Raw genomic sequence first — 52,305 nt, forward strand, 5'->3', positions numbered from 1 at the left:
GGATTTAATAAATTCGTCTGCTGACATATCATTTTTTACCCATTCCATTTCGTTGTTCGCACCTTTCATCAATTCAGGATTTCCTAAACATTTTATTTTTCCTTTGGAACTGTGACCGCCAAGTGTGTCTTGCTCTGACCACCAATTTAATGGTTCTCCCTTTTCGTAATATCTTGAAACAGAAATTCGATTTGTTCCGAAATCATTTGTCGCTCCAATTGCCCATTTATCAAACACATTCCCGTTTTTATAGTCTTCATAGTCGGAAATGTATCTGTACTTATCGCCAGATACGAGTAACGACAAACCAATTGTAAATCCTTTACTTTTCTGCAACTGACTATATTCCATGTCATTCGTCACGATGTAGATTTTATCGATTACATTTTCTTTCTTCACTTCTCGGACTACCCAGCCATTTTTAATTTCCAATTTCCTGATGATTGTGTCATTCTGGTCTTTTTCAGTACAATTACCAGTATAAAGATTGCCGTCTTTTTTTACATTCTTCCAGACTTCTACTTCGTCACCGTTTTCGTTAATCTGTCTTAATTGAAGCTCTGCACAGTTACAATCGCTTTCATTTAGAAATTCTGATGTACTTTCATTATTTTCCTTCTTACCGTTACAGGATAATAGCAATCCTGTGAAGCATAAAATTGCTGTAGTTCTTAAATTCATGTTTGTCGCTTTTTTTTGAGTTGTTAATTGAATATTTAAAATTTTAACAAACATACACATAAAACTTTATCTAATCATACATGATTAGATAAATCATTGATGATTAGCGGAATTTTACAGACTAAATTTAGTTTGTAACGCATTGATATACACAAAGGACAAAGAATACTTAATCGAATTTGGCAAGAATTTAAAAAGACTAAGGGAGCAAAAAGGATTTTCACAGGAAGAACTCGCTAATCTCGCTGAGGTGTCATTGCCTCAGATTACTAGAATAGAGCGGGGAGTAATCAATCCGACAATTTGTACGATTAAATCTTTAGCTGAAGGGTTAGGTGTGGAAATGTCTTTGATGTTTGTATTTGAAACTAAGTAGTCTTCAATTTTACGATCAGATCTATTAAGACGATGGTGGGTACTGAGGAGATTGAGGGGAAACTTAGATACAAGAATCCCAACAAGGGTCGCCCCAAGTTGGTTAGCCAAGTATCCACCTCGTATGTCTGATACAGCATATCGGGTATAACTTAACGTACTATCGTCTTTGATGTACGTTTGGGAAAGCTACTGTCAATGCTCTAAGACACACCGTTATACTTACCACTTCTTTCCTTCTACTATGGTTGCACTTTGTATAAATCCCCTGGTAGTGCGTTACGATATAGAACCCAACGTATAGTTACCCGCCATTCTATAAAGGTTCGTTTTTTTTTTAATTCAGTTGTTCGATTTTTATCTTTAATCCGTCAATTTCTATTTTATATCTCAATTTCTGCTTTTTCTTGTAATCCGTTTCAACCGTTAATTTTGCCTTGTTCTTGTTTATATTTTCGGTCAATTTCCTGATAATATTATAGTCGATCATTTAACCTTGGTTTATTTTTTCGATGACGATTTGTTCCATTAAAATGAACAATGTCATTTCGGGATAGAGAAAGAAGTTTTTATACCGTGTGATTTCAACATTATGCTTTTTTAATTCCCGTTGTAACTTCGCTTTTGGGGCATTTAAGATTTTACGCATTGTTTCGACATCGTAAAGTATCTTATCGTCTTTTAAAAACTGCATCATATTTCTTGTCCTCAAATTTTTTATACAGATTCTTGTATTCAGCGATGAGGTCTTCAATCGGTTCATCATCATCTTCATTTGTTTCTTTATTCTTATTGTTTGCCTTGTCTTCTGGGAGATCAGTTTTTTCATCTTTCTTATTGTATTTCTCCACCAAAAAATTAATGAAGTTGGTATGTAAGTATCTCTTTTTTTTCATTTTGCAATTCTTTTTTTAGATCGATTCAGATCAATCTTTAATTATATATTTTAAATCATTTTCGACTTTTTTAAAATTGGGGATTTTTTATAGTACGAATGACGCTTATGTATATACAACTATTTACAAATCACGACATAATTCTTCTCGTTAAAAGCACTTGATTATGTTAAAGAAAACACAGATTTCTTACCTTATTTTTACTAACTTTGCGCTTTCTTTTTCAAATAGTGCAAATTAATTGTTCCCACTTTTGTTCCCACTTTCTGGAATTGATAACGCAACTAACTAAACAACAACATATTACAATTAAATTGTATTTTTGCGCATGCAACACAACGTACTTATCCTTGATTTCGGATCGCAATACACACAGCTTATTGCGCGCCGCGTTCGCGAACTCAACATCTTTTGCGAAATTTTTCCTTACAACCATTTTCCTGACGATTTGTCGAGCTATAAAGCGGTCATCCTTTCCGGGAGCCCGTTTTCTACGCGTGCCGACGATGCGCCCCATCCTGATCTTTCCCAGATCCGGGGAAAAATGCCATTGCTTGCCGTTTGTTACGGAGCCCAGTATCTGGCGCATTTCGACGGAGGGGAAGTCGGGGCCTCGAGTACACGCGAATATGGTCGCGCGAATTTGTCTTACATAAAAGAGGGAGAGGATTTCTTTAGCGATGTTTCGGAGAATTCCCAGGTCTGGATGTCGCATTCGGATACCATCAAGAAATTGCCTACAGGCGGAATCAAGCTTGCAAGCACTCACGATGTCGAAAATGCCGCCTATAAAATCGAAGGCGAAACGACCTATGCGATCCAGTTCCATCCTGAAGTTTACCATTCTACGGACGGCAAGAAAATGCTCGAGAATTTTCTCGTGAAGATTGCAAAAGTTCCGCAAAATTTCACGCCAAACGCATTCGTGGAGGAGATCGTGGCCGAACTCAAAGCAAAAATCGGAGACGACAAGGTTGTCTTGGGATTGTCCGGAGGCGTCGACTCTACGGTTGCCGCGGTCCTGCTGAACAAAGCTATCGGCAAAAACCTCTACTGTATTTTTGTCAACAACGGATTGCTGCGCAAGAACGAATTCGACAATGTACTGCACCAATATAAAGATATGGGTTTGAACGTCAAAGGTGTCAACGCCGAAGACCGCTTTCTTTCCCAACTCGAAGGTATTTCGGATCCGGAGACCAAGCGCAAGACCATCGGTCGCGTTTTTATTGAGGTTTTCGACGATGAGGCGCACCAACTGACCGATGTGAAATGGCTGGCGCAGGGCACGATTTACCCGGACGTCATCGAATCGGTTTCGGTGAAAGGCCCGTCGGCGACGATCAAATCGCATCACAACGTTGGCGGCCTGCCTGATTTTATGAAACTGAGCGTCGTGGAGCCTTTGCGCATGTTGTTCAAGGACGAAGTAAGACGCGTCGGAAAATCGCTCGGGATCGATCCTGAGCTTTTGGGGCGTCATCCGTTCCCTGGTCCGGGCTTGTCTATCAGGATTTTGGGCGATATCACGAAGGAAAAAGTTCGTATCTTGCAAGAGGTCGATGCGGTTTTCATCGACGGTTTGAAATCGTGGGGATTGTACGACAAAGTCTGGCAGGCCGGAGCCATATTGCTCCCGGTGAACAGCGTTGGCGTGATGGGAGACGAACGCACTTACGAAAAAGTGGTCGCCCTGCGCGCCGTCGAATCGACAGATGGCATGACGGCCGATTGGGTGCATTTGCCATACGACTTCCTGATGAAGGTCTCGAACGACATCATCAACAAGGTCAAAGGCGTGAACCGCGTAGTATACGACATCAGTTCCAAGCCGCCGGCCACGATAGAATGGGAATAACCTAAACCCGCTTATATGAGAAAAGCAATTCTGATTGTACTACTAATGATCGCCCCGAATCTTTTCTCTCAAGACAACCAAGGACAGGAAGTCCGGATCGTCAGCCATCAGGTCATGATGGGCGAGACGGTCAGGATGCTGTCCAAAAAATACCTTGTTCCACCCTCTGAGATCTACCGGCTCAACAAATTCGCAGTCGACGGGATAACGAAGGGCATGGTGCTCAAAATCCCGGTTCCTATACGTGAAGAGCCTGTCGCTCCCTCTCAGCCCCTCGTCATGGAAACCGGTCGAGAGGTGCAGCCTGAAGCGGCTGTTTCGCCTGAGAGGAATCCGGAAACCGCGGCAGATAACGCGTCGGCTCCTTTTTTGGACTCGACGATGATGACGCACAGGGTCGTTTCGGGCGAGACGCTTTCGGGGCTTGCGAACCAATACGGCGTGAGCATCGATGCGATTAAAGAAGCGAATCCGAAAGTTGCCAAACGTGGGCTTAGGGCAGACGAGAACGTGAAAATCCCGACCTCAGGAGGCGTTGTGCCGCCAAATGAAAATGCAGCGTTTTCGCAATCGAAGGAAACTTCGGATGCAGGCGTTGCCGCTACTTCGGGCGAAACGGTCAGCCACGAGGTGCAGCCTGGTGAAACGCTTATCGGCCTGGCCAGAAAATATAATGTAACCGTAGACGTTATCAAACGTCAGAATCCTCGCGTGGCCAAAAAAGGGTTGCAGGCGGGACAAGTTTTAAAAATCACGGCAGAGTAATTGATAAGCCGTACCTTTGGGAAACCTATTAACGCAACACACATGAAGTACTTTTTTTTATTGGTGATAGCCGTTTTGTCCATTAATTCCGGAAATGCCCAGGATTATGCGAAACACAAGGTCGCCAAATCGGAAACCGTAACCCAGATAGCAAAAAAGTACAACGTCACGCCCTTCGACATCTATCGGTTGAATCCCGATGCCAAGAACGGCATAAAGGAAAACGATTTGTTGCTGATCCCGTCGGCAGGAAAATCCGTTTCCACGTCAAAGGCAAAACCCAGGACACATCTTGTAGCGGCTGGCGAAACGCTTTACAGCATCGCGCGAAAATACGACGTCAGCGTCAAAGACCTCGAGAAGGTCAATGCCGATCTCGTCAAAGCGGGACTCAAGACAGGGGAGACGATCAGTATTCCGGGAGGGACGGTCGATGGAGTGACCGAGAAAGCTACGGAATCGGCTCCGAAAACAGCAAATGACGGCACCCACATTGTCCAGGCCGGAGAAACCAAATATTCGATTGCGAAAAAATATGGAATTTCGGTTTCTGAGCTGGAGAAGCAAAATCCGGCTATCGCGTCGGGATTGCAAAAAGGAGCAACGCTTCACGTCAAGTCTGAATCTGCTAAATCCGAAACGCGCGTCGTCGAGCGTCCGAAGCCCACGATCCAGGAAATCACTGTTCCCGCAAAACCGGACGTTGAAGTTGTCCGAAAGCCCGTCAAAGGCGGTTTCGCCAACTACGAAGTCAAGACCGGAGAGACGCTTTTCGGGCTTGCCAAAATGTTCAGCCTTAGCGAACAGCAACTTGTGGAGCTCAATCCGACGTTGAAAGATGGCGTGAAAACCGGCATGATCCTGAAAGTGCCAAGCAGAGGTTCGATGGCGATGGCAGAGCCGCGAAAGGATTATACGGATCTCACCAAAATAGCCAAAGGAGGCGACAAGAAAAAACTCGTGTTGCTTCTCCCGTTCAACGCTGCCAAAATCAGCGCCGATACCACGAAGGCGACAGCCGAAAGACTCAAGAAAGATGCGTTTATGAACCTTACGCTCGATTTTTATTCGGGTGCGCTGATGGCGATCGATTCGGCTAAAACGCTGGGACTGAACCTCGACGTAAAGATTTTCGATACCGAGGAAAGCAAGGCTTCTTCAAAAGTGCTCGATATCATCAAGCAGCACGATCTTAAAAATGCCGATGCGGTGATCGGTCCGTTTTACCAGCAACATGCCGAGAAAGCGGCCGAGGAGCTCAACGCTGCCGGTGTCCCGGTGATCTCGCCACTTTCCAAGGAAGCTGCCAAAAAATTCAGCAATCTGTACCAGGCCATGCCGTCCGAACAATATACAAAGCAAATGATGCTCGATTTCCTGACGGGCAAAGGCGGGAACATAATTGTCGTGAGCGATCCCAAACGCACCTCTAACAAAGAGTTTATCGGCGCCAACTATCCGAATGTGAAGTTTGCCGAAGTAGACGCATCGGGTTCGGTCCCGGCCGATAAACTGCGGGCACTGCTTGTGAAGGACGTATCGAATTACATCATTCTCGACACCGAGAAAACGGGGATGATTTTAGGCACGACGAACCTATTGCTCAACGAAATCGCCAATTACAGGATCCAGATCGTCATCATAGAACCCAACGACACGCTTGATTTCGAGGAAATCTCGATGAAGCGACTTACCGTATTGAAACTCATTTATCCGTCGATGACGCGCGATAACGAATCGGCCCAGGCGTTTCGCGACGCGTATAAAGCCAAGAACCGCGTTTTTCCCAATCAATTCGCCACAAGAGGTTTCGACGTGACGTTCGACACCATGCTGCGGCTTTCACAAGGCAAGCGTTTTTCGGAATCTGCGGCGGAGCAAAAGACGGAACAGGTCGAGAGCAAATTTGACTACGGCCCCAAAGACGGCGGTTTTGTCAACAAGGGAATTTACATTTTGCAATATAACGAGGACCTTAGCGTAAAAGAAGTCGAATAATGACATCAAAAGTGACCTACCTGGGCGAATTGAGAACATCGTCCGTTCATATACAATCCGGCAGCGAAATCATTTCGGACGCGCCTTTGGACAACAACGGCAAAGGAGAAGCGTTTTCCCCGACAGACACCGTAGCCAACGCATTGGCGAGCTGTATGCTGACCGTCATGGGCATCAAGGCACGCGCGCTTGACGTCGATTTTGCCGGAGCCACCGCCGACGTGACCAAACACATGCAGGCCGAACCGAGAAGGATATCCAGGATCGAAGTTCATTTCGATATGGGAATTTCCGTAGACGAAAAGACGAAAACCATCCTGGAACGTACGGCTATGACGTGTCCGGTCTACCTGAGTTTGCATCCCGATATCGAAAAGGTGGTGTCGTTTGCTTGGAAAGGGTAAAGACTTTTTTATAGTCATGGATGATAATTAGTGAAATGAATCTCCAGGCTGGACTGCAGCTTGAATAACAGAAGCCTTTCTTCCGAAGGGCTTTTTCGTTGATAAGTCAAATTGGATGTGGGAAAAATTTCCAGCCGTTTTGGTTATACTTGCAGCTTCAATTTTCAATTATGTTCAAAAATCCGTTTTCGTTCCGGGGCCGCATCCGCCGCACTGAATATGGCTTGAGCCTGATCATCTACACAATGGGTGCCTTTATGATGTTCATGATGGTTTTTGTGTTGTCGAAGATCAATGTCTGGTTTCTTGGTTTGATCCCATTCGCATTTTTGGCAGCGGTTTGGTTCCAATTCGCCCAAGCCGTAAAGCGTTCGCACGACATCGGCAACAGCGGATGGCTGATATTGATTCCGTTCTACTCGTGGTTGCTATTGTTCGTCAACAGCCAATTCGGAGAAAACAAATACGGTCCGAACCCGAAAAACGATGGAAATAACACTGCTGAGATGGACCAGATCGGGCTTTCGTGATGGAACAGGATTACAAGAAAAACCTGCTCAAAATGGCCTATGCCAAAATGCCTTACGGAAAATACGAAGGCCGATATCTGGGCGATCTTCCTGAATATTACGTCATCTGGCTGAAAAACAATCGCTTGCCGGAAGGCTTGCTAGGCAGGCAGATTCTCGAGGTTTACGAATTGAAACTCAACGGAATGGAGAGCATGTTGCGCGATTTGCGCGGTCGGTATCCGAAGCCGTAGCTTTGCGCAGAATTGTGATTTCCCGATGAGGATTCTCGATTTATAATCGTACTTTTGCCCCGTTTTTACGCAACACAACTACTTTACGATTTATGGACCAAACGAAATATATTTTTGTTACCGGCGGTGTGACGTCTTCCCTCGGAAAAGGGATTATCGCGGCGTCGCTTGCAAAATTATTACAAGCCCGCGGTTATCGCACCACCATCCAGAAGTTCGACCCGTACATCAACGTCGATCCCGGAACGCTCAATCCTTATGAGCACGGGGAATGTTACGTTACCGATGACGGAGCCGAAACTGACCTCGACCTCGGACATTACGAAAGGTTTCTCAACGTTCCGACGTCACAGGCGAATAATGTGACCACAGGCCGTGTCTATCTTTCGGTCATCGAGAAGGAGAGGCGAGGGGAATTCCTCGGGAAAACCGTCCAGGTCGTGCCTCACATCACGAATGAAATCAAGGAACGCATGCAGTTGCTCGGAAATTCGGGCAACTATGACATCGTCATTACGGAAATCGGAGGGACGGTCGGTGACATCGAGTCGCTTCCGTACATCGAGTCGGTGCGCCAGCTGGTTTGGGACCTTGGCGAAAGCAACAGCATTGTTGTCCATCTGACGCTTGTTCCGTACTTGGCAGCGGCCGGCGAATTGAAGACAAAGCCGACGCAGCACTCGGTAAAGACGTTGATGGAAAGCGGTATCAAAGCGGATATTCTCGTTTGCCGTACCGAGCATGAACTGTCCGATGAACTGCGCCAGAAAATGGCCTCGTTCTGCAACGTCACGCGCGATTCGGTGATCCAGTCGATCGACGCATCCACGATTTACGAAGTCCCGAACCTGATGCAGGAAGAAGGCCTCGACGTCGTCGCACTAAAAAAATTGGAGCTTCCGCTGAAAAATACGCCCGATTTAAAAAACTGGAACGTGTTCCTGCACAGGCTCAAAAATCCGAAACACGTCGTGAACATCGGCCTTATCGGAAAATACGTGGAATTGCAGGATTCCTATAAGTCGATCCTCGAGGCGTTCATTCACGCCGGAGCGGCAAATGAAACAAAGGTGAACGTGGTTTCGGTACATTCGGAATATATCGATACGCACAACGTAGCCGAAAAATTCAAGGATCTCGACGGCGTCCTCGTCGCTCCCGGATTCGGGGAAAGAGGCATCGAAGGCAAGATCGAAGCGGTGCGTTATGCGCGCGAGCATGACATTCCGTTCTTCGGGATTTGTCTTGGCATGCAGATGGCGGTCATCGAATACTCGAGAAACGTGCTCGGACTTAAAGATTCCAACTCGACCGAGATGAACGAAGGCACGGCCAATCCTGTGATCGATCTTATGGAAGAGCAGAAGACGATTACCGACAAAGGCGGGACAATGCGCCTCGGAGCCTGGAAATGTGACATCAAGGACAATACGCTGGCGCGCAGGATTTACGGGAGTGCCCAGATCCAGGAACGCCACCGCCACCGATACGAATACAACGGCGAGTATGCCGAATCTCTTGAAAAAGCGGGATTGAGATCGTCCGGCACCAACCCGGATACCGGCCTCGTCGAGATCGTCGAATTGCCGGAGCACCCGTTTTTCATCGGCGTTCAGTACCATCCGGAATATAAAAGTACAGTAGCTAATCCGCACCCGCTTTTCGTGAGCTTTGTGGAAGCTACAGTGAAAGCGAAACAGAAGTAAATTAACGCACGCCTCGTGCATTGCATTGCAAATGGAAAAAAAGAAATTTGACCTGAGTTCGATGATCGGTTTTGTGCTGATTTTCGGGATTTTGATGTGGATCATGTACCAGAATCAGCCTTCGGAAGCGGAAATCGCCGCCGAGAAAGCGAAAAAGGAACAAATCGAGAAAGCCAAAACGGCCAACGCCGCAAAAGTGGCCAAAACCGAGCAGATCGCCGCCGATACCACGGCAACCGATTCGTCTAAGATCGCGGCGCTGAAAGGCACGTTGGGAAGTTTTGCGTATTCGGCTACGTTGCCGTCCGCAAAGGAAACGTCGACCACGCTTGAAAACGATTTGATAAAACTCGTCATTTCCAACAAAGGCGGTTTTATAAAAGAGGCCGTACTCAAGGATTTCGAGCGTTTCCACAAAGGTTCGGGCGAATTGGTGCAGTTGATCAACAACAACAACGCCAGCCTCAATTTGCAGTTGCACACGAGCGACAACCGCGTATTGGATACGAAAAACCTTTATTTCGAACCGACGGTAACCAAAATCGGCGACAGCCAGGTGTTGACGCTTCGCCTGAAATCAGGGCCTGAGCAATTCCTCGAATATCGCTATGTGTTGAAACCGAACGATTATATGCTCGATTTCGACATCCGCACACAAGGCCTGGCCAAAGTGCTCAACACGTCGAAACCCATCGATTTGAATTGGGACATGAAAGCGTTCCGCAATGAGAAGAGCGTCTCGTACGAAAACCGATATGCCGAGATCGTCTACGAATATGAAGACGGAAAAGACGACTATCTCGCCCAGGGAACAGACGAAAAGGAAACGGTCGAAGAGGTGACGTACACGGCATTCAAACAGCATTTCTTTACATCGATCCTCCTTACCAAAACACCGTTCAAGACCGTTGATCTCGAATCGAAGAATTTGGTGGACGACGAAAAAGTCGATACCGTCTATACCAAACAGTTCGCAATGAAAGCTCCGTTGGCCTTCAACAGTGCCGGCGAGCTCGATTATAAGATGAATTGGTATTACGGTCCTGCCGATTACAAATTGCTTTCGGCTTACGATCGCAACCTCGACGAAATCATTCCGCTTGGATGGGGCATCTTCGGATGGATCAACAAAGGGATTTTCGTGCCGCTGTTTGGGTTCCTCGGATCGTTCATCGCATACGGACTGGCGATCATCCTTTTTACATTGCTGATCAAACTTGCGATGTCGCCGATTACGTACCGCTCTTTCCTTTCCCAAGCCAAAATGCGCGTGTTGCGTCCGGAAATTACGGAACTCAACGAAAAATTCAGCAAAGATCCGATGAAGCGCCAGCAGGAAACCATGGCGTTGTACAACAAGGCGGGCGTGAATCCGTTGGCCGGATGTATCCCGGCGTTGATCCAACTGCCGTTCGTGTATGCGTCGTTCCAATTTTTCCCTTCCGCCATCGAATTGCGCCAAAAGAGTTTCCTTTGGGCAGACGACCTTTCGTCTTTCGATGAGATCGCGAGATTGCCATTCACGATTCCGGTTTACGGAAACCACGTGAGTTTGTTCCCGATCCTGGCGGCAATTGCGATCTTCTTTTACATGAAGATGACTTCAGGTGACCAGGCCATGGCGCAACCGCCACAGGAAGGCATGCCGGATATGAGCAAGGTGATGAAGATCATGATCTACCTGTCGCCTTTGATGATGTTATTGTTCTTCAACAATTACGGATCCGGTCTCTCGTTGTACAACTTCATCTCTAACCTTGTGACGATCGCGATCATGTTCGTCATCAAGAAGTATGTCGTGGACGAGCAGAAAATACATCTGCAAATCCAGGAAAACAAGAAGAAGCCAAAAACACAAGGCAAGTTCCAAAAGCGCATGCAGGAACTGATGGAGCAGGCCGAGGCCCAGAAAGCCCAACAAAACAAAAAGAAATAGTCGTCCGGATTATATCAAATAAAAAAGCTTCCCCTCAAGGAAGCTTTTTTTTATAATGGCTGCGCAGATTACAAGCCCGGTTTCAATCCGTTGTCAATAAGGTGGATGACGCCGTTCCAAGCCTGGATATCGCGGGTCGTGTTATTGCCGAAATTCGCGATCCGGTTGCTCACATCGGTGATTTTCTTTCCGCCTCCGGTGTTGAGTACGGTAAAGCTTTGTCCGGAAAGTGTGGTGTACGTACCGTCTGCGATTTGCGTGTACGAAAGATTGGTGCCGCCAAGAATATGGTAAGACAACAATTCTTCAAGCGCCGCCGCCGAAAGATCGCCAAACCCATCCACATCCAAATCGTTTAGCAACGTATTTACTCCGGCATTGACCGGCGCCAAAACGGTAAAGGGCGACTGGTTTCCTGTTCCCGACAAAGTCTGGACAAATTGTGAGGCCGGATTGGTTTGCAGGGCAGCAGTGAACATCGACAAATCGGAATTTGCCTGGATGTGAGCGAATACGGTCGCAAGCGGGATTACCTTGTCGACGATGTGGATCCTCCCGTTGGACGCCCGAACATCGGACGTAGTGATCGTCGAAACGCCGTTCAACTTCACGGCCGATTCCGTCTTGACGTATAGGCTCAGCGTTGCCGATGCCGATGCCGGTCCGTGGGCGAGCGTCTTGCGGTAGCCCGTTGCCAGTGCTGATGCCGCAACATCCCCTGTCATGATGTGGTTGAGCACGACCTCTTTGAGCAGCTCGACCGGAACCGCATTGATGTTCGCGAATCCGTTTTCTGAAAGGAATTGGTCGAACGCGGCATTGGTAGGGGCGAAAACCGTGTGGTCGTTATTCGCGGTGAGCCTGCCTCCGACACCGGCCAGTTCCGCCGCAGCGACGAATGTGGTCAAGCCGCTGCCATTGGCCGTAACAGCGAGATTTTCACGGCTCGTGCCGCCGCCGTCGTCGCTTCCGCAGGAAGTCAGCCCCGCCCCGAGGAGCGTCACAAAAAAGAAACTCTTGATAAGATTGGATTTTTTCATAGCATTACAATTATTTAATGTTAACAGAAGTAAAACTAAAGAATTCAATCGTCTCAAATTTTAAAATTTTATTAAAACCTCTGTTGCGTACCTTTGCATCGATTTTATCAAAATAAATAGACCTGAAATCAGTTATAGGATAAAACAGGAAATACAATATGAAAAAAGCAGTGTTCATAAGTTTGGCGGTTTTGTTTTTTGCAGTTGGCGCTTTCGCCCAGGAAACTAATAAATTGGATGCCGAGGGTAAAAAACACGGTCTTTGGAAGGGCGTTCACGACGAATCGAAACGTCCGAGGTTCGAAGGGACTTTCGACCATGGTAAAGAAACGGGGACCTTTAAGTTTTTCGATGATACCAAAGCGGGTTCGCTTATCGCGACGCGTGAATTCCGGGCAGACGGAACGGTCTACAATATTTTCTTCAATCAAAAAGGAAGTAAGGTGAGCGAAGGCAAGCTCGTCAATAAGCAATACGAGGGCGAATGGAAATATTACCACGAGAATTCCCCGGCGGTAATGACCCTTGAGAATTACAAGAATGGCAAACTCGTCGGCAAACGCACCGTTTACTATAAGAATGGCAAGCTGGCCGAGGAAACCAATTATTCCGATGGCGTAAAAAACGGGCCGTATAAAAAATACGCCGAAAACGAAAAAAGCGTCGTACTTGAAGAGGTCAACTTCGTCAACGGAAAGGAAGAAGGGCAGGCCGTTTACCGCAATGCCGATGGAACTTTTGCGTCGAAAGGGCGTTATGAGAACGGCCAGAAGAAAGGCATTTGGGAATTTTACAAAAACGGAAAGCTCGACAGGAAGGAGAAATATCCGCTTCAGCGTAAATTCCAAAAGTTGCCGCCGAGAAAGGATTATTAGTTGTTAGTTGATAGTTGATAGTGGACAGTTATCAGTTTTAGTTGATAGTTATTAGTCGATAGTTATTAGTTGATAGTTATTAGTCGATAGTTATTAGTTGATAGTTAATGGTGAGAGGTGGATCAGATTAGATTTTTAACTTCATTATGGGATATCGGGTAATAAGTGAGTTGTCGGCTATAAAATTTTAAGTTCCTTTTTAATTGGTAGTTATTATTTCGGGTGAAAATCCTGAGTATTATCGATTATTAATTTTAATTCAATGAAAGTAGTAGTAGGGTTATCGGGCGGAGTGGATTCCAGTGTCGCGGCTTACCTCTTGCAGCAACAAGGATATGAAGTGATTGGCCTTTTCATGAAGAACTGGCACGACGAGGGCGTCACGATCTCGAATGAGTGCCCATGGCTGGAAGACAGCAATGATGCGTTGTTAGTTGCCGAAAAACTTGGGATTCCGTTCCAGACGGTTGATTTGTCCGAACAGTACAAAGAGCGTATCGTCGATTATATGTTTGCCGAATACGAAAAAGGGCGCACACCGAATCCGGATGTACTGTGCAACCGCGAGATCAAGTTCGACGTGTTCATGAAAATCGCGCTTTCGCTCGGTGCGGATTTTGTCGCCACGGGTCACTACTGCCGTAAATCCGAACAGGAAATCGACGGGAAGACCGTGTACAGTTTATTGTCCGGAAAGGACAGCAACAAAGACCAATCGTACTTTTTATGCCAGCTGACGCAAGCGCAGTTGTCAAAAGCGCTGTTTCCGATAGGGGAATTGCAAAAATCCGAAGTGCGCAAAATCGCCTCGGAAATGGGGCTCGTCACTGCCGAGAAAAAAGACTCCCAAGGCTTGTGCTTCATAGGGAAAGTGCGTTTGCCGGAATTTCTCCAACAGCAATTGCAGCCCAAAGACGGCATCATATACCAAATCGACGAATCATCGGAAATTTATTCGGGCGACGACCCGGAATTCGATTCGCTGGAGAAACAACTCGCGTTCGCCTCACACAATATTCCGTATAAACCTGAAATGGGAAAGGCCGTCGGCAAACACGTCGGGGCGCATTTTTATACGATCGGCCAACGCAAAGGATTGAACGTCGGCGGGACCAAAGAACCTTTGTTCATCATTGCGACCGACGTCGAATCGAATGCGATTTACACCGGAATGGGTCAGTCACATCCCGGGCTTTTCCGCAAGGCGCTCTATATCCGCAAGGAAGAAGTGCACTGGATTCGAGAGGATTTGCGTCTTGCTGACAACCAATCGATGGCACTCATGGTGCGCATCCGATACCGCCAACCGCTGCAAAAGGCGACGCTGCACCAGTTCGAGACCGGCATGTACATTTCGTTTGAAGAGCCGCAATCGGCGATAACCGAAGGACAGTTTGCGGCTTGGTATGTCAACGACGAACTGATCGGATCAGGAGTTATTTCCTGAACTCTGGTTTATGCTGACTGAATTTGCACAACCAAAACCGTTATGATAAAAGTGTATGCTTGCGATTTTTTGTGCGCTATTCCTTGACTGTTCTTCAGACGATTGACGCTAGTGCAGTCAAAGTTTCCATTGCGCTAAATCAATCCCGGACGAATTGCCGCGTTTACGATAAATCGGAAGGGTACTTCAACAATGAAGACGAGTGGGTCATAACTGAAGTATCGGCCCGCAATTGGCATCCCGACGTCAATTTTCAGATTGGGGACAAAGTCATGGCCATGACGCCGACTTCCGGCCGTGGTATCTTCAGGCAGAATGAGGATTTCACGTCGAGTGTCGCCCGGCCTGGAGGAATTGTGAAAGGCGATTTTGCCGGCACTTTGGAAAGCGTTTCGGGCGAACAGGAAACGGTGAGCGGAATTTTTTCCATTAAAGATGAAATGACTCGATCGAGCGGGGAAAGACGGACGTTCGGAAATTTAAACTGGATAATCGGCGATTTGGAGTGACAAGGCGTTGCGTCCAGATGATGATCCGGACCGCGTTAACAAAAAGTACAGGAAAACTGTAATGACTTTTTATTTGGAAGTGCGAACTTTGGGAGACCTAACAAATCTTCAAGATTTGTTAGGTCTGGAAAAATCCCGCGTCAAACACATTTCCCTTCAGCTTCATTATCGTCCCGGAATAATTGCAATACCGACATCATGTCGCCTAACGAACTACGTCCAACAACACAAACGATTTTTTTAGCGTTCCGTCCTTTTGGATTTTCTTGACGTTTTCGAACGATATCGTTCCGGTGATATAACCCGCTTCCCCGTTGAGATACGATTCGGAAATATTCTTGAAGAACGGCTTTAGCGTTTCCGCGTCGGGCTTTTCATGTCTCAGGAAAACGTTCAGGTCGAGGTCGCTCGTAAGGCTCACGGTTTCGCCCCGCGCAATTTTCTTATACTCGTATTTATAGTCGTACGTCAAGGCGGAAATGTCGCTCAAAACCGCACTTGCCGTTGGGTGCGCCCCGGCTCCGCGACCCACGAAGAACTGCTCGTCGGCGAAACTCGTCTTGGTCACTACTCCGTTAAAGACGTCATCCACGTTATACAATCGATCTTCCGCAGAAACGAACTTCGGCAGGACGAATGCGCCCACATTGCCGTTAGCGTGTTTGAACGCTTGGGCGACGAGTTTGATCTTCAGACCTTTTTCAGACGCATATTTCAGTTCGAGTCCGCCCAAACCGTCGATCCCGATGTTGAGGATGTCATCCGGTTTGGCAATATGGCCGAAGGAATGGGCGAGTAGGATCAGCAACTTGTATTTCGCGTCGAACCCGCCCGTGTCGAGAATCGGGTTGCTCTCGGCGAATCCTTTTTCCTGGGCTTCTTTCAAGGCGTCTTCATATGACAATTTATCGCGCGAGGTTTTCGTCAGAATATAGTTCGTCGAGCCGTTGACGATTCCCTGGATCGATTCCAAAAGATCGTTGTCGTAGTATTCTTCGAGGTTGCGGATGATCGGCATGCTGGCGCAACACGCGGCTTCGTACAAAAGCGGAACGTTGTTTTCGCGTTGTAGCTGCAACAATTCCTCGAAATGTTCGGCTATCATTTTTTTGTTTGCCGAAACTACCGCTTTGCCGGATTTCAGCGCTTTTTTTGTGATTACGAATGCGGCATCGGCGTCGTCTATGAGTTCCACGATGACGTTGATTTCGGGATCGTTGAGCAGATCGTCAGGATTGAACGTGAAATTCTCTGAGGCGATTTCGCGGACTTTATCCGGGTTTTTGACGCAGATGTTCTTGATGTTAGCTTTGAGGCCGGGCGTTTTTTGCAAGACTTCGTACAATCCAAAGCCGACGCAGCCAAAGCCGAACAGGCCGATATTTAGGGTTTTTCTTGACACTTTTATTGAGTTGTGAAATATGATTATGAATTTTTGGAACTGTTTCCGGCTGTTGCTATAAGTTCTCGGGAAAAGAAGTTTCGGTTAAAGCTTACCTGTCTTTAACTATTTAATTGGCAAAATAAATTGCAACCAATTTGTTTTAAACAATCAAGATAGTTAAGGGAGTTAGGTTCGGGAAGCTTTTAAATCACTTCCGAAGTCAGTTCGACGTTCGTTTTCCATGCCGGTACAAAAGACTCGGCAGTTGCAGCAGCGGCTTCGAACGCTTGTTTCAGATCGAAGATCAGGTCATCGGCGTCTTCCAATCCTACCGAAAGCCGTATCAAACTGTCGGTCACACCGCTTTGGTAACGCTTCTCGGCAGGAATCGATTTGTGCGTCATCTCACAAGGCAAACACAACAGCGATTTTACGCCTCCAAGCGATTCGGCCAACTTGAACAATTTCGTTGCCGTCACGATCTTGATGGCGAGTTCCTTATCGTCAACGACGAGGTCAAAGGTTACGACACCGCCAAAATATTCTTGTTGGGATTTCGCGATCTCGTGGTTCTTGTGCGTCTTCAATCCCGGATAGTAGACGTTTTTGACGAGTTGTTCCTCCACCAAAAACTCCGCAATTTTCTGGGCGTTGTCCGCATGTTGCCTGATTCTCAGCGAGAGCGTCTCGATTCCGCGGATGACAAGCCAGGAGTCAAATGGCCCAAGTACCGCACCGGAAGCGTTTTGTATGAATTTGATCTTGTCGCCCAATTCTTGGGTCGCCGTCACGACGAGCCCGGCGATCAGATCAGAGTGACCGGAAATGTATTTCGTTGCACTGTGCACGACGATATCGGCTCCAAAATCAATCGGCTTTTGGGAAACGGGCGATGCGAACGTGTTGTCGACGCACAGAAGGATGCCATGTTGTTTAGCGGTTCTCGCAATCGCCCGGATATCAGAGATCTTTAAAGTTGGGTTCGTCGGAGACTCGATCCAGATCAGCGCAGTTTTATCGCTGATGGCGTCGGCAACGTTTTGGGCGTCGGTCGAATCGGTGTATTTCACGCTAATCCCGAATTTTTCGTAAACGTGGGTAAACAGGCGGAATGCACCTCCGTAAATATCATCGACTGCGATGATCTCGTCTCCGGCTTTGAGCAATTTTACCACCGCGTCAATGGCCGCGAGCCCTGAAGCGAACGCGTAGCCGTTGGTTCCGTTTTCGAGTTTGGCGATCAGGTCTTCGAGCACTTTCCGCGTCGGATTATTGCTCCTGGCGTAGTCGAAACCTTTGTGGACGCCGGGTGCGTCTTGTACGAAAGTTGAAGTTTGGTAGATCGGCACTGAAATCGAACCTGTAAGTTCGTCAACCGGGATGTAGTTCAGGATGGAAGTTTGCTCTTGCATGATTTGTGTTTTTTAAAGTTTGAAAATAGTTTCTGCTTAAAAAACATTCTTACACAGTCTATCGGGGAAGCGCAAAAAAAAAGTGCTCTCCCGATAAGTCAGAAGAGCACCTATATGATGAAATATAAATAGCTTTTTCTTACTTATCTTTCCCGTTTCCGGGTTGAATGTGGCACCTTATCGTGAGACAGGTTGCCAAGACGTCATAGGGTCAAATCCCTCGGTCTTTCTGGATAAGAATAATTTCTTAGAACGCAGTGCAAAGATAGGGGCACAAAATTGGTTTGTGCAAGTCAATTTGGAGATTTATCTGTGTCAAAATTTTTAATATGTTGATATACAAATGTTTAATGATTGAATTTTAACACATATTTTTATTTTATATTTTCGATTTTACAATCTTTCGGACGATTAGTCAATCCAATTCGTATATTTGAATCGGCCAAAAAATGGCGTACAACTACATGAAAAAGCTACTGTTCATCGTCGCGTTGTTTTCCGGTTTCGCGTGTTTTTCACAACAGGATGCGTGGATTTATTTTTCCGATAAGCAAAACGCCCAGTTCTATTTCGACAATCCGCTCGAAATGCTCTCACAACGCGCGCTCGACAGGAGATCGGCCCAAAATATTGCCCTCGATATAAAAGACGTTCCGTTAACGCAATCCTATGTCGACCAGGTCGATGCGGCTTCTGGCATTACCATCCTGTCGCGTTCGAAGTGGCTCAACGCCGTCCATGTGCGCGGCTTCCAACAAAGTATCAACGCGTTGGCCAACCTGAGTTTTGTGTCGTCGATCGATTTTGCGAACGATGCCCTCGATGCCACGTCAGACAGGCGATCGCAAAAGCCTGACCGGCAAAAAAATGCTGCCGCCAAAAGCGATATAGCCAGGCAATTCGATGTCCAAGCCGATTTTTCGTACGGCAATTCTGCCAACCAGATCCAGATGCTCAACGGCCAGGTTTTGCACCAGCAGGATCACACCGGAGCAGGAAAAATCATCGCCATAATGGACGCCGGTTTTCCGGGAGTCAATACGGCCGCGCCTTTCCAGCGTTTGTTCGACAACAACCTGATCCTTGGTGGATACAATTTCGTCGACCGCGACCAAAACATTTATTCGCGCAATGACCACGGGACGTTGGTGCTTTCGACCATGGGTGGTTATTCGGAGGGACAACTCGTCGGGACGGCGCCCGATGCACAATATTACCTTTTTATCACCGAAGCCATCGAATACGAGAATCCGCTGGAGGAATCGCTATGGGTCGAAGCTGCTGAAATGGCCGACAGCCTCGGTGTGGATGTAATCAACACTTCTTTGGGCTATCCGGATTTTGACAATCCTGCCTATAATTATTCCTATGAAGAGCGGGACGGGACCAAAGCCTTTATTTCCAGAGGTGCCGACATCGCGTTCAGCCGCGGCATGGTTGTCGTGGTTTCGGGCGGAAACGAAGGAAACGGCGATGACAATCACGTCAGTGTGCCCGCCGACGCCCTCGACGTATTGTCTGTCGGGGCGGTGACGGCTTCAGAAAATTACGCCTCGTTCAGTTCCATCGGCCCGACCGCGGATGGTCGCGTCAAGCCAGACGTCGTGGCCCAGGGCGTTGCCGCGGTAGTATCGGATGAGACAGGGGAAATCACGTTTGCGAACGGCACGTCATTTTCGGGCCCGATCATCGCAGGAATGGTGGCGACGTTTTGGTCCGCCGTTCCGGAACTGACGAACCGTCAAGTCGTGGATTTCATCAGGCAATCGGCTGATCTTTTCAACAATCCGACGCCACAAAAAGGATATGGCGTTCCCGATTTCAGCCTGGCTTTGCAAAACGCTTTGTCTGTAGAGGAAAGCCGCGCGGACACTTTCGTGCTCTGGCCGAATCCCGTACGCGATGCGCTTTATCTCGAGCGTCCCCAAGCCGACACTGTCGCGTTGGAAGTCTACGACCAGCTTGGACAAATCGTCCTCAAAGGAGAATTCGGCCCTCAAAGCCGAGGTGTCGATTGCAGTAAATTGACGTCGGGCATTTACCTTTACAGCCTGTCGGGCGAAAGCGGAAAACAGAGGGGCAAATTCATCAAAAATTAATGAACAGGATTACCGATCTTTTTAAAATCAAATATCCGATCATCCAAGCCGGAATGATCTGGAACAGTGGATGGCGCCTGGCAAGCGCCGTTAGCAATGCAGGCGGTTTAGGCCTGATTGGCGCCGGGTCAATGTATCCCGAGGTGTTGCGCGAGCACATCCGGAAATGCAAAGCGGCTACCGACAAACCATTCGGTGTGAACGTGCCGATGCTGTATCCGAATCTCCAAGAAATCATCGACATCATCGTCGAGGAAGGCGTCAAGATCGTGTTTACCTCGGCGGGAAATCCCAAAACCTATACGGCTTTCCTGAAAGAAAAGGGAATTGTGGTCGTGCATGTGGTAAGCAGCTCAAAATTCGCGTTGAAAGCCCAGGACGCCGGCGTCGACGCCGTAGTGGCTGAAGGTTTTGAAGCCGGCGGTCACAACGGGCGCGAAGAAACCACGACCTTTACGCTGATCCCGATGGTGCGCGAGAACATTTCAATTCCGTTAATTGCCGCGGGAGGAATTGCTACGGGAAAAGGGATGCTTGCGGCCATGATCTTGGGTGCCGATGGTGTTCAGGTTGGAAGCCGTTTCGCCGCATCTGATGAGTCGTCGGCTCACGAAAGTTTCAAGCAGGCGATCGTGTCGCTCCAGGAAGGGGAAACACAACTGACACTCAAGGAACTCGCACCGGTTCGTCTGATCAAAAATAAATTTTTCGAAGATATCGTCGATTTATATACTAAAACACCGTCGGTTGACGATTTAAAGGCATTGCTGGGACGCGCGCGCGCCAAAAAAGGCATGTTCGAAGGCGATATGCACGAAGGAGAACTCGAAATCGGGCAAATTGCCGGACTCATACGCGACATCAAGCCCGCAGCCCGTATCGTGGCCGATATGATGGCCGAATACGAACAGGCAAAAAATGACATCAAAAACGTGTACTGACATGAAACGAATATTGAAATTTGCAACGATGATGGTGATGATGGTCGGATTTTCGGCACACGCACAGCAACCCAACAAGCCGGTTGACGATCCTGGCAACGTTTTCAAATTCCTGACGACCGGTTTCAGCGTCATGGAGCGCGAGGCCAACGGGAAATGGGGCAAATGGTCAGATCTCAAGCCTGCGTCTATCGTCGTGACGTTGGATACCAAAAAAGGAAGAATTTTGGTTTACTCCCAGGAAATCCAATTGTACGACATCCTTAATTACGAAAAAATCGAGGAGACCGAAAGCGATCTCATTTACCCTTTTACGTGCACTGATGATGACGGGCGGCCGTTCACCATTTCGTTCATCACGAGAAAAAAGCAAGGTAACCGCAAGCAATTATATATCAATCAGCAAGATGTGATCGTGATGTACAACATCGAGAATTTCCCTGACAAGAATATAAAAACAAACTAGAACTTTTTTTGTTACTTTTGGCGGCGACGGCGAGGGGATTCTATATCCGAACCCGCCGTTGGCTCGCGTTGCGGTATATTCCAAAGACCATTTCTGTTGATGAATTTGTTCATAACATTGGGTTATCGGACAGTCGTCGACGTTTATTTTAAGTAATATTATGCTGCGTTTTGTAGGTAATCGTGCTATTTTTCACGATTCCGTACATTTCGCGCAGCGCGGGTTGCGGTATTTTGTACTTTTGTACGAAAAAGCTGCACAAAGATGGGATTTTCGCCGTCCTTTTTTGCTTATGAGGAAGACTACATTTGCTGAACTGACATACGTTTTTCTGATAGGGTTTCTGGTTTTTGCCGGATGCCTTCCTGCGTTTGCACAATGTCCGACGATTGCCGACAACACCCAATCGTTTTGTGACGTTCAATCGCCTACGATCGAAAGTCTTGCCGTGACCAATAACGGAGGCGGCGTCGTTTGGTATGCCACGGCCACTTCCACTACGCCTATTCCTGCGGGAACGGAACTCGTCAACGGAGAGGATTATTTTGTGGATAATTCCTCGGGAAGTTGTTCGCCCAGGCAATCCGTTGTCGTAACAATCTACACAAGGCCGACCGGATTGAACTTCCAGGGTGTCTGTGTGGACGACCCGGCCAATGCGACGATTGCCAATCTTCAGGCGACCGGCAATAACATCCGATGGTATTCTTCGGTAACAGGAGGTTCGCCTTTGCCATCGACGCACGTATTGACCGACAATACGTTTTATTACGCCAGCCAGACCAATCCCGACACCGGCTGTGAAACATCGCGCTTTTCGGTTTTGGTCAACATCGGGATGGTTCCGGTTCCGGTGGGTCCGGCGATCCAGCAATTTTGCAACTTGCCGGGCAATACGCCTACGGTGGCCAATTTGACGCCGAACGGATCGGGTTACAATTGGTATGCGACGCCTACATCGGTAGTGGTTTTGCCGCCAAGCACGCCACTGGTGAACGGAGGAACCTATTATGCGACTTCGGTCGATCCGCCTTGCGAAAGCATCAACCGACTGGAAGTGACCGTCCAATTGATCAGTCCGAACAATGCTGGCACGGATGGTACTTTCCAACTCTGCCAAAGCGAGACGACGACTTCCGGTCCGGTCAATCTGTTTAACTTTTTAGGCGGTTCACCTAATGCGACGGGAAACTGGACCGGGCCTTTCCCGACGACGAACGGACACTTGGGAACGCTTAACTTATCCGGCCTGACCGTTGCAGGAAGCCCTTATATTTTTACTTACGCCGTCGGCTCGACGCTATGTCCGCAAGACGATGCGACGGTAACGATAACGGTGCTGCCGATGCCGACCGCGACGGTTGCCGCCAACCAGAATATTTGTTCGGGACAGACCGCGACGGTAACCTTTACCGGAACGCCAAATGCGACGATAACCTATACAGTCAACGGAGGCCCGAACCAGACCATTGTGTTGAACGCTTCGGGAACGGCCACGATTACCCAGGCTTATACCATTACTACGACCTATACGCTGGTGAGCGTGACCTCGACAGGCGCTACGCCATGTTCACAAACGTTGTCCTCTTCAATTACTATTACCGTCCAGCCGACGCCCACGGCCACGATCGCATCTGACCAAAGCGTGTGTTTGGGTCAACCCGCAACCGTTACGATAACGGGGACGCCAAATGCGACCGTTTCCTATACGATCAACGGCGGGGCTGTGCAAACGATCGTGCTCAACACTTCCGGCATTGGTACGATCACCGGAACCTATTCGGTCAACACGACCATAGCGCTGGTGGGTATCGTAACAGCAGGAAGCCCGAGTTGTTCGCAGTCGTTGACAGGGTCGGTTCTTATTACGATCATACAACCTCCTACAGCTTCGATAAGCAGTTCCACGAACGTTTGTCCCGGAGGTCAGGCGACGGTTACATTCACCGGAACGCCTAACGCGACCGTCGGTTATACTGTAAATGGTGGGCCGGTGCAGACGATTCTGCTCAATGCGCTCGGAACGGCCTCGATCACGACGACTTACACGATTACGACGGTTTATGCGCTGGTAAACGTGACAACCGGAGGAGCCACGGCCTGTGTCCAACCCGTTTCGGGAACGATCACGATAACGGTTTTGCCTATCCCGACGGCTTCCATCACAGCCAACCAAACAGTTTGTCCAGGAAGCAGTGCTACGGTCACGTTTACAGGAACGCCGGGGGCTACCATCACTTACACGGTAAATGGAGGCCCGAATCAAACCATCACACTTGATGCATCGGGAACGGCAACATTGACCAATACGTATTTCGTAACTACTACCATCACACTCGTCAGCGCCGTTTCTGCGGGTACGCCAAGCTGCAGCGGTCCCATTTCAGGATCGGTCGTGATCATGGTGGTTCCGCCTCCGACGGTCAGCATCGCTTCCAACCAGACGATTTGCTCCGGCCAACAGGCGACGATTACCTTTACGGGGACTCCGAATGCGGTAGTAAGTTATACAGTTAACGGTGGCCCGGTTCAGACCATCACACTTAGCGCGTCGGGTGTCGCTTCGATTACGCAAACGTTTAGCGCGACCACTACTTTTACGTTGATCAGCGCCGCTACTGGCGGAAGTCCTAGTTGCAGCCAGGCCCAGAACGGTTCGGTCACCATTACGGTGATCCAGCCTCCGACGGTTTCGATCACGTCGAACCAAACGATCTGTTCGGGTCAATCTGCTACGGTAACATTTACCGGGACACCTGGTGCCACGGTAACGTATACGGTTAACGGAGGACCGAATCAAACTGTCGTACTCAACACTTCGGGTGTGGCGACGATCACAGGAAATTATACGGTCACGACGACTTTTACGCTGGTGAGCATAAGCGTCGCGGGTCCTACGACGTGCGTGCAACCCATCTCTGGCGCTATCGTGATTACCGTTTTGGAATTGCCCGTGGCGACTATAGCTTCGAGCCAGACGATTTGCTCCGGCCAGTCGGCTACCGTCACGTTTACGGGAACGCCTGGCGCCATTGTGACCTACACGGTAAATGGAGGTCCGAACCAAACTATTATCCTTGATGCGAGCGGTACGGCGACCATTTCCCAGGTTTACACCACGACGACCGTTTATGCGTTGGTCGGTGTTTCGACATCAGGAACGCCTGCCTGTTCACAACCTCAATCGGGAACCATTACCATAACAGTGGTCCAGCCTCCGACGGCATCGATCGCGGCAAATGCAACGATCTGTCCTGGCGGAAGCGCGACCGTCACCTTTACCGGAACTCCGAATGCTACGGTCTCGTATACCGTTAACGGAGGATCCGTCCAAACGATTTTGCTCAATGCCGGAGGCACTGCCTCGATTACCGCAACATATGATGTGATGACCGTTTTCCAATTGGTGAATGTTGCAGTAGGAGGAACGGCGGGATGTTCACAACCGATTTCAGGGTCTGTTGTGATTAGCGTCGTGCAACCACCTGTCGTCACGATTTCGAGTAATGTCGCTATCTGCCCGGGCGACAGCGCGACGGTCACGTTTACGGGAGATCCGAATACGGTAGTGAGTTATACCGTGAACGGAGGTCCGATCCAAACCATAACACTCGACGCGTCGGGAGTCGCGACGATCACACAAACCTATTTGGTCACAACGGTCTATACGCTTGTGAACGCGACTAATTCGGGAACGCCTGCCTGTACGCAGCCTGTCTCGGGAACGATCACAATCACGGTTCTTACCGCGCCGACCGCGACCATTGCGGCGGACGCGACGATCTGCCCCGGCGAATCCGCTACGGTAACTTTTACCGGAACGCCTGGCGCCATTGTTACCTACACGGTAAACGGAGGTCCGAACCAGACGATCACACTCGATGCAAACGGATTGGCTACAATCACACAAACCTATTCCACTACGACCCTCTACGCTTTGGTAAGCGCTGCCACGCCGGGAACTCCGGGCTGTTCGCAAGCGGTTTCCGGCACGGTCACGATCACGGTTTTGACGCCGCCGACCGCATCTATTGCTTCCGACCAAACGATTTGCGCCGGGCAATCTGCTACCGTTACCTTTACGGGTACGCCTGGAGCAATTGTTACCTACACCATAAACGGTGGCCCGAACCAGACGATTGCACTCAACGCCCTGGGAACTGCGACCATCACTCAGGTTTACACAGACACGACGGTGTACACCTTGATCAGCGTATCCGTTACAGGCGGGTCGGGATGTCCTCAAAATATCGGCGGAACCGTTACGATAACGGTCGTTCAATTGCCGACGGCGGCGATCGCGATTAATGGAAGCGCTACAATCTGCTCCGGCACTTCTGCGACGATTGTCTTCACGGGAACGCCAAATGCCATCGTGACCTATACCGTCAATAACGGCCCGAACCAAACCATTATCCTTGATGGTACAGGTTCGGCTACGATCACACCGACGCTGACGGGAACTTCGACTTACACTTTGGTCAGTGCGAGCATCGGAAGTTGTTCCCAGCCATTGACCGGAACCGTTACTGTTACCGTCACGCCATCCCCGAATGCTGGCAATGACGTCGCCAGTGCCAATATCTGTTCAGGTGGCAATCCTATCGATCTTTTCACATTGCTCGGATCCCAGGCCCAACCAGGAGGAAGCTGGTCTCCCGCTTTGGCTAGTGGAACGGGCGTTTTTGATCCGGACGTTGATGCGGCGGGAACTTACGTTTATACGGTAGGAGCGAGCGGACAATGCCCGGCTGACAGCGCCTCGGTGACCGTGACCATCGTTCCTCCGGTAAATGCCGGAGATGACGCGGTGCTTGCTGTTTGCTCGAATGACGACGTTGTCGATCTATTTACCTTGTTAGGGACTAATGCTCAAACCGGAGGCGTTTGGTCGCCGGCGTTGGCAAGTGGGACAGGCGTTTTCGATCCATCGATAGATCCATCCGGAACCTATACTTATACGATTTCCGGCAATGCAAGTTGCGGAAACGACAGTGCTTCTGTAATCGTCACCGTCACACCAGGGCCTGACGCAGGCGAGGACGGCAGCATCACATTTTGTCTCGACAGCGCCGCGGCCGATCTTTTCACGGCTTTGAACGGCACGCCTCAAACAGGAGGAACGTGGTCACCTGCTTTGGCGAGCGGCACGGGCGTTTTCAACCCGGCGGTTGACGCTCCAGGCGTTTATACCTATACGTTTGTCGGAACGCAGCCTTGCGACAACGATTCGGCTACGGTAACGGTAACCGTAAATCCGATTCCCGACGCGGGCCAGGACGGAACGGCGATTTTGTGTACGAGTTACGCACCGGTCGACCTGATCACTTTTCTTGGAGGAACGCCTCAACCGGGCGGTGCCTGGACGCCGGCACTTGCAAGTGGAACCGGAGTTTTCGATCCGGCGGTGGATGCTCCCGGACTTTATACGTATACGATCGGCGGCGGATTGTGCGCAACCGATACGGCGACGGTCAATGTCTCAGTGTTTACCGCACCGAATGCGGGAGCCGACTCAAGCGCCGCGGTTTGTCTGACGGTAACTTCGCTTGACCTGACTACATTGCTCGACGGCACACAGGATGCCGGAACTTTCACGGATGATAATGCCACGGGCGCTCTCACCGGGACGATTTTCAATCCATCGCTGGCCGGGCCGGGAACTTATCAATTTACGTATTCGGTAGTTGGAGGTACGGCGCCTTGCGATTCGGATACCGCCATTGTAACGGTAACCGTAGATCCTCAACCAAATGCGGGAACATCTACCGGAACTGCCACGGTTTGCGCTTCTTTCGGGCTGTTCGACCTCTTTACGTTGCTCAATGGCGAACAAGCCGGGGGAACCTGGACCGATCAGGACGGAATAGCGATAATCAACCCTGTCGACCTCACACTTGTCGCTCCGGGAACGTACAGCTTTACCTACACAGTGACGAATTCTTGCGGAACCGATTCGGAAACCGTCGAGTTGACGATCAGCCCGAATCCTAACCTTACGAATGCCAACATACAAGTCGTAACGCCTGTTTGTGCCGGACAACCGGTTGTGGTAAATTTCAGTGGCATGTCAGATGGCGCTTACACGATCAATTACAGTTTGACGGGAAGTAATGTGCTGGCCAACCAGGTCGCGCTTTTGACGATAGCGTCGGGCAATGGCGGCATTTCTGTTCCGGGATCGTCGGTGCCGAACATCGGAAGTACGACGATCACGTTCAACAGCATACTCAATAATGCCACGGGTTGCGACGTGACGCTCACAGGAGTGTCGGCAACATTTATCGTGAACCCGCTGCCGACGTTCGAAAACGCCACGATGACCGCGACGACGGTGTGTTTCGGCAACGACGTCATCGTGACTATCGCCAACGCTACTGCAATTCCTGACGGACAATACGTATTCAATTACACAATCGTAGGTTTGACGCCTCCTGACGGAAACTCCGGTATCGTAAACGTCATCGGCGGACAGGCAACCTTTGCGGTTCCGGCCGGGTCGATTGATGTCGCAGGTAATTTTACTATCGTGATCACGGGAATCGTCGGACAAGGAAATTCATGTGGAAACAGTTCGGCTACGATTTCGGCCGATTTTACCGTGAATGCGGTTCCTAGCCTTGCCAATGCCGACATGAGCGCCACCGACGCCTGTTTCGGTTTCGGGTCTACCGTGACCATTACCGGAATCGATGCTGCCGACGGAACATATTCGATAACCTATGCCATTTCCGGTGCCAATACCGGAACCGCAACGCTTGATGTCGCGATCGTATCGGGAGAGACGACATTCGACATTCCGGCGAACACGCTTGTGAATCTCGGCCAGACGAGCATAACGGTCACGGCAATCATCGGCGCGTCTTCACCTTGTGCTGGCATCGTCGACCCTACGTTTGTCGCAACTTTTGAAGTCACGCAACCGGGAACGCCGGTTTTGGAAGACAAGGGCAATGAATTCTGCGGACGCGACAATCCTACGATCGCCGATCTGAGCGCCAATATCGAAGGCGGACAATCCGTGGTTTGGTATGATGCTTTGACCGGCGGGAATGCATATGCCCCAACGGATTTGCTGGTTCACGGCACGACTTATTACGCCGAGTTTGCTGACTCGAATTGCAGCGGGGCCGTACGTCTTGCCATAACGGTAGACCTTACCGTTTGTACCGATTTGCTTATTCCGGACGGGTTTTCGCCCAACGGGGACGGTATCAACGACGATTTTGACATCGTGAACCTACGCGATTTGTATCCGAATTTCAAACTCGAAATTTTCAACCGCAACGGAAACGTGTTGTACAAAGGCAACGCGGGAACGCCAAACTGGGACGGAACCGCGTCTCAGGGCGGGATTACGGTAGGGAATGGCGTTGTGCCGACAGGCGTCTATTTCTTTATACTGAATTTCAACGACGGTACGCGCAAACCGCTGCAAGGAAGGGTTTACCTTAACAGATGACGAGTAAATGAGTCCAAGATTCAAACATATAATCCAAATCCTTATCGCATTTTGCGGAGCGGCCGGTTTTGCGCAACAAGATCCCCAGTTCACGCATTATATGTACAATATGAGCGTGATCAACCCGGCTTATGCGACCGACAATCCCGGGACGATAAGCCTTGGCGGATTATATCGCACGCAATGGGTCGGTGCGGTGGGAGCGCCAAAAACGGTAACGGCTTTCGTGCATGCGCCGATCGCGAGTAGGCTTGAGGCGGGAATTTCCGTTGTCAGCGACGAGATTGGGGACGTGGTCAAAGAAAACAATCTGTTTGCGGACATCGCCTATGTGATTCCGGTTTCGGAAAACAACAAATTGTCGTTTGGCGTAAAGGCCGGCGCGACGTTTTTCAACGCCAACTTCAACGGTTTCCAATATTCGGATACCGATCCCGATCCCGCTTTTGCGAACAACATAGACCGTGTTTTTCCGAATGTCGGAGTTGGAACGTATTTCTTCGGGGAAAATTATTACCTCGGATTGTCTGTCCCGAACTTATTGCGCACCAAGCACCTCGAACACCAGGACGCGATCAAGACGATAGGCGTTGAGGAAGTCCACTATTTTTTTACCGGTGGTTATGTTTTTACGCTGTCCGACGACTGGCGACTCAAGCCGGCCACGATGGTAAGAGCGGTCAAAGGCGCCCCGATGGCATTTGACGTCACGCTGAACACGTTGGCTTACAATCGCTTTGAATTGGGAGCAGGTTACCGCATTGGTGATTCGGTAAGCGGCCTTGTCGGATTTTACGCAACTCCGGATCTTCGCATCGGATACTCTTACGATTACACGCTGACGAACCTCGGCAATTTCAATTCCGGGACGCACGAGATATTTTTGTTGTGGGATATCAATCTCGACGACATTTTTGGAGGGAAAGGCTTCGATAAATCGCCTCGATTCTTTTAAAACCTATGAAGAAAATAGTTTTAGCCATATTGACTCTTTTGATAAGCACCGCTGCCGTCGCCCAAAAAGCCAACAAGCGCAAAGCCGACGCATTGTTCCAAAAGCGGTCGTATCTCAAGGCGGCCCAAATGTACGAGCAGCTTAAGCCTACCGTTGAAATCCTCCAAAACCTCGGTGATTGCTACTACAACAATTACATGATGAAGGACGCCACGCGCGCCTATGCCCAATTGTACCTGACCAAAAAAGAAACGGACAGTATCGATAAAGAATACCTGTTTAAATATTCCCACGCTTTGATGGGAATCGAAAGTTACCAGCGAGCCGATTCCGTGATGGCGGTTTACCTCGGTTTTCCTGTCGACACGCCAAAGTTCAAGGCGAACCTCCAGTTCAACGTCCCTTATGATTATGTGATCCAGCCGATGGCCAAGAACACCGGCAACGGCGATTTCGGATTGTCGTTCAACGGCGATAAGGTGGTGTTTGCGTCGTATCGGACAGCCCAGGGAAATTACACCTGGAATGAAAAACCGTATCTCGACCTGTTCGAGGCCGTCGTCGACGAAAACGAGCAACTCAAACGCGTGACGCCTTTTCCTAAGGAGATCAATTCCAAGACGCATGAGAGCTCGGCTACATTTTCTCCCGATGGACGTTTTATGTATTTCAACCGAACCGGCGACAAACAAGTGGAAGTGGGAGACGATAAATTTGCGACGCTTCGTTTGATGCGGGCCGAATTCGTCGAAGGAAAATGGACGAACGTGACCGATCTCCCAATCAACGACAATACGTTTTCGACCGAACATCCGGTGTTGTCCAAAGACGGCAGGCGATTGTATTTTTCGAGCGATCGTCCCGGAGGGGAAGGCTCGTTCGATATTTATTATTCGGAGGTAGCCGAAGATGGAACGCTCGGCCAGCCGCAAAATCTCGGAAACGTCATCAACAGCAAACACCGAGAACAATTTCCGTTTCTTTCGGAAGACGGAAAGGTGTTGTATTTCGCCTCGGACGGTCACCAGGGAATGGGCGGCCTCGATATCTTTTACAGCCGCAATTACGAAACCGGATGGGACAAACCCGTCAACCTCGGGGAAACCATCAATTCCAGCGCCGATGATTTTGCGTACGTCGTGAACGAAAAAACCGATAAGGGTTATCTTTCCTCAAACCGAAACAAAGGAACCGACAACCTTTACAGCTTCGTGAGGTTCGAGAACGAGGCCAGTTATATGGTCGAAGGCGAAGTGCGCGACAAGAATACCAAAAACCTGTTGCCGGGGACGACCGTCTCGTTGTTCGACGAAAACAACAATCTCGTCGGAACCATGGTCGTTGGTGAGAAGGCCGACTACGTGTTCAAGACGCAGCCCAATAAAAAGTATCGGATCGAGGCCGTCAAGGATTTCTACATTCCGCATAGCGAAGAATTCACGACGAACGAGGAAGGCAAGATGCGCTACACGATCGAGCTTTTCGTCGAGTGTTACGACGATGCCGAGGAAATCATCACGAGACGTGACGACGGAAAGGTGCAAATCCAGATGGAGAACATCTACTTCGACCTGAACAAATGGGAGATCAAGCCGGAAGCAGCGGGCGTGCTCAATACGTTGTACGATTTGCTCGTGAAATATCCGTCGATGGAAATCGAACTCGGAGCACACACCGATACGCGTGCGACGAATACCTATAATCTTGTCCTGGCCAACCGACGCGCGAATGCCGCCGTTGATTATCTGGCCAACAAAGGCATCGAACGCAAGCGCATGAAAGCCAAAGGATACGGAGAAGAACTGCCGCTGATCAAATGCGGGGACAATTGCACCGAACAGGAACACTCGATCAACCGCCGTTGCGAGTTCATTATTCTGAAATAAGAAAGTTGTTGTTAATTTATAGTAGTTTAAAGTGAAAGGCCGCCTGGGAAAGCGGCTTTTCTATTTTTGATGTTCGTTATTTGTCGAATTTTTTATGTTCCTCAGACGAACAAATTACCAACCAAACCGAACGGAACCAAGCCTTGCCGAAAAGTCATACATGAAAACAATCGATACAATTTATTTTTTCTTCGGATTGTGGATGTTGCGCAATCTCGTCGTCTTGCTGCATGAAATCGGGCATGCTGTTCCTACTTTGCTGTTGACGCGCCAAAAGACGACCATTTTTTTGGGCTCGTACGGCATTCCGACGAAAGGAGGACGGCGGTTTTCCATAGGTAAACTGGAAATTTGGTTTACGACCGATTTTCTGTGGAATACGGGCATGTGCAGTTCCGAGGCGACGGACATGAGCCGACGCGACCAGATCATCCAGACTTTGTGCGGGCCGCTGCTGCCGTTAGCGATCGCAACTGCGGTTTTCTTTACAGCCGGACGCTTTGCGATAAGCGGCGTGACATTGGGATTGCTGTTCTTATTTCTCGTGATCGCCGTAATTGATACGTGCTACAACTTGTTGCCTCGCGAAAGACCGGTTCGGCTCACGGACGGAACAACGACCTTCAACGACGGGAAACAGCTGCAGCAAGTTTTTCGCGAAAAAAAATTCCAAAAGATCTATCGGGACGGAATATCGGCTTTCGAAACAGGAGATTATGCGCGGGCATTGCATCTGTTCGGCATTTTGGTCAATGCTGACTATACAAACATTTCCGTTTTCAGGTTGCTTACGTACGCGGCCTTGGCGCTTAGACGTCATGAAAATGTGAAAAGTTGGGCCGAGAGAACGCTTGAATTCGACGAAGTGGAGGCAAACGATTATATCAACGCGGGCCTGGCACATTCCCGTCTGGAGGAAATGGAGCAAGCCATTGCGTATTACGACAAATCGTTGGAGCTTTTACCGGGAAATCCGACCAGCCTCAACAACAAAGGGTATTCGCTGGCCGAAATGGGTCGGTTCGAACAAGCCGAAGCGGTCTTGTCTCTTGCGATTGCCGCTGACGCCGACTATGCTTATCCACACAATAACCGGGCATACGTCAAAATCATGACCGGACGTTTTGAAAGCGCTTTGTCCGATCTCGAAAAATCGATGCGACTCGACGATTCCAATGCGTTCGTTTACCGAAATTTCGGGTTGTATTACTTGAAAAACGGGAATAAAACCGAAGCGCTGCGTTTTCTTGAGAAAGCCAGGTCGCTCAATCCGGAAACGGAACGCGTCGATTTATATCTGCAGGAAGCCAGCCAGTTTTAAATGGCCACTTCTACCTGGTTCCTGATCAAATCTTCGAACGTTTCGCGTTCCCGGATCAAGATGCCCTTGCCATCCATCCACAACACTTCCGCAGGTTTGAAGCGGGAGTTGTAGTTCGACGACATAGAAAAGCAATAAGCACCCGCGTTGCGGAAGGCCAAAACGTCTCCTTCGTGAATTTCGGAAATACGGCGGTTCGTGGCAAAGGTGTCGGTTTCGCAAATGTAGCCGACGACGGTGTAGAAGCGCTCTTTCGCTTTGGGATTTGAAATATTTTCGATCGCGTGCTGGCTACCGTAGAACATCGGCCGGATCAAGTGGTTGAAGCCGCTGTCGATTCCGGCGAAGACCGTTGAAGTCGTTTGTTTGACGACATTGACTTTTGCGAGGAAGTAACCCGCTTCGGACACAAGGAATTTCCCCGGTTCGAAAGCCAGCGCGAGCGGACGGCCGTATTCTTTTTTGAATTCGTTGAATCGCTTTGAAAGTTTTTTGCCGAATTCTTCTACATTGGTTTCGATATCGTCTTTTTTGTACGGCACCTTGAAACCGGATCCGAAATCGAGGAAGTCCAATTCCTTGAAATGGGTCGCGGCTTCGAACAGGATCTCGGCTGCGTAAAGAAAAACTTCCACATCGAGAATGTCCGATCCTGTGTGCATGTGGATGCCGTTGATGTGCATTCCCGTATTTTCGACAATGCGCAAAATATGGGGCATCTGATGGATCGAAATCCCGAATTTGCTGTCGATGTGCCCCACCGATATATTCGAATTGCCTCCAGCCATGACGTGCGGATTGATGCGGATGCAAACCGGAACCTTAGGATGTTTTGCCCCGAAATGCTCGAGAACGGAAAGGTTGTCGATGTTGATCTGAACGCCAAGCCGGGCTGCGATCTCAATCTCTTCAAACGAAACGCCGTTTGGCGTATAGATGATCTTATCTGCAGGGAAACCCGCGTGCAGGCCGAGTTCGACCTCCTGGATCGAAACCGTGTCGAGGCCGGAACCCAACTTTTTGAGCAACTTCAAAATCGTCACGTTCGACAAGGCTTTGACCGCATAATTAATGCGCAGGTCGTCTACCTTATTGAACGCGTCCGTCAGGCGTTTGTACTGTGCCTCGATTTTCGCGGCATCGTAAACGTAAAGCGGGCAACCGAACTGGTCGGCCAGAGAGAGAAGTTCTGTAGGTTTCATAAAGCGTTATTTTTCCGCGACCCGAGGTAAACGGGCCGGATTGGCGGCGCAATTTACCGAACAAACGGCGCAATGCCAAACCCGTGCGCATAAATGCGGATTTTCCAAATTCGGGAGCGTTTGTTGTGAATTCGTCACTACCGCTTCAACGTAATGTCAAATCCGTCTGCGGCTGCCTGCGAAAATTTTAGTGTGGTTCCGTTGAGCGTAATGCAGCCAAAATCTGTTTGGGCGATGGTCGCGCTTGTATTGCAGTTGCCGGGTTGGCCTGTCGTGACCATAGAAAAGTCATAAACGCCGGTCTCAAAAAAATCGTATTCGGATTCGGGTTGGCTGTTGACGACCGTAACCGTGCTGTCGCTGAGATCGAACGTCCAGGTTATGGCACCGGGTTCGAAGGTCTCGTTTGCGCCTCCGAAACCGCCTTGCACGTTGCGAAGTTTCCAGGTGCCTTCGAGCGTCGTGTTGTTGTCGCCTTCATCGTCGTTTTTGCAAGAATAGGAGAGTGCAAGCAGCAAGGCCAGTGAAAGCAATTGAAGTTTTTTCATGTCTTTATTATTTAGCGTGTTTAGGTCAGATGGCAAATCGTGGGACGGGTTGCGTTGCAGACGGATGTTTCTATCCACGAGACTTTTAGCCCGGATGCCGCGGTTAGCCTTTTGCAAAAAAAACGCTCGTTTTGCGCCTTTGCGGATGCGACCGAAGGAAGCGCTTCGCAATGGCCGCAAAAACAGTTTTTTTTAAAAAGCTAGAAGCAGGCAGCCGGATTGGCTACAGATAAGTTTAAAAGTCGCAAAAAAACCAACGTTTTACAAAGACCGTCTACGCCCAGCCGGATGGAGCCAACCTAAATGATGATCGCCAGCAAACACCAAACCACCGGAGGCGCGCCTCAAACCAACACCGGGGCTCAGCCGAACGCAGCGATGCTAAATGAACAACGGAACACGAACAAATGAACAAATGAACAAGCAACAATCAACAATTATCGCTATTTTTGCCTCACCTTACAAAATAACCTATTATGGACATACACGAATATCAGGGAAAAGAAATCCTGGCCAGCTATGGAGTCAAAGTTCAGCGCGGCCATGTAGCCAATAATCCTCAGGAGGCCGTTGCGGTCGCCAAGCAACTCACAGCCGAGACCGGAACGGGTTGGCACGTCATCAAAGCCCAGGTTCACGCCGGCGGACGTGGAAAAGGCGGTGGTGTAAAGTTGGCCAAAAACCTGCAACAGGTAGAGGAAATTGCAGAACAGATCATCGGGATGCAATTGATCACGCCTCAAACGCCGCCTGAAGGGAAAAAGGTAAACAAGGTTTTGATCGCTGAAGACGTGTATTATCCGGGAGAAAGCGAAACGTCCGAATTCTATATGTCGGTACTTTTGAACCGCGGAAAAGGACGCAACATGATCATGTATTCTACCGAGGGTGGCATGGACATCGAGGAAGTTGCCGAAAAAACGCCTCATTTGATCTTTACCGAAGAAGTCGACCCAAGCGTAGGACTTCAAGGTTTCCAGGCGAGACGCATTGCGTTCAACCTTGGCTTGTCAGGCAACGCGTTCAAGGAAATGGTGAGTTTCGTTACGGCATTGTACGCTGCTTACGTCGGTTCTGACGCCACGATGTTCGAGATCAACCCGGTTTTGAAGACATCCGACAATAAAATTATCGCCGTCGACGCGAAAGTAAACCTTGACGACAATGCGTTGTTCCGTCATCCGGTTTTCGCTGAAATGCGCGACATCCGCGAGGAAAATCCTATCGAAGTCGAAGCGAAAGCGGCCGGTTTGAACTATGTCGACCTTGACGGAACCGTCGGTTGTATGGTAAACGGTGCCGGTTTGGCCATGGCGACGATGGACTTGATCAAATATGCCGGATTCGAGCCTGCGAACTTTCTTGACGTTGGCGGAACGGCCGATGCCAAGCGTGTTGAGACTGCTTTCCGTATCATCCTGAAAGATCCGAACGTAAAGGCGATCCTAATTAATATTTTTGGTGGAATCGTGCGTTGCGACCGCGTTGCGCAAGGTGTGATCGATGCTTACAAGAACATGGGAGATTCTATTAAAGTGCCAATCATCGTTCGTTTGCAGGGAACCAATGCGGAGTTGGCTAAAGAAATGATCGATAACTCGGGAATGCCTATCCTTTCGGCAGTTTTGTTCCAGGAAGCGGCCGACCAGGTAAAAGCGGCTCTTGCCTAATTGAATATAAAGGATACGTCCGACATTATAGGAATCCCGGTCAAGCGACCGGGATTTTTTTGTTTTTCGGAAAGTGTTCCCGCACGTCCGACGTTTTTAAGAAAGATAGAATTTTCTCATATGATGACCGATGTTGCAGCGATCATTTGCCAATGACGGTTGAATTTCCACATACGCGTCGTACTGTAAAGTCCTGAAAATGGGATGCCCATAAATGTGCCCTCTCGTTTCTCGATCGCGGTAACGATTGCAACGCAGTTGAAAAAAGAAATGTTGCGTTCCAGTGTTTGCAGGTGGCTGATGCGGTACACTCCGGGACTGTTGATTGGGAGATTTTTCGCCCCGGAAAAGACTTCCCCGTGCGGATTCGTATATACCGCCTCCGGATGAAGCAAGTGACGCAATGTGTCAAGATCAGCGTCAACGAGTGCGTCGGAGAGACGGATGTCTGCGTCTTCAACGACTTCGAAATGCGTTTTATTCATAGATTTAGGGATTGAGTGTTACTTAAAGTTAGCAAGGATTTCCCAAATATTCGCATTTTGGACAATTTTTCGTCGAAATGCAACATCTTAACACTTGTTGTACGAAAACGTTATAGCTTAACGTTGTTAGCCTGAATATTCAATGTTACAGACTGAATGTTCCGAAAACTTAGTAAGCATTGATTGTCCCGGCGGAAACTGTTTTACAAAAAAAATCCCGGACGTATCCGGGAACTTGCTTTTGTTTATTTAACCTTTGGCACGACATCACGAATTCGGCATTTTGGAAGGATCGTCGTAATTGACCATCCAGCTGATGCCAAATTTGTCTACCCACATCCCGAAGTAAGCGCCCCAAAACGTATCGGCTAGAGGCATCGTTACCTGACCGCCAGCCGAGAGCCCGTTGAAAAAGGCAAGCGCCTGTTCGCGGTCGTTTGCATTCAGGGAAATGGCGACATTATTGCCTTCAGTGAATTCGAATCCCGGCATTGATCTGGTCGGAACGTCCGATCCCAACAAGAGGCTGCCATCGGCTGTTTCGAGTGACATGTGCATCACGCGGTGGACGTCCTCGGCGAGATTGTTCGCGGAGTATTCGTCCGTTTGCTTGGGCATGTCGCCATAGCGCCCGATATACGGAATTTTGCCGCCAAGCACGGAATGATAGAACTCAAAGGCTTCTTCGCATTTTCCGTCGAAATATAAGTAAGGGATAATTGATGCCATAACGAACTGGGATTGGGTTAGTTGGATTTAACTTTTCGGATGCAATATCCGTTTCATTTCCTCGAGCAGCAACGGATAAGCCGGATCGGCCATCATGTGGCCATAGCCGCCTATCTCCACAAGTCGCGTATCTTGGTGCCCGACGAGCTTCATCATACGCGCCATGTAAGCATTTTCTTCATACCGTCCCAGCATTTCGAGTTCGCGATCGCCTGTGATGAGCAACATAGGCGGGGCGTCGGCCCTTACGTGAAACAATGGAGCCATATCGTCGATCGTGGGTTGCTTTTCCTTAAATCCTTTTTCCTGTCGCGCGGTAAAGTGGGTGATCATCTGTCCGCTGAACGGAATGGCCCCGGCGATGCGGTTGGCGTCGATGCCGTGCTTGCCCAGCCATTTCTTATCGAGTACGGCCATTGAAGCCAAGTAAGCGCCGGCCGAATGTCCCGAAATAAAAATCTTTTTGTCGCTTCCGCCGTATTTTGAAATGTTTTGAAATGTCCAGGCAATGGCCGCAGCCGCGTCTTCTATGCAGTTTTCGGCCTTGACTTTCGGGCTCAATCGGTATCCGACGCCCAATATCGCATAGCCTTTGTCTTTCAACGCCTGTGGGATTTCTTTGTCGCCTCCGGTCAAACCGCCTCCGTGAAACCATACGATAACCGCAAAATCCTTTGTGTTTTTCGGATAATATAAATCCAAAACGCAGCGCTCTTTGGCGTAAGCGTCGGGAGCAGTGGCGTAATAGGCAATGTTTTTTTCGAGTGCGTATTCGGTCTTTTGGGCAAATGCCGTAACCGAAACGAAAAGTATCAACGCAAGTCGTGTAATGTAATTCATGATAGTGTGAATGCGCTAAGGACGCATCATCCAAATATAATCCAAAATAAGCAGAAGCAAAAAAGCGCCCGTATTGACGAAGGCGCTTTTTTCATTATTTCGATTACGATCATTTCTTTTTGATCGTATATTTCACTCTTTCCACCGGGCTAACTTCTTTTCTCTTTGGGGAAAAATTCTTACCTGGTTTTTTTGCAGATGCATCCTTTGAAACTGTTTTGTTCGGACTCACGCCCTTGGCCGGCGCCTTTCGGACGGCTTTGAACGAGGTTTCGGCTTTCGGTTGTTGCGGGGCTTTGTGTCCGGCAATTACTTCCATTGGGACTTTTGGATCATCTTTCGTGCCCCGCAAATGGATGACGAGTCCGTTAAGGAAGTTGCGCAACACCTGGTCGCCGCACGAAACGAACTTTTCGTGATCCTCGTTCCTGAAAAAGTTCCCGATCTCACCTTTTGAAATCCTGAAATCCACAAGTTCAAGGATTTCTACGATTTGATCGTCGCGCAGTTGAAGCGCTACACGTAGTTTTTTGAAAATATCGTTGTTGTTCATAGTATCAATTTTTGTGGCGTTCGGCGCTGGAAACGCATGGCCAAAGGTACGTTATTTTTTTCGGCCGCATCGGGCTGTCCGCTTTTAGTCCGCCGCGTTATGCTTCGACAGCCTCAACTGAATGCTCGATTCTCGCGCCTGTCAGTTTTTGACGAACAGCCATTCGTAAGCTCTCTGGAAGTTTTCCCTCCATAACTTTTCGTTGTGTTCGCCTCCATCGACGATCTTTTCTGTGGTTTCTGCGCCTTTTTCGACGACTTTCGATACCATCTTGAGCATGTCGCCCACCATTTTATCGTCTTCCCTGTTTCCACATAGAAAGTAAAACCGTTTTCCCTTCAGGCTTGAAACGCCATCGGTAAAATCATAAATTTTGTCCGAGAACCAAAACGAAGGCGAAAAGACGCCTGCCTTGCCAAATACTTTCGGGTATTTTAAAACAGCATAGAATGAAACCAGGCCGCCAAGTGAACTGCCCATGATCGCCGTATTTTGAACGTCTTTTTTCGTTCGGTAGCGCTTGTCGATTTCGGGTTTCAGCGTAGAGACGATAAAATCGAGATAAGCGTCGGCCTGACCGCCTTTGTATTTTTCGTGAGGAAACGGCGTGAGTTCGTCGAGGCGTTTGTCGTTGCCGTGCGCTATCCCCACGACGATGATCCTGGAGTCGAGCTTCTCCAATGATTCATCGACGTTCCATTCGCCTGCAAACGAGGTTTTGGCGTCGAAAAGATTTTGGGCATCGTGCATATATAACACGGGATACTTTTGCGTCGAGCGATCGTAATCGGCGGGCAACCATATCCATATTTTTTTTGTGACGCCCAATTGAGGCGACGGGATTTCGACTGTCGTAACCTGAGCGGACGCCGTCGTTTGGCCGGAAGCGAATATCGGAAACAAGAAAAAAAGCAAAAGTTGTAAACGCATGTTCGGGAAAATTTCGCCCAAAATGGGTATTTTAGCGCAAAGTACGATTTCGATGGACAAATACGAAGAAAAACTGGGACTGCTGATGGACATGATACAATTTTCGGTCGTCGACGGCAAGCTCGACGCAAGGGAATACCAATTGCTTTCGCTTATCGCCCAGGAATTGCGTATCGAAAAGCAGGCTTTTGACGATCTTTTCCACCAGGAACCAAGGCCTCATGTAATCAAATCGGAGGCCCAACGCATCCATCAGTTTTACCGGCTGGCGCTGCTCATGCATATCGACGGGGAAATTCACGAACGCGAGCAGGCGGCCATCAACCAGATTGCGATCGACATGGGTTTGAGCCCAAATGCGACCAAGCGAATTCTCGGCCTCATGAAGGAATCAGAATTTAAGATTCTCGATCCGAATTTGGTTTTTGAGATTTTTCGGGAACAGCATAATTAGTCGATTAGTCGATTAGCGATTAGCTAGCGAATTTAGCGAATTGATGAAGTGTCGAGATCGGGAATTTTGGGAGTGGCGAAAATCAGGATTTTTTCTTTGCCAGATATTCAGTGAGCCCGATTACTTCGGTGCGGATTTCGCTTCGCCAGCCGTTTCCGAACTTTTTTGAAGATGATCCAAAACGACACTGTTGTAGGCCGAGACGATTTTTTTATCGGGAACACGTCCGAAATCGTGGAATTTCACGCCATATCTTTTCTCAAACGCCTTTATGCGGCTGGGAATAGGCGATGGGAGCGAACCCGCCTTGCAGGTAAAGAAGCGCTTTTTTTGATGCGATATCTTCTAAGGCGGTTTTTCTCGCCTCTGCTGAATTCGTCGCGTTGCGGATCTGCCCGAAACTTATCGTCGAGACGAGCACAAATACCAGGCAAAGCAGTGTTTTTATATTGAGTTTTGATGTTTAGTGAGAATCATGCGAGGTTGTCCTGAAGTGTTTTGATTTCGTCCCTAAGCTTGGCGGCCTGCATGAAATCGAGTTCCTTCGCTGCCTTTTCCATGGCTTTGCGCAATTCCCGGATCTTTTTGTCGGCATCTGTCTTGGAGAGGTATTTCGGTTCGGGCTCCGATGCTTTCGCCGCCTGGTTAGCCACGTATTTCGTCGAAACCGAGTTCTTGGCCAGCGCGTTATCAAGACTCTTCTTGAGCGCTTTTGGTTCGAGGTTGTGCGCCCGGTTGTAATCCATTTGCTTTTCGCGACGGTAGTTGGTTTCGTCTATCGTGCGTTGCATGGAATTGGTGATGACGTCGGCATACATAATGGCCTTTCCGTTGACGTTTCGCGCCGCGCGACCCACCGTCTGCGTAAGCGATCGGTTGCTTCTCAGGAACCCTTCCTTGTCGGCATCGAGAATGGCTACGAGCGAAACTTCCGGCAAATCCAAACCTTCGCGCAACAGGTTTACGCCAATCAGTACGTCGAACAATCCCTTGCGCAAATCCTGCATGATCTCGACGCGTTCGAGTGTGTCTACCTCGGAATGGATATAACGGCAGCGAATGTTGACTTTCGTCAGATATTTTGTGAGCTCTTCCGCCATGCGCTTGGTCAGGGTCGTCACGAGCGTGCGTTCGTCCAGCTCGACGCGCTGCTGGATTTCTTCGATAAGGTCGTCGATCTGGTCCTTGCTCGGGCGCACCTCGATGACAGGGTCCAAAAGTCCAGTCGGGCGAATGATTTGTTCGACGTAAATCCCTTCTGATTTCTGCATTTCGTAATCGGCCGGTGTAGCCGAAACATAGACGACCTGATTCTGCAACGCCTCGAATTCGTCGAACTTAAGCGGTCGGTTGTCCATGGCGGCGGGCAATCGGAAACCATATTCGACCAAATTTTCCTTGCGCGAGCGGTCGCCTCCGTACATTGCAGAAACCTGTGAAATCGTGACATGGCTTTCGTCCACGACCATAAGGAAATCGCTCGGGAAATAATCGAGAAGGCAGAATGGCCGCGTACCCGGCAAACGCCGGTCGAGGTAGCGCGAATAATTTTCTATCCCGGAACAATAGCCGAGTTCGCGTATCATTTCGAGGTCGAAATTCGTGCGTTCCTCAAGTCGTTTGGCCTCGAGGTGTTTCCCGATCGACTTGAAATAATCGACCTGTTTGACCAAATCTTGTTGAATGTCCCAAATCGCGCTGTGCAACACGTCGGGCGAAGTCACGAACATATTGGCCGGATAGATGTTCAGACGCGAATATTTCTCCAACACTTTCGACGTCTTGGCATCGAACGCTTCGATTTCCTCGATCTCATCCCCGAAAAAGTGGATGCGGAACGGTTCGTCCCCATAGCTCGGAAACACTTCTACCGTATCTCCTTTGATGCGGAACGTGCCCGGCGTGAAATCGGCTTCGGTGCGCGCATAAAGACTTTGGACGAGGCGGTGCAGCAATTTTGTCCTTGAAATCGCCTCGCCTCTGGCTATCGAAATGACGTTCTTTTGGAATTCGACCGGATTCCCGATTCCGTAAAGGCACGAAACCGAGGACACCACGATGATGTCGCGGCGGCCGGAGAGCAAAGCAGATGTCGTGCTGAGCCGCATCTTTTCCAACTCTTCGTTGATCGCCAGGTCTTTTTCGATATAGGTTCCCGTGACCGGGATAAATGCCTCGGGTTGGTAATAATCGTAATATGAAACGAAATATTCGACTGCGTTGTTCGGGAAGAACTGCTTGAATTCGGAGTACAATTGGGCGGCCAGCGTCTTGTTGTGTGCCAGCACCAAAGTCGGGCGTTCGACTCTTTCGATGACGTTGGCCATAGTGAAAGTCTTACCGGAACCGGTAACGCCCAAAAGGGTTTGGTAACGCTCGCCGTTATTGACGCCCTGAGCCAGTTTTTCAATGGCTTGCGGTTGATCGCCCGTGGGCTTGTAATCGGAAACTACCTGAAATTTCATAGCATAAAAGTAAGGGAAAATAGCAATCGGGCGTGCTTAAATTAACAGATGCTTATCCCAAAAGCCGGTTAATCTGAGCGTATTGCAACAACATGATCGTCTTGGCGTCCGTGATTTCGGAATCCTTTACCATCTGGAGCGCCTTTTCAAACGGCATCTCGAGCACCTGGATGTTTTCATTTTCAGATGCCAGTCCGCCGCCTTGGCTGAGCTTCATTTCCTTCGTATATTCCGCCACATAACAATGCAGGATTTCGGTCACGGCTCCGGGCGACATATAAGCGGAAAACGCTTTTTCGACCTTTTCGATATGGTAGCCTGTTTCCTCTATCGCCTCGCGTATTACCGTGCCGGCGGGATCGTCTTCTTCGACGAGTCCGGCGCAAGCCTCGATCATCATTCCCGTCGGATTGCCGTTGAGATAGGTCGGAAGCCGGAATTGTGCGATCAACACCACGTTGCCATAGTCCTTGTTGTACAAAAGCACCGCAGCGCCGTTGCCACGGTCGTAAACTTCGCGTTGGTGCCGCTCGGTCATTTCGCCATCGGCATATTCGTAAGTGAACTTGTGGAGTAAATAATGGTTATCCGAAAGCAATGTTTTGTCAACGATGCGGATGTCGGGTTTTCGCATGAGAAAGGTTTCTTCCAAAAGTAATCCATAACCGACAAAGCGCCAACTGCAAAGCTCAGAAGGAAACGTTAATTTACCGTCAATCGAAACATTCCATCATCAAAAGATCGCCGGTCTTGTATGAGATCGTGACGGTTCCGTCTTTTTTTGCGCTGTTGCTGTTGCCTACGCGATAACCGATTTGGAGCGTGTCGTCGTCAAGCTCGTATTCGAGGTTTTCGGACGAGATGCCCGTGACCGTTCCCACGGGAATCAACGAAATCACCGTGCCCGCCGTATACCATTTCTGGAATCGTTCCGGAAGCCTGTAAATCTTGGAATTATCGTCAAGCACCACGATCTTGAGTTCGTTTTTATGGCGGACGATATTGGTCATGTTGGCGATGCTGTGATCGGCCCGACGTCCAGTGGCCCAAACCACGTTTGCCGCCGGTATTCCGCGGTCTACGAGATAATCGAAGGCTTTCTCGAGATCGGTTTTGTCCTGGTCGGGCGTGTAAACGATTTCTATCGGATATTGATAATTGTCGTGAATGACGGGATCAAAGCCTCGGTCGAAATCGCCGAGCAAAACGTCGACTTTGATGCCCAACGGCGCCACGCGGTCCATAGCCGAATCCAGCACAATGACCAAAGGCGACCATTCAAGAAGCTGGTTCAGCAATTCCATGGAGCAGGCTTCCCCGTTTGCAATGATCAATGCGGGTTCCTGGTCGTCGCGTACAATGTGGTGTGATGACATATTGGTCGTGGCCGAAATTAGTTCGCGAAATTACGGATTTATCGCTTAAGCGAAAAGTGGCCGCGTACTTCCTTGCCCGAATCAAATGTCCCGCGGAACCAATAATCCGTAGCTGGAGCCGGCTTGCCGTTGAGCGTACCGTCCCAGAAAGTATCGGCAGGCGTGAGCATTTTGATGAATTTTCCGTAACGGTCGAAGATCGCTACCTTGGACGCCATTGTCAATTCGATGCCGCGGATCGTAAAAACGTCGTTGTAACCGTCGCCATTCGGAGTAAAATAGGCGGGAGGAAGCACCAATAGGAAATTTTCGGAATCGCCTCCACAATCGTAAATGTCGCGCACATAGACCGTAATCATCCCGCCTTCGACATTTTCAAAGACATTGGACTGCTGCCAGAAAAATCCGTCGAGCGAATATTCAAAACTGCCCGTGTACGTTGTCGTTACCGTTACCGTCGAGCCTTGGTTGGAAACGCTTGCGATCTCGGGCGCGCGATGTACGATCACGCCAAAGTCGCGTGTCGCGCTGCAGCCGTTGGCCGATGTGACCGTCAGAGTGTAAATCCCGGCGTTGGTCACCGAAATGGATGGTGTCGTCGCGCCTCCCGGTTGCCAGTTGTAGCTTATCGCCGGAATGCCCGCTCTCAGGACGGCCGCGCTACCATCGCAGATTTCGATGATAGGTTCGGGTGTCGCCGGGAATTGAGGAGCCGGATAGAGCGTCAAGGTGGCAGGCGTCCTGGACGGGCTTTTGCACGGGCCGTTGACGGCTTCGGCATAGTAGGTTCCTGCCACGTCGGTTTGGTAGTTTACGCTGTTCGCAACGAGAAGATTGCCTCCGCTCGCCGCATCGTACCAATTGACGGTCGTTCCCGCCGGAACCGTAACCGACAAAATAGGTATGGACACATCATTGGCACACGCCGCGATGTTGGTAGGGTTCGTAGGATTCGCAGGTTGGGGAAGCACAAAGAAATGGAAGCTGTCCGACAACGTATAACAATACGGGTTGTTCATATTGGCGATGTCTTCGGCAATCTTGACCCGAAAATATTGGGAAGTCGTCATTGGAGGCGTCATGTAGCCAGCGGTTGTCTCACCGGGAATGTCCGTGTACGTCGTCCCGTCAAAACTGGATTGCCATTGAAAAACGTGAGGGTTCGATCCTGAAATGTTAAGCTGGAGGTTTAGTTGGGCAGGAAGCTCGTTGTTGCAAGCCTCCACGACGGCACTCGCGCCCGAGGTAACCGAGGCCACATCGCCGCAAGAACGAAACGCTATGTCGTCAATCGCAAGATCGTTCCCGCATCCGCCAGCACCGTTGTTGAGCATTTTGAGCACAACGGAGGTCTGGCCCGGCAAAACGGTGAACGTCATGCCATATTGGACCCAGTCCGCGTTTGCCGAACCCGGAATGTCTCCCGTGTCGCCTTCCTTAAGTAGCTGTGTCTCGGTCTGATCCCAAATCTGGAACCTGACGTTGATGGGGATTCCGGTACCGCCGCAGGCATTGCTCGACGGATTGTAGGCGTTTATGAGCCAGGCTGAAAATTCAAAAGTGGTATTTACGCAAAGGCCGTTGACTTCGCGACGGTAAAATTCGCCGGCCGTGAAACTGGCATTGACGATGAGCGCCTTGCCGTTCGTGTCTCCTGGCGTGCGATCCTGACGGCTTACCCAGTTGCCGTTCATCCCCGTCGTATTGCTCAGCGTATATTGCCCGTCATCGGGGACGCCTGAGACAAATGCGTAGGATGTCGTCCCGGCCGGAAGGGCAGGGCCAAAGCCAGTTCCCGTGCCGAAATCTTCGGTAAACACAGGATCGCCTTTGCTTCCCAAACAAAATCCGAGTTGGGCGTAAGCATCGGCGACAAGCAATAAGAGAAGCGCAATGAAAACGGTTGGTTTCAAAGACGGTGATTTTTAGAGTCTCGCAAGGTACTTTTTTTTGCGTCCGATACCAATCGCAATCTCCTCAAAACAGCGTGTTTTGTACGATTTTTACGAATTTATTTGCGAAACTGTAATTATGACAGTTTTCTCCGGCAGTTTTAACGCAATCGACGAAAATCTATTCGATCACTACCTGTCGGCGGTCCACTTCGGCCAACCGGAAATAGCCCAACGCATAATTGGATTCTTCAGCCTGGTTGACGATGTTTCCGCGAACCGTTGCCGGAGACGTTCCGAAAGGCCCGCCGCCTCCGGCTACCGAAAGCAGTTTTTCCATGTATTCGAAATAGCGTTTGGTGATGCCGTAAAGTCGGATGTCAATCACATCGCCCGCTTCGAGATCCTCGTGGCTGAAAATGCCGAACGATAGGTTGCCGTTGGAGAATTCGTCCGATGAAGGGCTGAAATCCGGATACGGAACCACCGGGGCGTCTTCGCGTTCGAGGTAATAATTCTCGCTATTGGGATCGTCCTGGTAATAGTAGCGGAGCTCAATGTCCTCGCCGAGGAAACCGCCGTCATTCGTCTGTACGATGTCAGTGATGCCAGGTACGCCGACCAGGTTTTCCTGGGCCGTATACGTCTGCCCTTGATGGATGACGGTAAGCGTATACGAAAGGCCGATTTCCGGTATGAAATTGTCGCAAATGTAGTTGCCCGTTCCAATCGATTCCACAAAGTCAAAGACCTGTCCGTTGGCATCAGTGACGAACACGGTGGCTCCCGTCACGGGCGGCACATTCGGGTCGTAATAAGCCGTTGTCGTGGTAAGGCGTATGGTTTGCTGGCTGCCGTCGGTTCCTTTTGTCCAATCGATCCCGGCGTCGATGACGAGCCTTGGTTTCTGGGTACTGAGATCGACCTCCACGACTTCCTCACATCCGTAAAACAGAATGGATAACAGTATAAAAAGTGCGCTTATTTTTTTCATGGCCTAGAATTTAAAATTGTACGTAACGCTCGGGATCATCCCGAAAATAGAGAGGCGGACCGCTTCGTTCTGACCCGTATCCTCGTTCTGCCTAAAAGAGATCGACGCGGAATTCATGCGATTATACAAATTGTAAACGCTGAATACCCACTCGCTCTGCCAACCTTTCTTCTTTTCGGGTTTCGGAACGTAGGTAGCCGAAATATCCAAATGATGATAGGCCGGAAGACGGTTCTCGTTTCTCAGGCCGTAGCTAGGGATCTTGATGCCCTGATATTCGTAATAGCCGTTCGGATACGTTACCGGCTGGCCAGACTGGAGTGCAAAATTGGCTCCGAATGTCCATTTTGTGGTCAGGTCATACGACGCCGTCACGGCAAGATTGTGCAGTTTGTCATAACCGGTTTTATACCATTGGCCATTGTTGATTCCCGGCTCGGAAGCGTCGCGTCCCGGCGTTTGCTGTTCGGAGCGCGACAAGGTGTAGGAAATCCAGCCGTTGAGCCTGCCACTGTTCTTGCGCACGAGCAGTTCAAGCCCGTATGCGCGCGCTTTTCCGGGAAGCACGACCTGTTCGATGGCTTCGTTGGCGATGAGGTCCGCTCCGTCGATATAGTCGACACGGTTTTTCATGGTCTTGTAGAACACTTCCGCCTCGAGCGAGTAAGCGTCGTTTTTGAAATTCCGGAAATAGCCCAGCGCATATTGGTCGAGCAACTGTGGTTTCAGGTAATCGTCGCTTGGCGCCCAGACGTCGAGAGGCGTAGGCGAAGACGTGTTCGAGATCAGGTGGAGGTATTGCGCCATCCTGTTGTAACTCGCTTTTACCGATTGGTCATCGTTGATCTGGAAAGCAACCGAGGCGCGAGGTTCAAGATTGTTGAAATCGGCTATGGTTTCGCCTCGCCCGTAACTGCGCGTGCCTATCGGATCTGCTTTTTCGTAAATTTTAAGCATGTTGTCGAATATGACCGGGCGGTTGTCGGCATAAACGTTCAGGGTTTGGGAACCCATTCGGTAAAACATGCTGTAACGCAGGCCGTAATTCACGGTGATCCGGTCGGTCAAGGTTTGCTCTGCTTCGAGATAAAGTGCGGGTTCGACGGCATATTTTTGCTCCAGCTTGCGCGGATTTATCGGAGAATTTGAACCCGAAGGCATGATTTCGCCGGGATTGAAGTCGTAGTAAATTGCGTTCAATCCGTAAAAGAGCTTGAAATCGTTGTTGAGGTAATGCTTGAAATCGTATTTCAGATTGAAATTCTTAATTCCGGAATCCCATTTGAACCCGATGTAGTCAAGTTGCAAACCATAATAATAATCGCTGTAGATCATCGAAAGATTCGTGAACAGCTTGTCGGAAAATAAATGATTCCAACGCAAATTCAGTACGGAATTCCCATAGGTATTCTCAAAATTTTCGTTGATGCGGAAGTTGTCGCGACCGAAATATCCGGAAAGGAACAATTTGTTGTTGTCGTTCAGCGAATAACTGAGCTTGGTATTGAGGTCGTAGAAATAAGCCGAGTTTTCGTTGTCGGTCAACTTCAGGAAAAGATGAGCGTAAGAAGCGCGTCCGGCAACCAGAAACGAGCCTTTTTCTTTCACGATAGGACCTTCGGCGAGCAACCGGCTCGATATGACGCCGATTCCGCCGCTGGCATGGAATTCTCTATTGTTTCCTTCCTTTTGGTAAATGTCGAGAACGGAGGAAACGCGTCCGCCGAAACGGGCCGGAATACCGCCTTTGTATAACTTGAGGTCTTTGATGACATCCGAATTGAACACCGAGAAAAATCCGAAAAGATGGGACGAATTGTAAACCGTCGCTTCGTCGAGTAGTATGAGGTTCTGGTCAGCAGCCCCGCCGCGAACGTTGAAACCGGATGCACCTTCTCCCGCGTTGGTCACACCGGGAAGTTGTAAAATCGATTTCAGGACGTCCACTTCGCCCATGACCACAGGCATTTTCTTTATTTCGGCCACGGTAAGCTTGTTGACGCTCATTTCGGGCTTTCGAATATTTGCCCGTGGCGTATTGGCCTCGACGATAACTTCGGTCAACTCTTGGCTAGAGGCCGCCATCGTTACGTTTTTGCGGACGTTTCGATCGAGGACGACGGTTTCTGTAAAATCCGAAAAACCGTAATAACTGATTTTTAGCGTGTAAGTGCCGGCGGGAAGCGTGACGGAGTAAAAACCGTATTCATTGGTGACCAAACCTCTGTTGGTCTCGACGATGAATACGCTTGCGCCGATGAGCGTCTCGTTCGTGTTTTGGTCGGAAATGGTTCCCGAGATCGTAAATTGCTGGGCGCTGAGGTCATGGCAGACCGCAAGAAATAACCCGAGAATCCACAGTGTGAATTGTCGTTTCATAATTGATTGATGATTGATTGGCTGCAAACCTACTGATTTTGACGTATTGAAAACGTTAAGAAAAAATTAAGGCTGCCCGAAGACAGCCTTTTGTGGATTATTGGATTGACGCCAGTGCATCGTTGAACGTTTGACTCGGTCGCATCGCCTTGGCCGTCAGTTCGGCATCTGGCTTGTAATAGCCGCCGATTTGCTGAGGTTTGCCCTGGGCGCTGATAAGTTCCGCATTGATCCTGGATTCGTCTTCGGTCAAACGTTTTGCCACGGGCTCAAAAATTTTCTTGAGATCGGCATCTTTGTTTTGAGCGGCTAACGCCTGGGCCCAATACAACGCCAGGTAAAAGTGAGAGCCGCGGTTGTCGATTTCGCCTACTTTTCTTGCAGGTGATTTGTCGTTTTCGAGGAATTTTTCATTCGCGCTGTCCAAAGCTTCAGATAACACCAGCGCCTTTGCATTGTTTTGCGTCTGGCCCAAGTGCTCGAGGGAAACGCCCAAGGCGAGAAATTCACCCAGCGAATCCCAACGGAGATAACCTTCTTCCAAAAATTGTTCGACGTGTTTTGGGGCAGAACCGCCGGCTCCGGTTTCGAAGAGGCCGCCTCCGTTCATCAACGGAACGATGGAAAGCATTTTTGCCGAAGTTCCGAGCTCGAGGATAGGGAAGAGGTCCGTCAGGTAATCGCGAAGGACGTTTCCGGTCACCGAGATCGTGTCCTGTCCCTTGCGTATCCTGTCAAGCGAAAATTTGGTCGCGGCGACCGGGTCCAGAATCTGGATGTCGAGGCCGTCCGTGTCGAAATCCTGAAGGTATTCGTTTACTTTTTTGATGATTTCGCGATCGTGGGCCCGTTTGTCGTCCAGCCAGAAAATCGCAGGCGTGTCAGACAACCTAGCGCGGTTTACGGCGAGTTTCACCCAATCCTTGATTGGGGCATCTTTGGTTTGGCACATACGGAAGATGTCGCCTTTTTGGACATTTTGCTCGAAATAAACCTCGCCATTGGCGTTGATTACTTTTATCGTCCCGTCTGCTTCAGCCTGGAATGTTTTATCGTGGGAGCCATATTCTTCGGCTTTTTGCGCCATGAGCCCGACGTTTGGAACAGAACCCATCGTTTTCGGGTCGAACGCACCATTTTTCTTGCAATCGTCTATTGTCGCGACGTAAACTCCGGCGTAACAACGGTCCGGGATAATGGCTTTGGTATCTTGTTGTTTGCCTGCCTTGTCCCACATTTGTCCGGAGGTACGGATCATGGCCGGCATAGAAGCGTCGACGATGACGTCCGATGGAACGTGGAGGTTTGTAATGCCCTTTTCGGAATTGACCATGGCGATCGCCGGGCCGTTCTCGATGGCTTGGCTCAGGGCCGCTTCGACTTCGGCTTGTTCGGGTTGCCCGGAGATTTTAGCGTAGACATCGCCGAGCCCGTTTTTGGTATCGATACCAAGTTTGGCGAAAAGAGATTCGTATTTGGCGAAAACGTCTTTGAAGAAGACTTCGACTATGGCTCCGAAAATAATAGGATCGGAAACTTTCATCATCGTGGCTTTCAAGTGGACAGAAAACAGCACATTTTTCGATTTCGCATCTTCAATTTCCTTAGCGACAAAATCTTTCAAGGCAGAGAGGCTCAGTACGGATGAATCGATGATTTCGCCGGCGCTGAGTTTGGCGGCGGCTTTGAGTTCTTTTTCTGACCCGTCGTTTCCGAAGAATCGGATCGCAAACGTATCGGCCTGGCCTACCGTTACCGATTTTTCACTCGCATAGAAATCACCTGATTCCATGCTGGCCACATGGGTTTTGGAATCTTGCGACCAGGCGCCCATCGAATGTGGATGGCTTTTGGCGTAATTCTTTACCGCTCTTGGCGCGCGACGGTCTGAGTTGCCTTCGCGAAGTACAGGATTTACAGCCGATCCCAACACTTTTGCGTATTTGGCCTTGATGGCTTTCTCGTCTTCTGTTTTTGGATCTTCGGGATAATCGGGTAGGGCGTATCCCTTCGATTGAAGTTCCTTTATCACTTCTTTCAATTGTGGAACCGAAGCGGAGATGTTGGGCAATTTTATGATGTTGGCTTCGGGAGTCGTGGCGAGTTGTCCGAGTTCGGAGAGGTCATCGCTGATGCGTTGGTCTTCTTTGAGATAATCGGATAGGTTGGAGATGATCCTGCCGGCTAATGAAATGTCGCGTGTTTCTACCGAAATCCCTGCCGGGGCCGTAAAGGCTTTGACAATGGGAAGCAGAGAATGTGTCGCGAGCATTGGGGCCTCGTCCGTGATGGTGTAGAGGATTTTTGCTTTATCTGACATTATTGGAATTTTATTTCGCGGCGTTCCATATTGTTTGGCTGCGCCTCGGTTGTTGGTTTGTAAATCCGGCCTGAAATGGCACAGCTACAAATATAGCGAAATGGGTGTGTTCGGAACGATATTTTAAAAGGCGAAAACGATGTATTTTGGAAATTCGGAAAATGTTCACGAGTTTTTTCGTGATTTCGTAAAACGGCGATTTTATATTGTGGAATCGGTAGTAAGTGATTTGGGGATGCGTTAGGGATGGAAGTGGAAATCCTTTAGGTTCGGGGCGGCGCGAAGCGCC

At 49.4% G+C, this 52,305-nt stretch carries 41 protein-coding genes and 1 riboswitch (1 of these 42 cut by a window edge); of the genes, 21 read left to right on the top strand and 20 right to left on the bottom strand.

Annotation, left to right across the window (positions count from 1 at the left end):
- A protein-coding gene (locus HC229_RS13880; protein WP_191021099.1) for a hypothetical protein crosses the window boundary here: on the bottom strand, nt 1-681 show its 5' portion. Its footprint begins 54 nt before the window's first position; the window shows 681 of its 735 coding nt (coding positions 1-681); its start codon is at nt 679-681; its stop codon lies beyond the left edge, outside the window.
- 142 nt (nt 682-823) lie between these two features.
- On the opposite strand from HC229_RS13880, the gene HC229_RS16765 reads away from it, so the two are divergent.
- On the top strand, nt 824-1,057 hold the full coding sequence (locus HC229_RS16765) for a helix-turn-helix domain-containing protein (protein ID WP_223845619.1): 234 nt from the start codon (nt 824-826) through the stop codon (nt 1,055-1,057).
- Nucleotides 1,058-1,727: 670 nt separating this feature from the next.
- Here HC229_RS16765 and HC229_RS13890 read toward each other — a convergent pair.
- Nucleotides 1,728-1,952 (bottom strand): hypothetical protein, encoded by a 225-nt coding sequence (locus HC229_RS13890; protein ID WP_191021100.1) that lies wholly within the window; start codon nt 1,950-1,952, stop codon nt 1,728-1,730.
- 328 nt (nt 1,953-2,280) lie between these two features.
- On the opposite strand from HC229_RS13890, the gene guaA reads away from it, so the two are divergent.
- From guaA to yidC, 8 genes are all read left to right on the top strand, one after another.
- Nucleotides 2,281-3,810: a glutamine-hydrolyzing GMP synthase gene (guaA, locus tag HC229_RS13895; protein WP_191021101.1), complete on the top strand. Its 1,530-nt coding sequence runs from the start codon at nt 2,281-2,283 to the stop codon at nt 3,808-3,810.
- Between the two features lie 15 nt (nt 3,811-3,825).
- Nucleotides 3,826-4,575 (top strand): LysM peptidoglycan-binding domain-containing protein, encoded by a 750-nt coding sequence (locus tag HC229_RS13900; RefSeq protein ID WP_191021102.1) that lies wholly within the window; start codon nt 3,826-3,828, stop codon nt 4,573-4,575.
- 42 nt (nt 4,576-4,617) lie between these two features.
- Nucleotides 4,618-6,573, top strand: coding sequence for a LysM peptidoglycan-binding domain-containing protein (locus HC229_RS13905; protein WP_191021103.1), 1,956 nt, complete (start codon nt 4,618-4,620; stop codon nt 6,571-6,573).
- Entirely contained in the window at nt 6,573-6,977 is a 405-nt protein-coding gene (locus HC229_RS13910) for an OsmC family protein (protein WP_191021104.1), read from the top strand. The genes HC229_RS13905 and HC229_RS13910 overlap by 1 nt, the downstream gene beginning before the upstream one ends.
- 170 nt (nt 6,978-7,147) lie before the next feature.
- Nucleotides 7,148-7,507, top strand: a complete 360-nt coding sequence (locus tag HC229_RS13915) for a DUF805 domain-containing protein (protein WP_191021105.1) — start codon at nt 7,148-7,150, stop codon at nt 7,505-7,507.
- Nucleotides 7,507-7,740, top strand: a complete 234-nt coding sequence (locus tag HC229_RS13920; protein WP_191021106.1) for a DUF3820 family protein — start codon at nt 7,507-7,509, stop codon at nt 7,738-7,740. The genes HC229_RS13915 and HC229_RS13920 overlap by 1 nt, the downstream gene beginning before the upstream one ends.
- A gap of 92 nt (nt 7,741-7,832) precedes the next feature.
- Entirely contained in the window at nt 7,833-9,446 is a 1,614-nt protein-coding gene (locus HC229_RS13925; protein ID WP_191021107.1) for a CTP synthase, read from the top strand.
- Between the two features lie 31 nt (nt 9,447-9,477).
- On the top strand, nt 9,478-11,382 hold the full coding sequence (gene yidC / locus HC229_RS13930) for a membrane protein insertase YidC (RefSeq protein WP_191021108.1): 1,905 nt from the start codon (nt 9,478-9,480) through the stop codon (nt 11,380-11,382).
- Between the two features lie 68 nt (nt 11,383-11,450).
- Here yidC and HC229_RS13935 read toward each other — a convergent pair whose 3' ends face one another.
- A complete protein-coding gene (locus HC229_RS13935) occupies nt 11,451-12,422 on the bottom strand; it encodes a fasciclin domain-containing protein (protein ID WP_191021109.1) in 972 nt (323 codons plus the stop codon).
- Between the two features lie 158 nt (nt 12,423-12,580).
- Between HC229_RS13935 and HC229_RS13940 the strand changes: the two genes are divergently transcribed.
- The 3 genes from HC229_RS13940 to HC229_RS13950 all read left to right on the top strand — a co-directional run bounded on the left by HC229_RS13940 (nt 12,581) and on the right by HC229_RS13950 (nt 15,253).
- Nucleotides 12,581-13,297 (top strand): toxin-antitoxin system YwqK family antitoxin, encoded by a 717-nt coding sequence (locus HC229_RS13940; RefSeq protein WP_191021110.1) that lies wholly within the window; start codon nt 12,581-12,583, stop codon nt 13,295-13,297.
- Nucleotides 13,298-13,559: 262 nt separating this feature from the next.
- Nucleotides 13,560-14,744: a tRNA 2-thiouridine(34) synthase MnmA gene (mnmA, locus tag HC229_RS13945; RefSeq protein WP_191021111.1), complete on the top strand. Its 1,185-nt coding sequence runs from the start codon at nt 13,560-13,562 to the stop codon at nt 14,742-14,744.
- A 59-nt stretch (nt 14,745-14,803) separates the two neighbouring features.
- Complete coding sequence (locus tag HC229_RS13950; RefSeq protein ID WP_191021112.1) at nt 14,804-15,253, top strand: hypothetical protein; 450 nt, start codon at nt 14,804-14,806, stop codon at nt 15,251-15,253.
- Nucleotides 15,254-15,458: 205 nt separating this feature from the next.
- On the opposite strand, the gene HC229_RS13955 is transcribed toward HC229_RS13950, so the two are convergent.
- The gene (locus HC229_RS13955) at nt 15,459-16,655 is read right to left on the bottom strand and encodes a homoserine dehydrogenase (RefSeq protein WP_191021113.1); all 1,197 of its coding nucleotides are present in this window, start codon (nt 16,653-16,655) and stop codon (nt 15,459-15,461) included.
- Between the two features lie 185 nt (nt 16,656-16,840).
- Nucleotides 16,841-18,049, bottom strand: coding sequence for a trans-sulfuration enzyme family protein (locus HC229_RS13960; RefSeq protein WP_191021114.1), 1,209 nt, complete (start codon nt 18,047-18,049; stop codon nt 16,841-16,843).
- A 140-nt stretch (nt 18,050-18,189) separates the two neighbouring features.
- Nucleotides 18,190-18,289: riboswitch (SAM riboswitch) on the bottom strand.
- A gap of 224 nt (nt 18,290-18,513) precedes the next feature.
- Between HC229_RS13960 and HC229_RS13965 the strand changes: the two genes are divergently transcribed.
- The 7 genes from HC229_RS13965 (at nt 18,514) to HC229_RS13995 (ending at nt 33,179) form a co-directional block, all read left to right on the top strand.
- Nucleotides 18,514-20,148, top strand: coding sequence for a S8 family serine peptidase (locus tag HC229_RS13965; RefSeq protein ID WP_191021115.1), 1,635 nt, complete (start codon nt 18,514-18,516; stop codon nt 20,146-20,148).
- Nucleotides 20,148-21,089, top strand: a complete 942-nt coding sequence (locus HC229_RS13970; protein ID WP_191021116.1) for an NAD(P)H-dependent flavin oxidoreductase — start codon at nt 20,148-20,150, stop codon at nt 21,087-21,089. The genes HC229_RS13965 and HC229_RS13970 overlap by 1 nt, the downstream gene beginning before the upstream one ends.
- A 1-nt stretch (nt 21,090) precedes the next feature.
- Complete coding sequence (locus HC229_RS13975; RefSeq protein ID WP_223845620.1) at nt 21,091-21,555, top strand: hypothetical protein; 465 nt, start codon at nt 21,091-21,093, stop codon at nt 21,553-21,555.
- Between the two features lie 292 nt (nt 21,556-21,847).
- Entirely contained in the window at nt 21,848-29,017 is a 7,170-nt protein-coding gene (locus HC229_RS13980; RefSeq protein WP_191021117.1) for an Ig-like domain-containing protein, read from the top strand.
- A gap of 7 nt (nt 29,018-29,024) precedes the next feature.
- Nucleotides 29,025-29,972, top strand: a complete 948-nt coding sequence (locus tag HC229_RS13985) for a PorP/SprF family type IX secretion system membrane protein (protein ID WP_191021118.1) — start codon at nt 29,025-29,027, stop codon at nt 29,970-29,972.
- Between the two features lie 5 nt (nt 29,973-29,977).
- Nucleotides 29,978-31,858: an OmpA family protein gene (locus HC229_RS13990; RefSeq protein WP_191021119.1), complete on the top strand. Its 1,881-nt coding sequence runs from the start codon at nt 29,978-29,980 to the stop codon at nt 31,856-31,858.
- Nucleotides 31,859-32,018: 160 nt separating this feature from the next.
- On the top strand, nt 32,019-33,179 hold the full coding sequence (locus HC229_RS13995; protein ID WP_191021120.1) for a tetratricopeptide repeat protein: 1,161 nt from the start codon (nt 32,019-32,021) through the stop codon (nt 33,177-33,179).
- Here HC229_RS13995 and lysA read toward each other — a convergent pair.
- Nucleotides 33,176-34,381: a diaminopimelate decarboxylase gene (lysA, locus tag HC229_RS14000; protein WP_191021121.1), complete on the bottom strand. Its 1,206-nt coding sequence runs from the start codon at nt 34,379-34,381 to the stop codon at nt 33,176-33,178. The genes HC229_RS13995 and lysA overlap by 4 nt on opposite strands.
- A 137-nt stretch (nt 34,382-34,518) precedes the next feature.
- Nucleotides 34,519-34,929, bottom strand: a complete 411-nt coding sequence (locus HC229_RS14005; RefSeq protein WP_191021122.1) for a hypothetical protein — start codon at nt 34,927-34,929, stop codon at nt 34,519-34,521.
- 476 nt (nt 34,930-35,405) lie between these two features.
- On the opposite strand from HC229_RS14005, the gene sucC reads away from it, so the two are divergent.
- On the top strand, nt 35,406-36,599 hold the full coding sequence (gene sucC / locus HC229_RS14010) for an ADP-forming succinate--CoA ligase subunit beta (protein ID WP_191021123.1): 1,194 nt from the start codon (nt 35,406-35,408) through the stop codon (nt 36,597-36,599).
- Between the two features lie 116 nt (nt 36,600-36,715).
- Here sucC and HC229_RS14015 read toward each other — a convergent pair whose 3' ends face one another.
- The 5 genes from HC229_RS14015 to HC229_RS14035 form a co-directional block, all read right to left on the bottom strand.
- Entirely contained in the window at nt 36,716-37,084 is a 369-nt protein-coding gene (locus HC229_RS14015) for a nuclear transport factor 2 family protein (protein WP_191021124.1), read from the bottom strand.
- 267 nt (nt 37,085-37,351) lie between these two features.
- Nucleotides 37,352-37,813, bottom strand: coding sequence for a VOC family protein (locus HC229_RS14020; protein WP_191021125.1), 462 nt, complete (start codon nt 37,811-37,813; stop codon nt 37,352-37,354).
- Between the two features lie 27 nt (nt 37,814-37,840).
- The gene (locus tag HC229_RS14025; RefSeq protein ID WP_191021126.1) at nt 37,841-38,653 is read right to left on the bottom strand and encodes an alpha/beta hydrolase; all 813 of its coding nucleotides are present in this window, start codon (nt 38,651-38,653) and stop codon (nt 37,841-37,843) included.
- A gap of 109 nt (nt 38,654-38,762) precedes the next feature.
- Nucleotides 38,763-39,206 carry a DUF1456 family protein gene (locus tag HC229_RS14030; RefSeq protein ID WP_191021127.1) on the bottom strand — a complete coding sequence of 148 codons (444 nt, stop codon included), beginning with the start codon at nt 39,204-39,206 and terminating at the stop codon, nt 38,763-38,765.
- Nucleotides 39,207-39,347: 141 nt separating this feature from the next.
- Nucleotides 39,348-40,136 carry an alpha/beta hydrolase gene (locus tag HC229_RS14035; protein ID WP_191021128.1) on the bottom strand — a complete coding sequence of 263 codons (789 nt, stop codon included), beginning with the start codon at nt 40,134-40,136 and terminating at the stop codon, nt 39,348-39,350.
- Between the two features lie 22 nt (nt 40,137-40,158).
- Between HC229_RS14035 and HC229_RS14040 the strand changes: the two genes are divergently transcribed.
- On the top strand, nt 40,159-40,590 hold the full coding sequence (locus tag HC229_RS14040; protein ID WP_223845621.1) for an excinuclease ABC subunit B: 432 nt from the start codon (nt 40,159-40,161) through the stop codon (nt 40,588-40,590).
- A gap of 120 nt (nt 40,591-40,710) precedes the next feature.
- Here HC229_RS14040 and HC229_RS16790 read toward each other — a convergent pair whose 3' ends face one another.
- The 8 genes from HC229_RS16790 to HC229_RS14075 all read right to left on the bottom strand — a co-directional run bounded on the left by HC229_RS16790 (nt 40,711) and on the right by HC229_RS14075 (nt 52,016).
- Nucleotides 40,711-40,932 (bottom strand): FEKKY domain-containing protein, encoded by a 222-nt coding sequence (locus HC229_RS16790; RefSeq protein WP_456298488.1) that lies wholly within the window; start codon nt 40,930-40,932, stop codon nt 40,711-40,713.
- A gap of 131 nt (nt 40,933-41,063) precedes the next feature.
- Nucleotides 41,064-43,055: an excinuclease ABC subunit UvrB gene (uvrB, locus tag HC229_RS14045; protein ID WP_191021129.1), complete on the bottom strand. Its 1,992-nt coding sequence runs from the start codon at nt 43,053-43,055 to the stop codon at nt 41,064-41,066.
- Nucleotides 43,056-43,107: 52 nt separating this feature from the next.
- Nucleotides 43,108-43,689 (bottom strand): NUDIX domain-containing protein, encoded by a 582-nt coding sequence (locus tag HC229_RS14050; protein ID WP_191021130.1) that lies wholly within the window; start codon nt 43,687-43,689, stop codon nt 43,108-43,110.
- 79 nt (nt 43,690-43,768) lie between these two features.
- Nucleotides 43,769-44,431 carry a thiamine diphosphokinase gene (locus HC229_RS14055; RefSeq protein WP_191021131.1) on the bottom strand — a complete coding sequence of 221 codons (663 nt, stop codon included), beginning with the start codon at nt 44,429-44,431 and terminating at the stop codon, nt 43,769-43,771.
- A gap of 38 nt (nt 44,432-44,469) precedes the next feature.
- Nucleotides 44,470-46,344, bottom strand: a complete 1,875-nt coding sequence (locus tag HC229_RS14060) for a T9SS type B sorting domain-containing protein (protein ID WP_191021132.1) — start codon at nt 46,342-46,344, stop codon at nt 44,470-44,472.
- Nucleotides 46,345-46,504: 160 nt separating this feature from the next.
- Nucleotides 46,505-47,317, bottom strand: a complete 813-nt coding sequence (locus HC229_RS14065; RefSeq protein WP_191021133.1) for a DUF4249 domain-containing protein — start codon at nt 47,315-47,317, stop codon at nt 46,505-46,507.
- Nucleotides 47,318-47,320: 3 nt separating this feature from the next.
- Nucleotides 47,321-49,696: a TonB-dependent receptor gene (locus HC229_RS14070; protein ID WP_191021134.1), complete on the bottom strand. Its 2,376-nt coding sequence runs from the start codon at nt 49,694-49,696 to the stop codon at nt 47,321-47,323.
- 97 nt (nt 49,697-49,793) lie between these two features.
- Nucleotides 49,794-52,016, bottom strand: coding sequence for an NADP-dependent isocitrate dehydrogenase (locus HC229_RS14075; protein ID WP_191021135.1), 2,223 nt, complete (start codon nt 52,014-52,016; stop codon nt 49,794-49,796).
- Nucleotides 52,017-52,305 lie beyond the last annotated feature (289 nt).

It is taken from the genome of Flavobacterium selenitireducens (assembly GCF_014748335.1).
GTDB lineage: Bacteria > Bacteroidota > Bacteroidia > Flavobacteriales > Flavobacteriaceae > Flavobacterium > Flavobacterium selenitireducens.

Coding starts and splice junctions, on each gene's coding strand:
- HC229_RS13890 (WP_191021100.1), bottom strand. CDS start 1,952: ATGAAAAAAAAGAGATACTTACATACCAACTTCATTAATTTTTTGGTG.
- guaA (WP_191021101.1), top strand. CDS start 2,281: ATGCAACACAACGTACTTATCCTTGATTTCGGATCGCAATACACACAG.
- HC229_RS13900 (WP_191021102.1), top strand. CDS start 3,826: ATGAGAAAAGCAATTCTGATTGTACTACTAATGATCGCCCCGAATCTT.
- HC229_RS13905 (WP_191021103.1), top strand. CDS start 4,618: ATGAAGTACTTTTTTTTATTGGTGATAGCCGTTTTGTCCATTAATTCC.
- HC229_RS13910 (WP_191021104.1), top strand. CDS start 6,573: ATGACATCAAAAGTGACCTACCTGGGCGAATTGAGAACATCGTCCGTT.
- HC229_RS13915 (WP_191021105.1), top strand. CDS start 7,148: ATGTTCAAAAATCCGTTTTCGTTCCGGGGCCGCATCCGCCGCACTGAA.
- HC229_RS13920 (WP_191021106.1), top strand. CDS start 7,507: ATGGAACAGGATTACAAGAAAAACCTGCTCAAAATGGCCTATGCCAAA.
- HC229_RS13925 (WP_191021107.1), top strand. CDS start 7,833: ATGGACCAAACGAAATATATTTTTGTTACCGGCGGTGTGACGTCTTCC.
- yidC (WP_191021108.1), top strand. CDS start 9,478: ATGGAAAAAAAGAAATTTGACCTGAGTTCGATGATCGGTTTTGTGCTG.
- HC229_RS13935 (WP_191021109.1), bottom strand. CDS start 12,422: ATGAAAAAATCCAATCTTATCAAGAGTTTCTTTTTTGTGACGCTCCTC.
- HC229_RS13940 (WP_191021110.1), top strand. CDS start 12,581: ATGAAAAAAGCAGTGTTCATAAGTTTGGCGGTTTTGTTTTTTGCAGTT.
- mnmA (WP_191021111.1), top strand. CDS start 13,560: ATGAAAGTAGTAGTAGGGTTATCGGGCGGAGTGGATTCCAGTGTCGCG.
- HC229_RS13960 (WP_191021114.1), bottom strand. CDS start 18,049: ATGCAAGAGCAAACTTCCATCCTGAACTACATCCCGGTTGACGAACTT.
- HC229_RS13965 (WP_191021115.1), top strand. CDS start 18,514: ATGAAAAAGCTACTGTTCATCGTCGCGTTGTTTTCCGGTTTCGCGTGT.
- HC229_RS13970 (WP_191021116.1), top strand. CDS start 20,148: ATGAACAGGATTACCGATCTTTTTAAAATCAAATATCCGATCATCCAA.
- HC229_RS13975 (WP_223845620.1), top strand. CDS start 21,091: ATGAAACGAATATTGAAATTTGCAACGATGATGGTGATGATGGTCGGA.
- HC229_RS13980 (WP_191021117.1), top strand. CDS start 21,848: ATGAGGAAGACTACATTTGCTGAACTGACATACGTTTTTCTGATAGGG.
- HC229_RS13985 (WP_191021118.1), top strand. CDS start 29,025: ATGAGTCCAAGATTCAAACATATAATCCAAATCCTTATCGCATTTTGC.
- HC229_RS13990 (WP_191021119.1), top strand. CDS start 29,978: ATGAAGAAAATAGTTTTAGCCATATTGACTCTTTTGATAAGCACCGCT.
- HC229_RS13995 (WP_191021120.1), top strand. CDS start 32,019: ATGAAAACAATCGATACAATTTATTTTTTCTTCGGATTGTGGATGTTG.
- lysA (WP_191021121.1), bottom strand. CDS start 34,381: ATGAAACCTACAGAACTTCTCTCTCTGGCCGACCAGTTCGGTTGCCCG.
- HC229_RS14005 (WP_191021122.1), bottom strand. CDS start 34,929: ATGAAAAAACTTCAATTGCTTTCACTGGCCTTGCTGCTTGCACTCTCC.
- sucC (WP_191021123.1), top strand. CDS start 35,406: ATGGACATACACGAATATCAGGGAAAAGAAATCCTGGCCAGCTATGGA.
- HC229_RS14015 (WP_191021124.1), bottom strand. CDS start 37,084: ATGAATAAAACGCATTTCGAAGTCGTTGAAGACGCAGACATCCGTCTC.
- HC229_RS14020 (WP_191021125.1), bottom strand. CDS start 37,813: ATGGCATCAATTATCCCTTACTTATATTTCGACGGAAAATGCGAAGAA.
- HC229_RS14025 (WP_191021126.1), bottom strand. CDS start 38,653: ATGAATTACATTACACGACTTGCGTTGATACTTTTCGTTTCGGTTACG.
- HC229_RS14030 (WP_191021127.1), bottom strand. CDS start 39,206: ATGAACAACAACGATATTTTCAAAAAACTACGTGTAGCGCTTCAACTG.
- HC229_RS14035 (WP_191021128.1), bottom strand. CDS start 40,136: ATGCGTTTACAACTTTTGCTTTTTTTCTTGTTTCCGATATTCGCTTCC.
- HC229_RS14040 (WP_223845621.1), top strand. CDS start 40,159: ATGGGTATTTTAGCGCAAAGTACGATTTCGATGGACAAATACGAAGAA.
- uvrB (WP_191021129.1), bottom strand. CDS start 43,055: ATGAAATTTCAGGTAGTTTCCGATTACAAGCCCACGGGCGATCAACCG.
- HC229_RS14050 (WP_191021130.1), bottom strand. CDS start 43,689: ATGCGAAAACCCGACATCCGCATCGTTGACAAAACATTGCTTTCGGAT.
- HC229_RS14055 (WP_191021131.1), bottom strand. CDS start 44,431: ATGTCATCACACCACATTGTACGCGACGACCAGGAACCCGCATTGATC.
- HC229_RS14065 (WP_191021133.1), bottom strand. CDS start 47,317: ATGAAAAAAATAAGCGCACTTTTTATACTGTTATCCATTCTGTTTTAC.
- HC229_RS14070 (WP_191021134.1), bottom strand. CDS start 49,696: ATGAAACGACAATTCACACTGTGGATTCTCGGGTTATTTCTTGCGGTC.
- HC229_RS14075 (WP_191021135.1), bottom strand. CDS start 52,016: ATGTCAGATAAAGCAAAAATCCTCTACACCATCACGGACGAGGCCCCA.